Source organism: Patescibacteria group bacterium, from assembly GCA_034520665.1.
GTDB lineage: Bacteria > Patescibacteriota > Patescibacteriia > JAXHNJ01 > JAXHNJ01 > JAXHNJ01.
Map to the genome: position 1 here is coordinate 57,672 of JAXHNJ010000001.1, position 56,379 is coordinate 114,050.

Genomic DNA, 56,379 nt, shown 5'->3' on the forward strand with positions numbered 1-56,379 from the left:
TATGATGAATGTGGTCGCCATAGCCATTGGTCTTTCTATGTTGATAATAAATTTATATCAATTTTCAGCTCATTTAGACCATGCTTATGTGGCTTACTACGCGGCTGAGAGCGGTATGGAAACTCAATTATTGGAAATAAAAAATAGTCGTGCTGATGATTTAGATCTAAATAGTGATGTTATGCCGGCTATTACTAATGATAATAATATTGTATTGGCAGAAAGCGGAGGAAGATGGGATACTTCGCAAAGCACGGCTAGTCAGGACTATTTACTTGATTCTTTGGAGCAGAATAAGTCAACCTCTTTTGATGTAGAAGGAGCGCACTCAATAAAATTAACCTGGAATGATGATTGCCAAGGAGACAGCTGGTTAGAATATTCTTTTGTGCCCTGGCAGAATGATTTGCCCTCAACTAATCCTTCAGATTGGAAAAAAAATAGTAGTGGACAAGATTTTGTTTTTCCCTGTGAAGAAAATCAAAATTTGTGTGAAACTTCTACCAAAAATTTACCAAATAATTTATTAAATTATACTATATCTATTACACCACTTTATTGTGACGTTTCTAATTTGAAAGTGAAAGCCTATAGTAGGCCTGACTTGGGAGGAGATTTGCTAAATCTTAGCAACCGTATTTATTTAAAATCTGTAGGCTCATATCATGATTCACAAAAAGCTTTAGCGGCCAGCATTCCTTATCGCTTGCCACCTCAGGGTATTTTTAACTTCGTTCTCTTCTCTGAACAAACTATTGAAAAGAAGTAATCTTATGAGAAAAGTCCAAGCTAAAAAAAGAATCGCCAAGTTAAAAAAAGAAATTAATCATCATCGCTATCAATACCATGTTTTAGACCGTCAGGAAATTTCTGATGCTGCCTTAGATTCACTGAAAAAAGAATTAGCTGACCTGGAAAGTGAGTACCCGGACTTAATTACCTCTGATTCCCCAACCCAGCGAGTGGGCGGCCAGCCCTTGGAAAAATTTAAAAAAGTAGAACACCAAAGCCCGATGCTTTCTTTAAATGATGTCTTTGAGGATAAAGATTTTTTTAAATGGCTGGAAAGAATAGAAAAATTATCGCCTGGTAATAAGTTTGATTTTTTTGCTGAAGTGAAAATGGATGGTTTGGCTGTTTCCTTAATTTATAAAAAAGGACGACTAGTACAGGCAGCTACTCGTGGTAACGGTCTTGTCGGCGAAAAGGTAACCAGTAATATTAAAACAGTGGAATCAATACCTTTAAAGTTAAGGCTAGATAGTTTAGATAATAAAACAAGAAAAAAAGCCCTTATTCATGTTGAAGTGCGTGGTGAAGTGTATATGCGCTATGATATTTTAAAAAAAATAAACAAAAAAAAGGAGAGAAAAGGAGAAAATAAATTTGCTAATCCCAGAAACGCGGCCGCTGGTTCTATCAGACAGCTTGATCCCAAAATAGCGGCTAGCCGAAAACTAAATTTTTATGCTTATGACCTGGTTACTGATTTGGGTCAAAAAACCCACCAGGAAAGCCATAAATTAGCTAAAAACATGGGTTTTCCGGTTAATCCTCACAGTCAGTATTGCTCCGATGGCCAAACGGTCATTAAATATCATAAAAAAATTGGTCAAAAAAGAAAAAGCTTTCCCTATCCGACCGATGGTATTGTGGTCAATGTGAATTCAATTTCTCTTTTTAAAAAACTGGGTGCGGTCGGTAAATCGCCGCGTGGAGCCTTAGCTTATAAGTTTCCGGCTGAGCAGGCCACGACAGTCATTAAAAATATTCAAGTGCAGGTGGGCCGTACTGGAGTTTTAACCCCGGTAGCTCATCTAAAACCAGTGAAAGTAGCCGGTTCCACGGTTTCCCGGGCTACCTTGCATAATATGGATGAAATTAAAAGACTAGGGGTTAAGATTGGCGATACGGTAGTGGTTGAAAAAGCCGGTGATATTATTCCGGATGTAGTTAAAGTTTTAAAAAATATGAGAAGCGGTTCAGAAAAGAATTTTCAGATGCCAGCCAAATGCCCGGTTTGCGGCTCCCAAGTGATAAGAAAAAAAGGCGAAGTGGCTTATTACTGCCCTAACCAGGACTGTTTTGCCACTTTAAAAGAAAGGATTTATCATTTTGTCTCTAAAAAAGCTTTTGATATTGAAGGGCTGGGACCTAAAATTATTGATCAATTGATTAAAACTGATTTAATAAAAGACCAGTCTGATATTTTTTCCTTGAAAGAAGAGGACTTAAAGACTCTAGAAAGGTTTGCCGAGAAATCAGCCAGTAATATTATTAAGTCAATAGAAAATTCAAAAGAAATCACTCTCTCAAGATTTATCTATTCACTCGGTATTCGGCATGTTGGTCAAGAAACAGCCTATTTATTAGCCCGGCGCTTTGGCAGTTTAGATAATTTAATAAATACCAAAAAAGAAGAATTGGAAAATATTCATGATATCGGTTTGGTGGTAGCCAGCAGTATTTATAATTATTTTAATGATAATAAAAATATAAAGTTATTAAAGAAATTGAAAAAATATGGTGTCAAGGTTAAAAAATCACGTTTAAAAAATAAACAAAATCTGAAAAACAAAAAATTTGTTTTAACCGGGTCACTGGAAAAAATGACCCGAGACCAGGCCAAAACCGAGATAAGAAAAAGAAGCGGTGAAGTCTCTTCTTCAGTCAGCCAGAATATTGATTATTTAGTTAAAGGAGAAAATCCAGGTTCAAAGTTTGAAAAGGCGAGAAAACTAGGTTTAAAAATTATTTCGGAAGAAAAATTTTTGTCTCTAATTGAATAATTAGTTATAATAAAGCTATGAAAATATCAAAAAAAGAAGTAAAACATATTGCCAGTTTGGCCCGGCTAGATCTCACCGAGCCGGAAAAAAATAAATTTTCCCAGGAACTAACTTCGGTTATTGATTATATTGACCAACTAAAAAAAATTAAAACAAAAAAGACTAAACCTCTTTACCAAACCGGAGTTTCGGCCAATAACACCGCCAGAGATAGGGTAAACCAATCTAGTAATCAAGATAATATTAAAAAAGAGTTTCCTGAAGAAGAAGATGATTATCTTAAAATTAACAAGGTTTTTGAATAATGAAATTTGATAAGCTAAGTATTAAAAAAGCTCATCAGGGCCTTATAAACCAGGATTTTTCGGCTCAGGAGTTAACAGAGTATTATTTAAAAAAGATAGAAGAAAAAAACAAATCATTAAATGCTTTTTTGCAGTTAAACAAAGATTTAGCCTTGGATCAGGCTAAAAAAGTAGATAATAAAATTAGCCAGGGAGAAGACTTAAGTGCTTTGGCTGGTTTGCCTATGGCTATGAAGGACAATATTCTGGTTAAAGGTTTACCAGCCACAGCTGGCTCAAAAATTTTAGAAAACTATCGGGCCGTTTATGACGCCACTGTGGCTAAAAAATTAAAAAATAATAATTTTATACATTTGGGACGCACAAATTTAGATGAATTTGCTATGGGCTCATCTTGTGAAAATTCAGCCTTTGGCCCGACAAAAAATCCGCTTGACCTCACTCGGGTGCCCGGAGGTTCATCCGGCGGCAGTGCCGCGGCCGTGGCGGCCGATATGGCTTTGTACGCTTTGGGCTCGGACACTGGCGGTTCTGTACGGCAGCCAGCCGCTTTCTGCGGCTTGGTCGGCCTCAAGCCGACCTACGGCCGCGTCTCACGCTATGGTTTATTCTCTCTTACTTCTTCAACGGATGTCATTGGCTCTTTAACCCGCTCGGTTCCAGACGCTGCTTTTGTTTTAGAAGGTATAGCCGGTTTTGATAAAAAAGATTCAACCAGCGCTAATAAAAAAGTGGAAAATTATTCTAAGGATATTGATAAACATCCCGGCCGTTTAAAAATAGGTCTACCTAAAGAGTATTTTGGCGACCAGTTAGATAACGATATTAAAAAGAGTTTGAATAAAGTAATAGAAAATATGGGACACGATAAATTTGAAATAAAAAAAATTTCCTTACCGCACACAGAATATGCCGTAGCCACTTATTATATTGTTAATCCTTGCGAGGCTTCTTCCAACCTGGCTCGTTATGATGGTATTCGTTATGGAAGACGAGATAAAGAAAGTGAAAATTTACGGCAAACCTATATTAATTCCCGAGTAAAAGGCCTAGGAGCTGAACCCAAGCGCCGTATTATGCTGGGCACCTATGCTCTTTCCTCGGGCTATTTTGAGGCTTATTATCTCAAGGCGCAAAAAGTAAGAAGATTGATTTATGAGGATTTTATTAAATCTTTTGAAAAAGTTGATATTATTATTACTCCGACTGTGCCGACGGTTGCTTTTAAACTAGGGGAAAAACAAGAGCCCTTATCTATGTATTTATCGGATATATTCTTAAGTGGCGTCAGCTTAGCTGGGTTGCCGGCTTTGAGTCTGCCTTTTTATGGAAAGAAAAAACTGCCTTATTCACTCCAGCTTATCTCACCTCATTTTACCGAAAAAAAGCTTCTCAATTTTGGTAATTATATGGAAAAAAATTATTTGATAAAAAAGTAAATAACTGATATAATGTTATTAATTAATAATGAAAAAATATGACAAACAAAACTAAAATTTTACTAGTAGAAGACGAGAAAACGCTTTCTGACATGTATAAAACCAAGTTTGAAATGGAAAATTATGAAATTATTCAATCTTTTGACGGTAAAGATGGTTTGGAAAAAGCCAAAAAAATAGATCCGGATATAATTCTATTGGATATTATACTGCCTAAGTTAGATGGTTTTTTGGTTTTGAAAGATTTAAAGTCAGATGATCAATTAAAGAAAATTCCGGTTTTGCTTTTGACTAATTTGGGTCAGGAAGATGACATTAAAAAAGGCAAGAAACTGGGAGCTGACGGCTATTTTGTCAAAGCCAATCATAACCCAGCGGAAATAGTTGACAAGGTTAGAGAACAATTAAAATAAATAAAATAAAAATATATGAGCGATTTGATCGAAAAAACCGTAGTTTTAATAAAACCTGACGGGGTAAAAAGAGGAGTAGTTGGTGAAATAATCAGCCGCTTTGAAAAAGCAGGCCTTAAAATTATCGGCATGAAAATGATTTGGATTGATAAAGAAATAGCTCAAAAGCATTATCCCGACGCCCGCGAGGAGCTTCTTAAGGGAATAGGCGAAAAAACTTTAAAGACTTATGAAAAATACGGTATGGACCCGAATGAAGATTTAGGCACCAAAAACCCTCTTGAAATCGGAAAGATGGTCAACAGCTGGAATATGGATTTTATTACTTCTGGCCCGGTAGTGGCTATTCTTTTAGAAGGTTTGCACGCTATTGAAAATGTTCGTTCCATGGCTGGTAACACTCTGCCGACTTTTGCTACTCCCGGCACTATCCGTGGCGATTATTCTCTTGATTCACCGGCCTTGGCTAATGTCAAGAAAAGAGCGGTGCGCAACATAATTCATGCTTCCGGCAACAAAGAAGAAGCCAAGTACGAAGAGCAATTATGGTTTAAAGAACATCAAATATATGATTATAAGAGAGCTGATGAAGATGTTATGTTTGAATAGATTGAATATAAATTTGACCAGTTAAATATTATTTGATAGCATAAATATCAATATGTGGATAAATAGCAAAAAAAATATTTTAAATATTATTATCCGACCCGGCTTGGTATAGTATTGATATAATAGAATATTAAGATTATCCCGAGCCTTATAAAAAGGGTCGGTTTTTTTGTTATTACTGGTTCTTTTAAAAAAATGGAAAGCTTTGCTTTCCAAAGAGAAAGGAGAAAAATGAAAACTTGTCCAAAGTGTCAGTCTTTTTTACAGCCAACAGTGGTTGAAAAAGACGGAAAAAAAGAGATAATTAATGCTTGTTTGCGATGTCATCCGGAGTTATTCAATTTACCTAAAGGCTTAAAGGAGGTTTATCATGGCCCAAGACAAGAATGTTGAAACTAAGGAAGAGATGGAAGAAAATTCAAAGAAAAAAAGAGAAGAGACACCTAAAAAAGAGTTAACAGCTGAGGAATTCTTTAGTACTTTGGAGGTTTAACTCTCCTTTTTCTACTAAAGCCGCCGGTTACTAGAACTAGGCGGCTTTTTTTCTTTTTTATAAACCTAAAGGTTTATATCAAGCTATGCGGCTTCATAAAACTTATTTTGCGCAGAAGGCATTTTTTTAAATTTAAATATCTTATTAGCTGAATAAGCTCAGCGCCCCGCCAGCCGTTTTTTTGGGGAAATAACTTCAGTAGACCGCCAGCCGTTTTTTTGGGGAAATAACTTCAGCACACCGCCAGTGGCCTTAGACTTAAATGTTATTAGCTTAAGCTAATTATTTAATTTCTTTTAAGCTGTAGTCTAGTAAATTATCTTTATCTTTAAAATAAAATACTCCTTTTAAGTTTTTACCTTTTAAAAATAAAGGCAGCCAAAATTTATCATCCGGCCACATTTTTTTATAAGGTATTTTGTCAAAATCAAACCACTTTGGTTTCATTTCTTCAGTTTCTTTTGGTTTGCCCTGAAATTCTGGACAATCAAACAAATGAACATGTAATATTTCCGGATTATTTTCAAATTCAAATATGAATAAGCCTCTTTGATTTATTTTTTTTGGGAAAATTTCACATTCCTCTTTTATTTCTCTAATTAGAGATGATCGGATATTTTCTCCTGGTTTAAGTTTGCCGCCAAAACCGTTCCAACGACCCTGACCAAAGCCTCTTTTTTTCATACCCAACAGTATTTTATTATTTTTTATAATTGGACAAAGAGTTAAGTCCATTTTTCTTTTTTGATATTCTTTTTTAAAGGCGGTTAAAGTGTATGAATTTTTTTTGATAAATTTACCCACTCTGGTTCTTTCTAATTTATATAACACTCCGCCAGTATCTAATATTTCTCCTAGGTCTCGAGCTAATGATCGAATATAAACTCCGGGACCGGTAATAATTTTTAAATCTAAAAAAGGCCATTTATAGTTAATTAATTTTATATTTTTAATATTAACCAGTCTTTTTTTTATGGGAGGTTTTTTGCCTTGAAGGGAAATCTTATAGGCTCTTTGTCCTTTTATTTTAATAGCTGAAAAATCAGGCGGTTTTTGTTTTATATTGCCTTTAAAGTTTTTGAGCGCTTTTTTTACATCCTTAATATCAGGCTTAGGAATATTTTTAAGTTTTTTAATTTGGCCGGTTTTGTCGTCAGTATTACTTTTTTCGCCTAATTTTATTTGGGCTAGGTATTCTTTTTCTTCTAGGTTATTTGACCATATTTTTTTTACAGCCCAGCGCCCAATGCCAACCACTAAAATACCGCTGGCCATCGGGTCTAAAGTACCGGCGTGGCCAATAGTTTTTATTTGGGTAATTTTTCTCAGCTCATTAATAATTTGGTGAGAGCTGGGGCCTTTGGGCTTATAAATAGAATGTATACCTTGCATATATCAATTTTTAATTCCGCCCCCAAATAGCGTCTAAAATTTTCATGCGGGTGACCATAAAAACGGGAATCAAACCCGAGCCAATGGCTACCAAAATAATAGTTTCCAGACGGAAAATATAATCAGCCGGATTAACCACTAAAGTCGCGTCACCGATTGGTAATTCAAAAGGAAAGGCCTTAAAATAGGGGACCAAAATGCCAAAAAATAGAGCCGTGCCCAAAAGTACACCTGAGACCGAATAAATGGAAGTTTGGATGACATAGGCACTGCGGATAATATAAGGCTTAATACCGATGGCCCTTAAAATGCCAATTTGCCTTTTTTTATTAGTAATATCAATATAGATAACAATAAATATAGTGACAGCCGCGATGAGAGTGCCGACAAGGGTCAGTAAAATATTAATACTGAGAAAACTGCTGGTGACGGTATCCATCAAACCGGAAACATTTTCCCAGGTAAGAAAATTTTCATTAATACCTTTTTCTTTCATTTTACTGATAGCTGTTTGGCCGTCGCGTTTATCCAGCCGAACAATAATAGAGGTCGCTTTATTATCGGCCTCGGGGTTTAGCTCTTGCCAGGCTTTTTTAGTAATAAAGGCTCTCTGGTCAGTGTTAATAAATTTAGTGTAAAATATACCCTGAATTTCAAATTCTTTAGTAATCTCTCCTAAGTTAAGAGTAACTTTTTCCCCGACTGAAACGCCTTTAAAAGAAAAGGCATTCATTTCTACCTCTTCGCCGCCGGCAATTTGGCGTCCGATTATAATTTTATCAGTATCATGACTGTTAAGATATTCTCCGCTGATCATTTTTTCATGAACATTAGTCACTGTTTTTTCCTTTTCTGGGTCAATAGCTAAAATTGTCCAGTTGCCTTTAATACCTTTATACTCCAGACTGCCCGGAATAGAAATTTGATCAGAAACACCGGCGATATTTTCAATTTCGTTAATTATTTTAGTTTTATGCTCAGCTTCTTCAATATAATCCGAGCCAATTTTAGGCGTAATCATAATATGGCCGGTGTAGGTATTGATAATCTGGTCTTCGGAAGACTTGATAATCCCGTTAAAGAGTGAAGTAACAAAAACTAAGTTGATAAAAGCAATAGCCATTAAAAAAATGATCAGAAACAAAGTCCATTTGTTGCCTCGATGCAAATATTTCCACATTAGAAAAAAAGGAATTCTGGTCTCAAACTTTTTCATACCATCCTCCCGTCTTTTAGTTTAATAATACGGTTGGCGTATTTTTCTTCATCCGCTTCATGGGTAATCATGACAATGGTGTGATTTTCTTGTTCGTCCAGGTATTTGAAAATTTCTAAAACTTCATGGCCGGCTGTGGTGTCCAGGTTGGCTGTTGGTTCATCAGCAAAAATAATTTCCGGGTTATTAACTAAAGCCCGGGCAATAGCCACTTTTTGCTGCTCGCCGCCGGATAATTGACTAGGCAGATTATTTATTTTATCTCCCAGGTCCACTTTTTCTAAAAGAGACTGGGCTCTATGGCGGCAGCTCTTAGCGGCCTGAAGCATCATGGCCGGCAGCATCACATTTTCTAGAGCGGTTAACTCGGCAATTAAAGCGTATTCCTGGAAAATATAGCCCAGCTGGGTCAATCTTAATTCACGTCTTTTCTTAGAGGACATTTTAACCATTTCCTGAGTATTCAGATATATTTCTCCTTTATCCGGCCGGTCAACCAAAGCCAGCTGCCGCATTAAAGTAGATTTGCCAGAGCCATTACGGCCGCAAATAATTAAAAAATCACCCTGATTTACGGTGAGGGAAATATTTTTTAAAGCCGGTACTTTAACTTCTCCAAGATGATAAGTCTTAGAAATATTATTAACTTTGATTAAAGTTTTAGACATAAAAAAACAGAGCTAGTAGCCTTATTATAGGCTTAATAAAAGGCAAAGTCAATTTAAATTCTAATTAAAGAATTTTTAGAAAAAGGAAATTCAATATTTTTATTAATCTTTTTATAGATAAATTCAGGTACGCCAATATCAGCCAGAAAGATCTTACCAGAATATTCTTGGCCCATTTCAGTTTTAAAAGCTTTTTTAGCCAGACCTAAAGAAAGTGTAGCAAAAGCTTGCACAGTTGGCTGATAGGCTCGGCCTTCAACTGATAGTCCCGAAGGGATATCATAGGCAATAATATTATTTTTTGACTGATTCATTAAATTTATTAACTCGGCGAAATTATCACGGGGAGCCCCTTTCAGATGATAGCCAATCAGTCCGTCAATGAGAATATCAGCTTTTTTAATTTTGTTTTTAGCGGTATTTTTATTAAAAAGTGAAATGGGCACTTTCATTTTCTTTAATAAATTCAAATGATCTTGGGCCGCTGAACTGACCTTTTTTGAAATCAATATAATTTCTCCCTTAAAGCCGTGATTAATAAGATGGCGGGAAGCACCAAGTACGTCGCCACCTTTATTGCCTTTACCAATGACGCTTAAAAATTTTTGATTTTTTTTGATTTTAAGTCGGCTAAATAAATCTAAAATATGAAAACCAGCTAGCTCCATCATTTGCTGAGTTTTCAGGCCGTGCTTGACAGCTAAAGCATCAAGTTTTTCCAAATCTTTTTCCAAAGCATAATACATATTATTATCATATCAATAAAACCCCGCCTTTAGTTAAGGGCCGGGTTTTATTACTTTTATGAGCAGCCGCCACAGCCGCCGCAAGGAGGATCTAATTTCATAGTATATTTTTATTAATTATTAATCTTAGTTTTTAAGATAGCAGAAATTTTTATTGAAAGCAAATTGGTCATTTATAGTAATAATTATTTTAAAAACAATATTTGACCATTATTTATGTTTTTGTTAATGTTAGAAGCTATCTTATGCTTAAATGATGCTCTTTATTATATAAAAAATTTTTTCAGGGAGGAAACAGATGAGTCTGAAGATTAGCTGGCAAAACTGGTTTATGGCTATAAACAATAGCCATCTAAGCCCTAATGACAAGAAATTTTTAAGAGGAGTAATTGGCGGTTATATCAATCGTGAAGACGGACGTTATCCGGAAATTAGTGAGGAGGAATTTCGCCAGCTGTGCCAGGAAGTCGGGTCAATAAATTTAGGCACTTTTAATATGCGCCTAGCTCTTGAAAAAGGTCGTCTAGTTTTGCAAAAAGTAAACTAATAGAAAAATCAGAATATATCCTACTGCTGATTATAGGTGGTAGGATTTTTTTATTTAGAATAATTTTGATTATATCGGGGAATATTGTCCAAATATAGAATTTATAAAAAGCCCGTAATGTATATATCTATTCGTTATTTTAAATTATAGATCTAATTTTGTTATTTACAAACTAATAAATTTTGATATACTAAGAAAGTTAAATAGACTTTTCGGGGTATGGCGCAGTTGTCCCGAAGTTATCGAAATCTTTGATTTCGTCATAACTTCGAGAATCCTCGTCCTACCACAAAGTGGCAAGGACGGGAGCTAGCGCGTACGCATAAGGTGCCTGCCCGCCTTGACTGCCGGGGATTAGCTCAGTTGGCTAGAGCGCGCGCATGGGGTGCGTGAGGTCGCCCGTTCAAGTCGGGTATCCCCGATAGTCAAGGCTGTCGGGCGGGCGTGAGGTCGCCTGTTCAAGCTTGCCCCGTACCTGACGACTCTGAGCGAAGTCGAAGAGAAGTCATGGTTCGGGGTCTGGCCTGCCCGCTGAAGCCCGCAGTAAAACAAAGGGCGAAAGCGGGCTACCCCGACCACAGTTTATCTGACTAACGTGCGCTTGTCCCGATTTCTCTATACGACAAAAGTGTTTGGATGGTAATTGATGTTGTTGTTATTGGGTTTTTAATAGGATTAATAATTAAATTTAGAAAATAATATGTTTTGTGAACAATGTGGAAAACAAATATCTGAAGCGGGAAAATATTGTCGCTATTGTGGCCATAAAACACAAGAATTAAAACAAGAAGTTAGTGTTGATAAACAAAAAGATGAAATATCAAAACAAAAACAAAAGATTGATAATATTAAATATGCGGGATTTTGGATTAGATTTTTTGCGTACCTAATTGATGGCTTTGTTATTTTGGTATTATTGGCTGTTTTGTACTTAATATTACCGAAAATTTTTGATGATTATACTCTTTTTATAATCCTTTATATATTTTTAATTTGGGCGTATTTTATTTATTTTGAAGGCAAAAGTGGTTCAACAATAGGAAAAAAGTTACTAGGGATTAAAGTGCTCTCTAAGGATTTAAAACCGATTAATTATAATATTGCGTTCATACGAACATTAGGGAAAATTCCATCAAGTATATTATTTTTAGGTTATATTGCCATTGCCTTAAACAAAAACAAATTGGGTTGGCACGATAAAATTGCCAAGACAGTAGTTATTTATGAAAGAAAAAAGGCAAAGAGTAAAAAATTTGAGGATAAAAAAGTAAAGAATAAGAAAAATACAAAAAAATCTACTAGCACTATTATTGCCACAAGAATTCTTTATAGTGTACTTATCTTACTTTTATTATTTTTATCAATCCTTGGAGCAATAGGAGCATTTACAGAGAAAGGGAACGGTAATCAAAATTCAAATAAAACATCAATTACAAATAGAGTGATTAATCCTATGCCCGACCATTTAATAATAATGGATCCCCTTTTTAAAATAGATAGCTCTGGGGAATATCAGTGCAAAAGGTTCGGTGAAATTGGCTTTATGCCTGAGGATTATTTAGCAGAAAAAGAAATTGAAATTAGAGGATATTTTGCGGGGACGTCATTAAGCGTTAATGATATAGATATAGAGTTAAAAGGTACAAAATTTGACACAAATATAGAGTTTGATTTTAAGTCAGGGAAAAATAGATTGATATTTAAAGGTATATACCCAACAGGGAGAGAAGAAATAAGAGAATGTTATATGGAATATAGACCCTAAATTGTAAAAATACTTATACTTGCGTTAAAATTTAATCTATAACAAAGAAAAGAGAAAAATCCTAAGAAAAATATTGCCCGAAATGTATGAAGAATAAGACAGTTAGGATTGACAAATGTACTGTAAAAAATGTGGCGCTAAACTTATGCTGGTAGATTAGTCAAATGGCATAAGAATTTAATTTTAAAAAGTATGAAGATATTAGAATCAATAAAGCAGGATGAAGTTTGGGAGCATTGGTTTAAAATAGAAAAGCCTAAAGAATATAAAAAAATCATTGATAATGGTGATAACACTGAATTAAAGAAAGAGATTAGATGTTGGCGTTGCGATATTAAGTCTTTACTCCCCACAAATATTAAATGGTCTAAAGCTAAATTAGAAAATAATGATATAGAAAAAATTTTTATCATTTCTTCAAGCGACTGGAGATTAGATAAGCTATGTATACCAGACTATAAATTAACATCAGCTATTATAAATTACAGAAAAAAGTTCTCCACAGCAGGTAAGTTTAAAAATATCCATGAAAAAGAAAATCTTTTTTTGTCTAGCCCTAATGTACTTGACACAAAGTTAATTTTTATTTCGGAAAAAATAAGCGGACTATTTACTATAATAGAGGGCAACAAAAGAGCTGTTGCGTTAGGTAAACTTGATAAAATGAAAGGTTTAGAAATTTTTTTAGGGATTTCACCGGAAATAAAAGATTCTACTTGGGCGAGGTATTCATATAATATTAAGTGATTATAATTAACATAATGAATGAGTTTAATAGAAAAGAAGTAAGTAAATTATTGTTCGATTGTCATCGGAGGCGCTGTATTTGTCATTAGTTTTGTGGGATCAAGATGGAAACAGACCATATTGATTAGCATGCAGAACCACAAAATAATTCTATTGAGATGCAATTCTGGTTTATTTTGAGTGCCATGCCGAAATACATCTTTACAATAATAAACACCAAAGGGAAGAAAATTTTTACCTGAAGAATTAAAACAGCATAAAAAACAGTGGTTCAATACATACAAAAACTATCCTGAAATTTTTATTATTCCCATGCAGCATAGTGACATTGGACCATTACAAGCACTGCTCGATGAGCTAATGTTTAATAATAAAAAAAACAACTCAAATGAAATTGGATGTCCATTTGAGACAAAACAATTTGATCGCGTTTTGTCAGAAGGATACCTTTCAATATTACATGACGATTTATTCGATTCATTAATGGAGATATATCGGAAGGGCAGTCGCTCGAATGTCAGCGAAAATTCTCTTCAAAATAGGTTCTAACCTCGTTCAATAATTGCGACCAAATTATTTATTAATAAAAAAACACTCTCATAATATTTTCGGAGCGTTTTTTAAATTTATTAAATAATATTTACTTTTTCTCTTTGGCCTGATCTCTAATACAAGCAGCACAGGCTTTATATTTTTTGCCGTTTTTGATTAAAGTTTGCAAATTTATCTTTTGTAATCTTTTGGTGGCTATGTTAGAATGACTGCGCGAAATAGCTGTCTTAGCCGTCTTGCCGCAGATTTCACATTTTCTGGCCATGAGTCTGTTTACTTAATTTATTATAATAATTTAACTTAAATAAGTATAACATAATTTTTATTTTTTTCAAGCGATGATACTACAATTACTATTTTCCGAACCATTATTTTTCTTTATCTGGGTAGCCGCTATTATTGTCGGTATTACTATTCATGAGTTTGCTCATGCCTGGTCAGCCTATCTTTTAGGCGATCCGACGGCTAAAAATATGGGCCGGCTTTCTTTAAATCCCTTGGTTCATCTGGATCCTTTTGGGTTCCTCTTTTTATTAATTGCCGGCATTGGCTATGGCAAACCGGTTCCGGTTAACCCATATAATCTAAAGGATCAAAAAAAAGGAGAAATATTGGTTTCAGCGGCTGGTCCGGTTTCTAATCTGGTACAGATAGTCATTTTTGGCTTAGCTTTTCATTTTTTAGTCTCTCTTGGTCCCAACAACCTTTTAGTCAGTTTTTTAGTGGCTCTAATTTATATTAATATTATATTAATGGTTTTTAATTTAGTGCCTATTCCGCCCTTAGATGGGTCAAAAATACTGATGAATGTTTTACCCTCTTCAGCTGATAATTTTAAGCTTTGGCTGCAAAGGCGCGGACCTTTGGTGCTTTTTGGCCTGATAATTTTAGATAGAGTCCTTGGTTTGGGTATTTTTGCCGGAATTTTTAATTTTTTCATTAATTTAATATTTAGTGTTTTTGGATAGTTTTTTGAGGACAAGAGGACAATAGATATAGAGACAATTGACATAAGGACATCGAACAATAGGGTGTTGGATAGTTTAATTATCGACAAGCGCTAAGCAATTAGCTAAAAGCCGCCTTGACTTGACATCTATTATATGATTTGATATATTTTAAGCAAGGAATTCCTCGCTTTATAATAAGAGGATTTTTTAATAAAACAATTTATGCTAGAATTAAAGAAATAAAATGCCCACAACCAATCAATTAATTAGAAAAGGAAGAAAATCCACCAAGAAAAAATCAAAAACGCCGGCTTTGCAGACGACTTTGAATGTGCTCAAAAGAAAAAGAAAAGAACTGAAAAAAGGAGCTCCTTTTAAAAGAGGCGTTTGTACTAAGGTAACTACAGTAACTCCCAAAAAACCGAACTCAGCCTTGCGTAAAATTGCCAGAGTCCGGCTTTCTAATGGTCAGGAAGTAACGGCCTATATACCGGGAGAAGGCCATAATCTACAGGAACACTCCATTGTGATGATACGCGGCGGCCGAGTTAAAGACTTGCCAGGCGTGCGCTATCACGTAGTTAGGGGAAGATATGATACCTCGGGTGTGGAAGGCCGTCAGCAAAGTCGCAGCCACTACGGCACTAAAAAGGAGAAAAAAGCATGAGAGCCAAACAATTTCCCAAAAGAGACATCAAGCCTGACCCTAAGTTTAATAATGTTATTGTAGCTAAGTTTATAAACCAAATAATGCGTCGGGGTAAAAAATCCCTGGCTCAAAATTTAGTTTATAAGACTTTTGATATTATTTCAGAAAAAGAAAAGACAGATCCTTTGGAAGTTTTTGAAAAAGCTTTAAAAAATGTCTCACCAGTCTTAGAAGTTATTTCCAGACGCATTGGCGGGGCTAACTATCAGATTCCAATTGAAGTTCGCGGCGATCGTCGTATGACTTTAGCTATGCGCTGGATTATCAAAGCAGCTCAAAGTAAAAAAGGCAAACAAATGCCTGAAAAATTAGCTAGCGAATTGATTTTGGCGGCTAAAAAAGAAGGCAGTGCTATGTCTAAAAAAGAAGAAGTACACCGCATGGCTGAATCAAACCGCGCTTTTGCTCATTTTGGCCGCAGTTAATTTTTAAATAATTAATTATAAAAAATATATGGGAAACGAATCCAGAGAAAATATAAGATTAGAAGGATTAATAGAATCAGCCAAAATGTTGGCCAAAAATTTTAATCAAAATGAGGTTAATCCACAAAATCTCCCCAAAGAAAGAAAAGTTTTAATAGAAAAACTAGAAGATGTAGTAGCTCAGATTGAAGAATTTGATGCTAAAGAAGTGCCAGAGTTAGCTAAAAATATTCTTGAAGAAGAAAAAAAGAGCCAAGAATAAGTAATATTATTTAATTAAACTAAATATTAATAATTTTTTAATTTATGCCCAGAAAATATCCCCTAGAAAAAACTCGTAATATTGGTATTATTGCTCACCCTTCGGCGGAGCTCAGGATGACTAAAATCAAGAAAGGAGTTAATTAAATCTATGGAACGTAAATATCCCCTAGAAAAAACTCGTAATATTGGAATAATAGCTCACATCGACGCTGGTAAAACTACGGTGACCGAGCGCGTTTTATTTTATACCGGACGCAAACACAAAATTGGCGAAGTTCATGAAGGGGAAGCGGAAATGGACTGGATGGAACAGGAAAGAGAAAGAGGTATTACTATTACTTCAGCCGCTACCACTTGTTTTTGGAAAGATAATCGCATTAATATAATTGATACTCCGGGTCATATTGATTTTACCGCTGAAGTTCAGCGATCTTTACGGGTTTTGGACGGTGGCGTGGTAGTTTTTGATGGTGTGGCCGGAGTTGAACCTCAGTCAGAAACAGTCTGGCATCAGGCTGAAAAGTTTAAAATCCCTCTGCTTTGTTTTGTTAATAAAATGGATCGTACTGGCGCAGATTTTTACTATGACTTAAAAACTATTCACGAAAGATTAAATAAAAACGCCGTTCCCATTCAACTGCCGATTGGAGCTGAAGATAAATTTGAAGGAGTGATTGACCTTTTGGCAATGAAAGCCCGGGTTTATAAAGATGAAATGGGTAAGGAATGGGAAGATAAAGATATACCAGAGGACATGAAAGAAAAAGCTGATGAATATCGCAAAAAAATGATTGAAACTGTGGCTGAACAGGATGATGAATTATTAAATAAATATTTAGAAGGCGAAGAATTAGATATAAAGGAAATTAAAAAAGTTTTAAGACAAGCCGTGGTTGATCATAAGCTTTTTCCGGTTCTTTGCGGTTCGGCTTTAAAAAACAGAGGCGTGCAGTTTTTAATGGACGCTATTGTAGACTTTTTACCCTCACCGCTGGAAGTACCGTCAGTGACTGGCTTTCATCCGGATGATGAAGAAAAAGAAGAGACAAGAAAAGCTGATGATACAGCTCCTTTTGCGGCTCTTGCTTTTAAAGTAGCTAACGACCCTTATGTGGGGACTTTGACTTTTTTCCGGGTTTATTCCGGTACTTTAAAAGCCGGTTCATACGCTTTAAATCCCAGAACTGGCAAGAAAGAAAGAATTGGTCGTATTGTTCGAATGCATGCTAATTCCCGGGAAGAAGTGCAAGAAATTCACTCTGGTGAAATAGCCGGCGCAGTCGGTCTTAAAGACACGACTACCGGTGATACTTTATGTGATGAAAAGCATCCTATAATTTTAGAGTCAATTGAGTTTCCTGACCCGGTTATTTCTATTGCTATTGAACCAAAAACAAAAGCCGACCAGGAAAAAATGGGACTGGCTTTATCCAAGTTAGCTCAAGAAGATCCTACTTTTAAAATAAGAAGTGACGAAGAAGTTAATCAAACCATAATTTCAGGCATGGGCGAGCTTCATTTAAATATTCTGGTTGACCGCATGAAAAGGGAGTTTAAAGTGGAAGCTAATGTGGGCGAACCTCAGGTAGCTTATAAAGAAACAGTGAGTAAAGTAGCCGAAGCAGAAAGCAAATATATTAAACAATCCGGTGGACGCGGTCAGTATGGCCACTGTATTGTTAGAATTGAACCTAAAGAAAGAGGCAAAGGCTTTGAATTTGTGGACGCAGTAAAAGGCGGTAATATTCCTAAAGAATTTATTCCGGCTGTAGAAAAAGGAGTTAAAGAAGCGGTGGATAACGGAATATTAGCCGGTTATCCTCTAGTTGACTTAAAATTGACTTTGCTTGACGGTTCTTACCATGATGTAGACTCTTCAGAAGCGGCTTTTAAAATCGCCGGCTCTATGGCCTTGCAGGAAGCGGCTAAAAAAGCCAAACCGACCTTGCTAGAGCCAGTCATGAGAATTGAAGTTGTCACTCCAGAGAAATTTATGGGAGATGTTATTGGTGATTTGAACGCTAAAAGGGCTAATATTAAAGAGATGACTGATCGGGGCAAAATGAAACTGGTTAAGGCTAATGTTCCCTTAGCTTCCATGTTTGGTTATACCACTGAATTGCGCTCCATGACTCAGGGCCGGGCTTCAAATTCTATGGAATTTTCTCATTACGCTAAAGTAGCCCAAAATATAGTAAATGAAATTTTAGAAAGCAAGAATAAAGAAGAATAATTTAAAATGAAATTAAATAAAAAATATCTTACCTTGGCTTTCGTAATAGTTGTGGTTCTGGCCATAGCGGGGGGTATTTTTTATTATCAGTTTAATTCTAAAAAAGAAGAATCCGAGTCTTTTACAGTCAGCTATAAAGAATTAAAAGCGGAAGAGGTTGATGATCTGAGTAAAATTGAGAGTCAGGAAAAAATAGTCTATGCTCAAAGAGAAGTGATTGATAATAAAGGTAATGAGAATGTTTACCAAACCAGGTATTATGTTACCAACAGTAAGGGAGAGAAAAAATATAACTTTTATACAGCTGATGATCTGACTTTTGAAATTGGCTATCCCTATTTAGAAGATAAAATATTAATCTTAACTGAATTTGGCCAGGCTGATAATCGGGTAGTTAATTTAAAAGGGGAAGTTTTAAAGGAGGTTTTTATACCGGGTATTGATTTTGGCACTGATTTTGTAGTTTCAGATGACCATAAAAAAGTGGCTTACCTGGAAAATCAGTCAAAAGCTAATCTAGAAAATGAGCTTAGTTTTGATTTTAATTATTTAATAAAAGTTAAAGATTTAGAGAGTGGTGTGGTTGAAGAGTTTAATCCTGAGGAAATTAAACACGAAGAGATTGAATATAGTCAATTTGTGCCCGGTGCTTTTTCCCAAGACGGAAAAAAACTCTATATCTTTGCTTCTCAATATGGCTTGGATTTAAGTTATCAAAACCCAAATGGCTTATATGAAATTAATTTAGAGAATAACCAAATAAAAGAAATATATTATTCTTCTATTGAAAATCAAGAGGAAAAGGATTTGTTGGTTTTATTGGGTGTTTTTCCCCGGCAAAATTTGGCTTTAGTTAATCGGGGTCCGAGATTATCAAAAGATGATGAAACTGTCTTTCGTACTCAAATACAAAAAATAAATTTGGAAACCGGAGAATTTAAGGATTTGTATATTGATGAATATACGGATCGGGTAGGTAGTGGTGGCAAAATACTAAGCCCGGATGGCCATAAATTAATTCTACTTAATAATGCTTATTATGACCGAGGACTTTCTCTCTATAATTTAGAAACAAAAAAAATGACCAAATTGCTGGATCAAGGGGAATTTGTGACCTGGATGAGTGATAACCAGACAATTATTTATCGTCTTTACAAAACTAAAGAAAACGAGCCGGGACAGATTGATCAAACAGTTGAAATTCATTCATTAAACATTGACACGGGAGGGGATTATAAGTTATACTCACAGGAATCAGTAAATGAAGGTACGGGTATGAATGAAATGGGAGATAAATTTTATACTTTTATCGGTTTAATCTAATTAGAATACTTTATTAATAGTTAATAATAATGGCTTAAAATAATAATAATATTTTCTATTTTTGGCTAGCTATAGGCAAAAATTAAGACAGAACTGTTTTTATGAGAATTTCTTTATTTAAAAACTTGCCAAAGACTGATATTATTGCTATAATCGTTATTGCTATTTTGTAAAAAATATTGTAAAATAAATAAAATAACAATCATCTCAATTTAATTTAAAAAAGAAAGGATAAAAATTATGGCAGATAAATTTGAAAGATCAAAACCCCATCTTAATGTTGGTACTATTGGTCATGTTGACCATGGTAAAACTACTTTAACCGCCGCTATGCTTAAAGTTTTAAAAGAGAATGGCTTAAATGTCTCAGAAAAGGCAGTAGATGAAATTGATAATGCCCCTGAAGAAAAAGAAAGAGGTATTACTATTGCTACTTGTCATGTAGAATATGAGAGTGAAAAAAGACATTATGCTCATATCGACTGTCCTGGACACGCTGATTACGTTAAAAATATGATTACCGGAGCTGCTCAAATGGATGGTGCTATTTTGGTAGTTTCCGCGGCTGACGGTCCGATGCCACAAACAAGAGAGCATATTTTGTTAGCTAACCAGGTAGGAGTGGAATCAATAGTTGTTTATTTAAATAAAACCGATCAGGTTGAAGATAAAGAATTAATTGATTTAGTTGAAGAAGAAATTAAAGATCTTCTTAAAAAATATGATTTTGATCCGGACAAATGCCCGATTATAAAAGGCTCAGCCCTAAAAGCTCTTGAAGGTGATGAGGAATCTAAAAAATCTATTATGGAACTGCTTAAAGCACTGGATGAAAATATTCCTGAACCCAAGAGAGACGTGGAAAAACCCTTTCTTATGCCAATTGAAGACATTTTCTCTATTGAAGGAAGAGGTACAGTAGTCACTGGTCGGATTGAAAGAGGGAAACTTAAGCTTAATGACGAAATTGAAATTGTTGGTCTGGGTGAAACCCAAAAAACAGTAGTCACTGGCATAGAGATGTTCAATAAATCCTTAGATGAAGGCCAGGCTGGTGATAATGCGGGTATTTTATTGCGCGGCACTAAAAAAGAAGAGGTTGAGCGTGGACAGGTTATTGCTAAACCCGGCAGTGTTACTCCGCATACTGATTTTGAATGTGAAGTTTATATCTTAAAGAAAGAAGAAGGTGGACGCCACACGCCATTTTTCAAAGGCTATAAACCTCAATTTTATATCAGAACTACTGATGTAACTGGTTCTGTAGAATTACCCGAAAAAACTGAAATGGTTATGCCTGGTGACACAGTTAACCTCAAAGTTAAACTTAATAAACCGATTGCTTTAGAAGAACAGCAGAGATTTGCTATTCGTGAAGGTGGTCATACTGTTGGTGCTGGAGTGGTAACTAAAATTAGTAAATAATTATAAGATAAAAATAATATTTCGATCTTTCCATGCCTAAAACAAAACAAAAAAATGATCAAGAAGAGGTTCAGCAGAGAATTCGCATAAAAATTAGAGCTTATGATCATAAAATTATTGATCAATGTACAAAAAAAATAATTGATACCGCTGAAAAAAGCGGCATGAAGGTAAAAGGACCAGTGCCCCTGCCCACCGAGAAAAGTAAATATACAGTTATTAGATCACCATTTGTACATAAAAAGTCAAGAGATCAGTATGAGATGCGCATACATAAGCGTTTAATTGATATTTTAGAACCGGATCCTAAATCAGTTGATTCTTTAATGAGTTTAAATCTACCGGCTGGCGTGGACGTCGAAATAAAAATGTAAAATTAAAATTTAATAATAGCAGTGAATAGGTTCTGAGGATGATAATAGCTGATATTTAATTGACAGAGATTTAATCCTCAGATAACAATTTGCGAGATAATAAAGAACCGAGTTTAAAAGGTTTAATTCTTGCGACCTCGGTTTTTTTCTTAAAATTTTTAGTAAAAAAATGAAATTTATCATCGGAAAAAAAATTGAAATGACTTCTGTTTTTGGCCATTCTGGCCGAATGATAGCCGCGACCAGAATAAAAGTTAATCCGAATTTTGTTAGCCAGATTAAAACTAAAGAAAAAGAAGGCTATGAAGCTGTTCAGCTGGCTTTTGACAAGAATAAAAAGATTAAAAAACCCCAGAAAGGACACTTGGGCAAAATCGGTTCTTACGGGGTTTTAAAAGAATTCAGAGTGGATAAATCTTCAGATTTTAAGGTAGGTCAGGAAGTCAATGCTTCAATTTTTGAAACCGGAGAAATTGTAAATATTATGGGATTTTCTAAAGGTAAAGGTTTCCAGGGAGTAGTCAAGAGGCATGGTTTTAAAGGAGCGCCGGCTACCCACGGTACTAAGGATCAGCTGCGCATGCCTGGTTCAATTGGCCCCACTGGCCCAGCCCATGTTTTTAAAGGCACACGTATGCCCGGTCGTATGGGCCATGATCAGGTAACCGTTAGAAATTTGGAAATTATTAAAGTTAATAAAAAATCAAACGAAATATTTGTTAAAGGAGCCGTGCCTGGTCCGCGCCACCAAATACTTAAAATTGTGGCTACTGGAAATAAAAATGAAAAAAATGCCTCTGATTTCGACTCACCTACTGAAGCTAATAAAGGCCAGGAAGAGACAAATGATAAAAAGAAAGATAATAAAGCAGAAAATAAATCCACTTCTACTAAAGCTTCAACAAATAAAAAAGAGGAAAAAACCAAAGAAAAACCTCAAAAAGATTCAAAGGAAAAGAAAGAAAAATAATTATGCTTAAAGCAAATATTTATAATAATAAAGGTGAAAAAACCGGAACTGTGGATTTAAAAGAAGAAATTTTTGGTATCAAGCCAAAGGTTTCTCTTATACAGGAAGTGATTAGAGTTCAGATGGCTAATAAGCGGTATAATATAGCTCACAGCAAAGGACGGAGTCAAAAACGGGGCGGCGGACGTAAGCCTTGGCGCCAAAAAGGCACCGGCCGGGCTAGGCACGGATCAATTAGATCACCACTTTGGCGAGGCGGCGGAGTTACTTTTGGGCCTGACAAAGACAGAAATTTTAAAAAGAAAGTCAATAAAAAGGTAAAAAGAAAAGCTTTATTTATGGCTCTATCAGATAAAGCCATAAATAAAAATGTTTTACTTTTTAAAAATTTAAATATTGATGAGCCAAAAACCAAGAAGTTCCTGGAATTAATCAAAAATGTACCAGTTAAAAAACCTTATTTATTAATTTTACCTGATACTAATTTAAATATAATCAGAGCTTCAAATAATTTAAAAGAAAATAGATGTATTCGGGCCGATTCCCTTAATGTTTATGATATTATAAAGTATAAAAGTTTACTTATGCCCGAAGAATCTTTAGCTATTATCTATAAAACTTATTTAAAATAAATCATGGGATTATTTGATAGATTTAAAAAACCAAAAACTGACAAGGCTTCTCACAAAGAGGAAAAGCGTGTACGTGACAAAAAAAAGAAATCCAAATTAACAAAGCAAAAGCAAGAGGAAGCCAAAAAAAAGCGTTTTCAAGCGGTTGGCACCGCTGCTCCAGAAGTCAAAAAAAAGACAGCCAAAAAGAAAAAGACAGCTAAAAAGAAGACTAGAACGGAAAGTGGTACAGCCCCAAAAATACTGATTAGGCCGATAGTCTCAGAAAAAAGTACTGAATTAGGTGTGGCCAATAAATATGTTTTTGAAGTTAACAAGGTCTCAAATAAAATCCAAATAAAAAAAGCTTTTAAGGATTTATACGGCTATAAACCTATAAGTGTTAATATTATTAACATGAGCGGCAAACAGGTTAGATATGGCCGATCAACTGGTCGTACTAAAAATTGGAAAAAGGCGGTTATTACCTTGAAAGCTGAAGAAAAAATTGATATAAATACTTAATATATGGCAGTTAAGAAAAACAAACCAACTACTCCCGGACGAAGGCGATCATCCTCATTAACTTATGAGGAATTAACCAAAAAGAAACCAGAGAAATCTTTGCTTAAGATTATCAAGAAGAAAGCTGGTCGTTCAAAAGGAAAAATTACCGTTAGGCACAAAGGCGGCGGACATAAAAGATTTTATCGTTTAGTAGATTTTAAGCGCCATAATTTTGATGTGCCAGCTGAAGTTAAAAGTATTGAGTATGATCCTAATCGCAGTGCTTTTATTGCTCTTTTGGCATATGAAGACGGTAAGAAAAGTTATGTTCTGTCTCCGACTGGCCTGTCAGTTGGCGATAAAATACTTTCTTCTAAAGATAAGATAGAAATAAAAAATGGTAATCGTATGCCTTTGGAGAAAATGCCACCTGGTTCTTTTATTTATAATATTGAAATGAATCCCGGGCAAGGTGGTAAAATAGTAAGATCAGCCGGCTTGAGGGCTGCTTTGATGGGAGTTGAAGGAAAAAATGCCCAGTTAAAAATGCCTTCCGGAGAAATAAGATTATTTGATAAAAAGTCATTAGCCACTTTGGGACAAGTTTCTAATGCTGATCATATTAATGTTAGACTAGGTAAAGCTGGCAAGAAAAGATGGCTGGGCATCCGACCGACAGTACGTGGTAAGGCTATGAACCCAACAGATCATCCTCATGGTGGCGGCGAAGGTAGTACTCCGGTGGGTATGAAACATCCAAAAACCCCAACTGGTAAACCAGCTATGGGTAAAACTACCCGGAAAAAAAATAAAAAATCCAATCGGATGATTATTAAAAAAAGAAGAAAGAAATAATTTATGTCAAGAAGTCTAAAAAAAGGCCCATACATTAATCCAAAATTGCTTAAAAAAATGAGCAAGGTTAGAGTTGGTGATAAAACAGTAATTAAAACTTGGTCACGTGCTTCGGTTATTACTCCGGAAATGGTTGGCTATACTTTTGGGGTGCATAATGGGAAAGAGCACGTACCGGTCAGAGTAACTGAAAATATGGTTGGTCATAAATTGGGTGAATTCTCTCCTACTCGTAAATTTGTCAAACATGGCGGACGTATGCAAAAAGAAGCAGAAATTGCCCAAGCTGAAACAGTTCGCCAGGAAGCCAAAAAGACAGCTGGAGAAGAAGAAACAAAAAAACCTAAAGAAGAATAATAAAAATTATGGAAGCCAAAGCAAAATTAAGATATTTAAAAATAGCCCCAAGAAAAGTGAGACTGGTTATTAATTTAATAAGGGGCAAAGATATTGAAAGAGCCAGAAATGAGCTTAAATTTAGTTCAAAAAGAGCGGCTAAGCCACTTCTAAAACTTTTAGAATCAGCTATAGCCAACGCTGAAAACAATTTTGATTTAAAAAAAGAAAATCTTTATATAAAAAAAATCACAGCTGATGAAGGCCCCAAGCTTAAAAGATGGCGCCCACGGGCTTATGGAAGAGCTACACAAATATTAAAGCGCTCCAGTCATGTTACCTTAATTCTGGCAGAGAAAAAAATGAGCAAAAAAGAAAAAAAATCTGATAAAAAAAATGATAATAAGAAAAATAAGGGAAGGAAAAAATAATGGGAAGAAAGGTTAATCCAAAAATATTTCGTCTAGGCACAACCCAGAGTTGGAAATCAAAATGGTTTTCCAGAAAGAATTATAGTAAATATTTAAAACAAGATACTAAAATAAGAAAATTTTTAAGGAATAAATTAAAAGGAGCCAGTGTTGCTAAAATTGGTATTGAACGTTCAGCCAACAATATTACCATAAATATTCATACTTCAAAACCAGGATTAGTTATTGGCCGTGGTGGAGCGGGCGCTGATCAGCTGAAAAAAGAAGTTAAAAATAAAGTCTTAAAAAATCCTAAAGGCAGTTTAAAAGTAAATATTACTGAAGTTTCCCAGCCCAATCTAAACGCAGAGATTGTTTGCCAGAGTGTTATTGAGCAGATTGAAAAAAGAATACCCTTTCGAAGGGTTATGAAAAGAACTCTGGATAATGTAATGAAAGCTGGAGCTAAAGGGGTAAAAATTACAGTCTCTGGTCGATTAAACGGCGCTGAAATTGCTCGTACTGAGAAATTAGCTAAAGGCCAGATTCCACTTCATACCCTCCGGGCTGATGTTGATTATTCTAGAGGAAATGCGGCTACTACGTATGGCAGTATTGGAGTACGAGTTTGGATTTATAAAGGTGAAGTTTTTGAAGATGATAAAAAAAATAATAACCAGAAAAAATAATGTTAATACCGAAAAAAGTAAAATACAGAAAATGGCAAAAAGGCCGGCAAAAAGGCCGGGCTACTTCGGGTAATAAAATTTCTTTTGGTCAGTATGGCTTGAAATCTTTAGATAAATCTTGGATAACGGCCAGACAAGTAGAAGCAGCTAGACGGTCCATTACCCGTTTTTTACAAAAAGGCGGAAAAATATGGATAAGAGTTTTTCCAGACAAACCAGTGACTGGCAAGAGTTCAGAAGTGCCCATGGGCGGTGGTAAAGGAGCAGTAGATCATTTTGTAGCTGTGGTTAAACCGGGTACTGTCCTTTTCGAGCTTGGTGGTATTGATAAAGAAACAGCCAAAGAGGCTTTAAGAAGGGCTTCTTTCAAGCTGCCGGTTAAAACTAAATTTGTAGAAAGAATATAGAATATGAAGTTCAAAGAATTAAAAACTAAATCATCTAAAGAATTAAAAAATCTTTTAAAAAATAATAGAGAAGATTTAAGAGACTTAAGATTTAAAGTTTCCAATAAACAAATAAAAAATGTTAGGGAAATAAGAAAAGTAAAAAAAAGTATCGCTCAAATATTGACACTGCTTAAGAAGAAAAGTAAAGTACAAACTAATAAAGCAAATAATAAAGAAAAAAATGTCTCAAAATAATAAGAAGAAAAGAAAATTAAAAGGAGTGGTTGTTTCCGATAAAATGGACAAAACTATTGTGGTTAAAGTAGAAAGATCTAAAAAACATCCGCTTTATAAAAAAATATTTTTTATTTCTAAAAAATATAAAGTTCACGATCCCGAAAATAAGTATAAAGAAGGAGACAAAGTGGTTATTATTGAATCAAAGCCATATTCAAAAGATAAAAGATGGCTGGTAATTAATAAAATTTCATAAACTATGATACAAGTACACACATCTTTAAAAGTGGCTGATAATACCGGAGCTAGAAAAATCCAATGTATACGTCTTCACAGAGGTTTTAAAAGAAGATACGCTCGCTTAGGCGATATTATTACAGCTACAGTTAAAAAAGCTGATCCGCATGCTATGATTAAAAAAGGTGAAATTGTCAAAGCAGTCATTGTTAGAATGAGAAAAGAAACTCGCCGGTCTGATGGTTCTTATTTAAGATTTGATGAAAACGCAGCTGTGGTTATCGATCCGAAAACAAAAATGCCGCGAGGCACTAGAATTTTCGGACCAGTAGCCAGAGAATTAAGAAAAAGAGGCTTTAATAAGATTATATCATTAGCAGCTGAAGTATTATAAATTTTATTTTAAATATTATGAAAATAAAAAAAGGCGATACAGTTAAAATATTAACCGGTAAAGATCGTGGCAAAAAAGGTAAAGTAATTCAAGTTTTACCAAACGAAAATATGGTTATGGTTGAAAATATAAATATGATGGTTAAAAATATTAGACCGAAAAAAGCCGGAGAAAAAGGGCAAAAAGTTGAATACGCCGCTCCTCTTAATATTTCTAATGTTAGCTTGCTTTGTCCTAAATGTTCAAAACCAACTCGAGCTGGTTATAAGGTTTTAAAAAATGAGAAAATTAGAATTTGTAAAAAATGTAAGGAGAAAATATAATGAATCGACTTTATAAAAAATATCAAGAAAAAATTATTCCTTATATGGCGAAAACTTTTAGCTATAAGAATAAAATGGCTGTACCAAAAATTAAAAAAGTAGTTTTGAATGTTGGTATACCGGCAGAAAATTTGAACGATGATAAATTTGTTAAAGCCATCACTAAAAGTTTAGAGCAAATCACTGGCCAAAAACCAGTATTCACACGAGCCAAAAAGTCTATTTCAGCTTTTAAAGTGAAACAGGGTATGAAAGTTGGAGCTAAGGTTACCTTACGCGGGAAAAGAATGTATGATTTTATAGATAAGTTGGTTAACATTACCCTACCTCGTGTCCGTGATTTTCGCGGATTAGATAAAGACCTAGTAACAGGCGGGAAAAGTTTGACCATTGGTTTTATAGAGAATGTTGTTTTTCCCGAAATAAACAGCGAAAAAATTGAAAGAATGCATGGATTAGAAGTTACAATTGTTAGTAATGCCGAAGATAATAAAGAAATGCTGGCTCTTCTTACGGCCTTTGGCTTTCCTTTTAAGAAAGATAAAGATAAAAATAATTTATAATTATTAATTTATATTATATATGGCTAAAAAATCAGTGATAGCAAGATCAAAAAAGAAACCCAAATATTCTACCCGCCAGGTGAATCGTTGTTGGCGCTGCGGTCGTAAAAGGGGTTATATGAGGAAATTTGGTCTTTGCCGTATTTGTTTTCGGGAGTTAGCTAACAAAAATGAAATCCCGGGTATTAAAAAATCATCTTGGTAAATAAAATATTTATACTAATTAATTAATTTATTCTTAATAAAAAATTCTATGACTGATCCAATTGCTGATATGTTATCACGAATAAGAAATGGCCTTTTAGCTAAAAAGTCAGAAATTATTTTTCCGTATTCAAATATAAAATTTGAAATTGCAAAAATTTTAGCTGAAAGAGGCTGGATTGAAAGTGCCAATAAAATAGAAGATAAATTTGATAAAATAAAAATAGTATTAAAATATGATGAAGATAAAAAGCCGGCCATTACTTCTATAAAGAGAGTAAGTAAACCCGGACGTCGTATTTATGTACCAAAGGATAAATTGCCGATTGTACTTAATAATTATGGTGAAGCAATAATTTCTACATCAAGAGGTCTAATGACTAATAAAAAAGCCAGAAAAGAAAAAGTCGGCGGAGAAATAATTTGTGAAATTTATTAATAAAATTTATGTCTAGAATAGGTAAATTACCCATAAAATTTGGAGATGAAATAGAAATTAATTTAAAGGAGCATACTTTAGAAGTGAAAGGTCCCAAGGGTAAACTTGAACAAAAAATACATTCACATATTTCCTTAGATATTAAGGATGATGAGATTGTAGTTAAGGTAAGAAATCCTCAGGAAAAAAAAGACCGGGCACTTTGGGGGTTATTCAGAGCTTTAATAGACAATATGGTTCAGGGTGTGAAAGAAGGCTTTGAAAAAAAGTTAGAAATCAATGGTGTTGGTTATAAAGCAAAAGTGAGCGATCATAAATTAACTCTTAATTTGGGTTATTCTCATTCTATTGAATATAACTTTCCAGAAGATATTGAAATAAAGGTGGATAAGAATATTGTCACTGTAGCTGGCCCGGATCGTCAAAAAGTAGGACAAGTAGCGGCTGAAATTAGAAGATTTAGAAAACCAGAGCCTTACAAAGGTAAAGGTATTAAGTATGTCGATGAAGTCATTCGCCGTAAAGCTGGTAAAGCCGCTAAAGGAGATGAAGACGGGGCTTAAGTTTAATTTAAAACAAATTTATGAGAAAACTTAAAGATAAAAAGTTAAAAAGAAAAAAAAGAAAGATAAGAATAAGATCTAAAATTTTTGGCACGGCTAAGAAGCCCAGACTAAATGTTTATAAAAGTAATAAGCATATTTATGCTCAGCTTATTGATGATAAAAAAAATAAAACAATAGTTTCGGTTTCCGATATGAATACAGACAAAGCTAAAATTTCTAAAGAAAAAAAAGAAAAGGAAGAAAATTCTGGTCAGAAAGCAGCTTTTTTGGTAGGACAAAAAATTGGCCAAAAAGCTCTTAAAAAAAATATCAAAAATGTGGTATTTGATCGAGGCGGTTTTAAATACCACGGCCAAGTAAAATCTTTAGCTGAAGGGGCCCGGAAGGCCGGATTAATTTTTTAAATAAATATTATGAAAAAAAGATTTAAAAAGCATAGAGATAAAAATTTTAAAAAGCGAGAATATGAACAAAATGTTATTGAAATTGCTCGTATTTCCCGCGTAGTGGCTGGTGGCCGAAGAATGCGTTTTCGCGCCTGCATGGTTATTGGTGATATGAAGGGTAAAATCGGTCTCGGCGTAAAAAAAGGAGCTGATGTAGCCACGGCTATTAATAAGGCGGTTAATGCGGCCAAGAAAGAAATGATAAAAGTAAAAACTATTGACGAGACTATTCCTCATGAAATGCGGGTAAAATATAAATCAGCTAAGGTTTTAATAAAACCAGCTCCTAAGGGTACTGGTATTATTGCTGGCGGAGCTGTTAGGGCTGCTTTAGAATTAACTGGTATTAAAAATATTGTAGCAAAAATGATCGGTTCAAAAAATAAGATTAACAACGTTAAAGCCTTAATAAAGGCTTTAAAAGAATTAAAAGAACCCAGAAAAGAAAAAAATACCAAGAAAAAAGAAAAGGAATCTAAAAAAGAGTCTCCAGAAAAAAATGATAAAGATAGGATTAAAAAATAATGGAAATTACTTTAGATAATTTAAAAAATCCCAATAAAAAGAAAAAAAGAAGAAAGGGTCGCGGCGATTCCTCTGGCCGTGGTACTTATTCCGGGCGTGGACAAAAGGGACAGAAATCAAGATCAGGTGGGCAAAAAGGTCTTCGTTGGCTTGGTTTAAGACAAACCTTAAAAAGAATACCTAAAAAGAGAGGATTTAAAAGTTTTTATCCAAAAATGTCAGTTATTAATATTGGTGATTTAGATAAGCATTTTGATGATGGAGAAATAATCAATCAAAAGAAATTACTAAAAATGGATTTGGTTAATTATTCCCCACGAGGTTTAAAAGTTCTTGGTCAGGGTAAAATAAATAAAAAATTGATTGTTAAGGCCAAAGCCTTTTCTAAATCGGCTAAAGAAGCTATAGTTAAGGCAGGCGGTCAAGCGGAAGAAATAAAATAATATAATATATGCTGGAAAAATTATCGCAAATTTGGCGGGTTAAAGAAATAAGAAATAAAATATTATATGTTTTATTCATTCTTTTAATATTCAGACTCGCGGCTCATATTCCTATTCCGGGAGTAGATATTGAAGGTTTGAAATCATTTTTTGAGTCAAATCAGCTTTTGGGTCTGGCTAATCTTTTCTCTGGCGGAGCCATGAGTAACTTTTCTGTAGTTATGCTCGGTATTGCTCCTTATATTACTTCATCTATTATTTTTCAGCTTTTGACCGTTATTGTGCCTCGTTTGGCCGAGTTGCAAAAAGAAGAATCAGGTCGGCAAAAAATTAATCAATGGCAGAGAATGTTAACGGTGCCCCTAGCTATTGTCCAGTCTTATGCCACTATTCATATTCTTAAACAGCAAGGACAGGGCATAATTACCGGTTTGGATGGATTTAATTTAGTAGTAGCTATTGTTACTATTACCGCTGGCAGTTTGTTTTTGATGTGGTTAGGTGAGCTTATTTCCGAAAAGAAAATTGGCAATGGTATTTCCCTATTAATTTTTGCCGGTATTATTGCTCGTTTTCCTCAGCAAATAAGCCAGACCATTGTTACTTTTACAGCGGCCAATGTTATTAATCTGATGGTCTTAGTCTTTATTGGTTTAGTTACTATTGCTGGGGTGGTTTATATTACTCAGGGTCAGAGAAACATTCCGGTTTCCTATGCCCGACGTATCCGAGGCAATAAAATGTATGGTGGAGTTAATACGCATCTGCCTTTACGAGTTAACCAGGCCGGAGTTATTCCTATTATTTTTGCTCTTTCTTTTGTTTTGATACCACCTTTGATAGCTCAGTTTTTTGTTGAAAGCGGTAATTACTGGGTGGCTACTATTGCTGAATGGGTAGTTATTAATTTTAAAGGGGGACTAGTTTATGGCGTTTTATATTTTACTTTTGTTGTAGCTTTTACTTATTTTTATACCACGGTAGTTTTTCATCCTGATCAGATAGCTGACAATTTACAGAAACAAGGGGGTTTTATACCCGGTATCAGACCTGGTCGTAATACAGCCGAATTTTTAAATTATGTTTCTAATCGCATTATTTTAGGTGGCGCTCTTTTCCTCGGTGTTATTGCTGTTTTACCGACTATTTTACAATCAGCTACTAATATTAGCACTTTAACTATTGGCGGCACCAGTCTTTTGATTATTGTTTCGGTGGTTATACAAACAGTTAAACAAATAGAGTCCCAGCTGGTTATGCGTGATTATGAAGGTTTTTAGTTTGAAAATCAATTTTTGAGGAGTGATTATTAAATGTATATGAGAAAAAAATAAGGCATAAAGCGGGCCTAATCTCCGCTTTTTTAAATTTATAAATATTGTTATAATAAAGCTATGAAGAAGAAAGTAAAAAAAATAATCGTGCTAGGGCCTCAGGGTTCAGGTAAAGATACTCAGTCAGAAAAGCTTTCAAAGGAATTAAAGATCCCTTTTTTTGGTATGGGAGATATTTTTCGACAGGAGTTAAAGAATAAAACTAAAATAGGTAAAAAAGTAGCTGATTTAATTAATAAGGGCCAATTAGTGCCTGATAAAATTGCTTTGGAGTTATTAAAAAAAAGACTGGCCAAAAAAAAGGCCCAAAAAGGTTTTATTTTAAACGGTTTTCCCAGAAATATTAATCAGGCCAAAATGCTAGAAAAGGTAGTAATTATTGATTTGGTTATGGAAATATATATTTCAGATAAAGAAGGAATTCACCGTCTTTCCGGACGTCGAGTTTGTCCAGTTTGCGGAGCTACTTTTCATATCAAGTATAAACCGCCAAAAGAAGAAAATATTTGTGATTATTGCGGGGCTGAGCTTATAGTCAGAGAAGATGATAAAGAGCAAGCCATTAAAAAAAGATTAAAAATTTATCACCAAAGAACAGAGCCGGTATTTGATTATTACCGCCAAAAGGGTCTTTATCTTAAAATTAATGGTGAACAAACAATTAATAATGTTTTTAAAGAAATTATAAATAAATTAAAAAAAATAATAGAATAAAAATGGTTATTATAAAAACAACTAAAGAAATCGAAATAATAAGAGAGGGCGGAAAAATTTTAGCAGAAGTGATAAATACTTTAGTTAAAAAATCAAAACCTGGAATTTCCACTTTAGAATTGGATAAAATAGCTGATAAATTAATGCATGAAAAAGGCGGTCAGCCTTCTTTTAAAGGCTATCAGGGTTTTCCGGCTGCTATTTGTGCCTCTCTTAATGATGAAGTAGTTCATGGTATACCCTCCGAGGATAAAATTTTAAAAGAGGGTGATATTTTTAGTATTGATGCTGGAATGCAATACAAAGGTCTTTATACTGATATGTCCCGTACTATTAATATTGGCCGAACTTCAAAAAAAGCCAAAAGATTAGTTAATACGACCAAAAAAGCTTTAGAGCTGGGACTAAGACAAATTAGAGCCGGAAATCAGATTGGGGACATTTCTTTTGCTATTCAAGATTATGCTGAGTCAAATGGCTTTGGGGTAGTTAGAAGTTTAGTCGGCCATGGAGTGGGTAAAAAAGTGCATGAAGAGCCAAAAATTCCTAATTATGGAGAAAAAGCCACCGGTCCTATTTTGGAAGAGGGTATGGTTCTGGCTATTGAGCCGATGCTAACAGCTGGAAATTATGAAGTGAGTATTGATGAGGATGGATGGACAGCCCGCACAAAAGATGGCTTATTATCGGCTCATTTTGAAGACACAGTGGCTGTTACTAAAAATGGTTACTCACTATTAACAAAATAACCTATGTCTAAACTTCTTGGTATTGATTATGGTAAAAAAAGAATTGGCCTGGCAGTCTCGGATGAAGAAGAAAAATTTTCTTTTGCCCGGGAGACCCTAGAGAACAAATCTAAAATTAATATTTTCGATGAATTACAAAAATATTGTATTGAAGAAGAAATAAAAAAAATTATTATTGGTTTGCCTTTAAATATGAAAGGACAGGCCAGTGAATGGACTGAAGAAGTAAAGAAATTTAAAAAAAATTTAGAAAATAAATTAAATATACCTTGCCAGTTTCAAGACGAAAGAATGACTTCTCGTTTGAGTCATAATCTTTTTCAGAATAAAAAAGTAAGCCAAAAAGTTTCTAAAAATAAAATTAATGAACAATCAGCCCGAATAATTCTACAGGATTATATTGATCGTCAAAGCTTAAAATAATATGAATTATTATAATTACATTTTTTCTTTTTTATTAGCTTTTATTTTTTCTGTAATTTTCACTTATTTTATAAAAAAAATAGCTAAAGGCAAGAAAATTATTGACAGACCCCAAGAGGCTCCCGAAAGAAAAGTTCAAAAAAAACCAATCCCACTTCTTGGTGGTTTGGCTATTTTTTTCTCTTTTTTTCTAACTATTTTATTTTTTAAAAATTTAATTATCACTGAGAATATTCAGCCTAAGTATATTTGGGGGTTATTAGCGGCTTCTGGCCTGATAATGCTAGGCGGTTATTTGGACGATAAATACTCGCTTAAAGCTAAATATCAAATAATTTGGCCTATTTTAGCTATTTTAGTGGTTATTGCCTCGGGTATTGGTGTTACCTATATTTCTAACCCTTTAGGGGGTTTTTTATGGTTAGACACTATTAATGTCGATTTTATAAAAATAGGCCAGACAGTTTATCAATTTACACTGCTAGCTGATATTTTTTCTTTTGTCTGGCTTTTAGGTATGATGTATACCACCAAATTTTTAGATGGCTTGGACGGGCTTTTGTCAGGGGTAACAGTTATTGGTTCGGTTATTATTTTTATCCTTAGTTTAAGTAAAGATGTTTCCCAGCCGGGCACGGCCATGATCTGTGCCATATTGGCTGGCAGTGCTCTCGGTTTTCTTATTTTCAATTGGCATCCAGCTAAAGTATTTTTAGGCGAGGGAGGTAGTTTATTTTGTGGATTTATGTTAGGAATTTTAGCTATTATTTCCGGCGGTAAAATAGCTACAGCCTTATTAATTATGGGCCTACCTATTTTAGATGTTATCTGGGTTATTATAAGGCGGCTGCTTTTTAAAAAAGGTAAAATTTTCTCAGCTGATAAAAAGCATTTACATTTTAGACTTTTAGATGTTGGTTTTTCTCATCAGGGAGCGGTTATCTTTCTTTATTTTTTAACCCTTGTTTTTGGTTCTACCACTTTATTTTTTAGAGGCTTTTCTAAGTTAATAAGTCTAGTAGTTTTGGTTTTTTTTATGCTTATTTTAGGCTTGGTTTTGGTATTTGTTTATAGAAAAAGAAGATTTTCCTAACTTAGGCGTATATAAAATAATAATATTATATGAAAATAAGTATATTAATAATAGTAGCTATTTTTTTTGGAGTTTTATTCTGGTCTATAGCCAGCGAAGATTTAAGCCAGGATATCACTTTTTATTATAAAAAACTACTGGGCCAAACTACTACCATAGAAATAAATAACAGTAAATTTGAGGTAGAAATAGCTCGCTCTTCTTCAGAAAAAAGAAAAGGTCTTTCCAAAAGGGATGACCTCAAAGAAAAACGAGGTATGATTTTTCTAAATAATAAAGAAGATTTATATTCCTTTTGGATGAAGGATGTTAAATTTCCTTTGGATATAATCTGGATAAAAGACGATAAGATTATTGGTCTTGAAAAAAATGTGCCAATAGAAACTGATAAGGATTATAAAAAATATATACCGCCTCAGCCAGTGGATAAAATTCTTGAACTAAAGGGGGGAGTTAGCCAAAAATATAATATAAAAGTAGGGGATAAAGTAAATTTTTCTAAAAATTTATGGGGGCTTGACGTTTTACCGTAATTAATGTATTATGTAAATTAATAAATTAATGTTTTTAAAATATTATGTTAGCCATTATTAAAACCGGAGGTAAGCAATATAAAGTAAAAAAAGGTGATAAGATCCGGGTAGAAAAATTGAATAAGAAAGAAGGAGCTGAAGTAACTTTTTCCGATGTTTTACTTACCGGCGACAATAAAAAAATTAATCTTGGACAGCCAAAAGTAAAATCAAGCAAAGTCAAAGCTAAAGTTTTAAAGAACGGCAAAGCCAAAAAGATTGATGTTATTAAGTATAAAAATAAGATCCGTTATCGAAAAAAAATCGGACATCGCCAATTTTTTACTGAAGTTGAGATATTATCGATTAATTAAAAGTTATCTATAAATAAAAAAGATGTTTTTTGATTCAAAGCATCTTTTTTTGTAATAAAAAAGCACCCAAATTTATAAATGGGGGCCATAATAATTTAAAATAAAAATCTTTTTAACTCCCTTCTTTATTCCTTTTGATTATATTTTCAGAGGTTTCTTTTAATTGTTTTCATAAAAACTAGCATTAATTTATGTTTAATAACCCCTTTTGCGGAGATAAATTTCCGCTTACGCGACGGGTGGAAAAAAGTGTTTCCTTCTATGGGATTTGACCGAATAAATAACGTCGGTTTTTCTAATCTGTGCTTCTTGGTTATTTTAATTTTAATATTCAAGGTTAAAGCAAAAATTTTGACTTACCTTTAATAAGTAGAACAGGTTAAGCTTGTTCTGCTAACTGCATCAACAGGTGGGCTGGGAACTTGGTCTAGTCAATTTTTAGTTTATAAATCTTTTAAACTTTTTTACGGTCATTTAAAGCGTTAGACAGGGTAATTTCGTCAGCATATTCCAATTCAGAACCCATAGCCAGCCCGCGGCCTAGCTGAGTAATTTTTAGATTAAAAGGGGATAGCAATTTTTTAATATGCAGAGAGGTGGATTCACCTTCTATGTCAGGATTAAGGGCCAGAATAATTTCATTTATATTATTTTTCTCAACCCTTTTAAGTAATTCATTTATTTTTAATTTTTGGGGGGTAATACCTTCGGGTGGGTTTAGAGTACCATGTAGTACATGGTAAGTACCTTGATATTGACTAGTTTTTTCAATGGCTAAAACATCCTGTGGCTGAGCCACAATACAAATAATATTTTTATCCCGGGCTGAAGAAACGCAAATAGGGCAAGGGTCTTCTTTTGAAAAATTCTGACAAACTGAACATTGTTTAATTTCTGTTTTTATATTTTCAATAGCCAGCCCTAAATTCTTTAATTCATGCGGAGGTTGTTTTAATAAATAAAAAACAAAGCGCTCGGCTGATTTACGGCCAATACCAGGGAGTTTATTAAACTCAGTGATTAAGTTTTCAATAGCCTCGGGATATTTTGACATGGATTTTTTTTACATCCCTGGCAGATTCATGCCCTCTAAACCTCCCAGACCCTGCATTTTTCGGGCCGCAGCCATTTGTGATTTTTTAATAGCGTCAGCCAGACAAGCTTTTATACCTTTTTCTAAGTCTTCTTTTTTATCCGGGTTTAGCATCTCAGGGCTAATATCAACACTTAAGATTTTTTGATTACCATCCATGACCATATTTATTTTATCTTTCCAGTCAGCCTTAACCGTTTCTTCGGCCAATTGCTCTTTAAGTTGTTTAGCCTGATCTCTTAAATTTTTGAATTGTTTAATTTTATTAAACATAAAATATTAAAAAATTAATTATTAAGACTTTAGTATTATACCATAAATTGGTTATAAAAAAAAGAGATTATTTTATCTCTTATAATTTAAAAACATTTTCTAACAGTTTCAACAGTTTGAATAATTATAACATATTAGAATGGTTCTTCCTCCAGTTTTCTTTCTAAATTTTTGAAGCAAACTTTAGTTTCATCAAAGAAAAGCTCAATTTGACCAGTCGGACCGTTACGGTGCTTGGAAATTAAAATATCAGCAATACCTTTACGATCAGTGTCTTTTTTGTAGACTTCTTCTCGGTAAATAAAGAGAACCACGTCGGCATCCTGCTCAATAGAACCTGATTCACGCAAGTCAGACAGTTTAGGAATAGGCGGGGTTCTTTGTTCAGTAGCCCGCGAAAGCTGTGAAAGAACCAAAACAGGGATATTCAGCTCTTTAGCAATACCTTTTAATCCTCTAGTAATTTCGGCAATTTGCTGGACTCGACTTTCAGCCTTGGCTCGACCTTCCATCAACTGCAGATAATCAACAATAATTAAACCCAAGCCGTGCTCGGCTTGTAGACGCCTGGCTTTAGTCCTTATTTCCATAACTGAAGTAATTGAAGAATCGTCAATAAATATCGGAGCCTCAGATAAAACACCCATAGCATGACCAATTCTGGGAAAATCATCTTCTTCATCACTTTCTGAAAGTTTGCCAGTCCTCATTTTCCACAAGTCAACACTGGCTTCAGCACAAAGCATACGGTCAACCAGCTGTTCTTTTGACATTTCCAGGGAAAAGAAACCAACTGGCACTTTTACTTTAATAGCGGCCTGGCGAGCCATATCCAGGGCTAGTGAGGTTTTGCCTAGCGAAGGTCGGGCCGCTAAGACAACTAAATCACTTTTTTGCAAGCCAGCTAACATATTATCAAGGTCAGAAAAACCAGTGGCTATACCTCGAAGTTTACCTTTTTCTTTATGCAATTCATCAATACGGTCAAAGGCTTCGGTGAGCACATTTTTAATGGGTACAAAAAGTTCCCGCATGTGTTTTTGCGAGACCTGAAAAATGGCTTGCTCAGCCTGGTCTAAAACCTCTTGAACATCATCAGTCTCTTGATAACCCAGACGGGCAATTTCTGAAGAAACGCCGATTAATCGTCTTAAAGTAGCTTTTTTCTGGACGATATTGGCGTAGTTAACAATATTAGAAGCCGTTGGTACTTGATTAGTTAGGTCAGCCAAATAACTTTGTCCGCCAATGGCTTTAAACTGCTTTTTTTCTTTTAATTTATTGGATAAGGAGAGTAAGTCAATCGGCTCGCGTTTTTCATAAATTTCTAATATAGCTTCAAAAATAATTTTATGTTTTTCCTGATAAAAATCTCCTGGCTTGATAATATCAGCAATTTTAACAATGGCGTCTTTATCAATCAAAAGAGAACCTAAAACAGATCTTTCCGCCTCAATATTCTGAGGCGGTATTTTGCCAATCCGGGTCATATCATCGGATTTTTTTTGTTTGGCCATAAAATTATCTATAAATTAAGTATAATTTATCTTATCAAATACTACTTATATAAACAAGCAGTGATTTCAACAGGATTTTACCCAGCTTTATACACAAACAAAAAATATTAATAGATTTGATTTTTTTCTTATTTTATGATATAATATAAAAGGAATAAAATTAATATTATAATTATGTTTAAAGAAAAAAAAGAAGAGACTAATAATATTGGAGAAAAAGTTAAAAATAACGAAAAACCAATTATAGAAAAATCAAATAATAATGTAGAGAGCAATTTACCCTTTTCTGAAGCGTCAAAAGAAAATAATTCAGGAAAGCAAGAAAGGCCAAGTTTAAATAAGGAAGAAACAAATAATGACCAAAAACAATTCACCTCGCCATCTTTTGCCGATGAAAAATTAAGAAAAAAATTCTCTTGGAAATTAGCAGCCCTTATTAGCGGGCTGGTTTTAATTATAGGGGGCTTTTGTGCGGTTTATTTTACAGACCTTAAATATAAGATACCTTTTTTTCAGGCGGAAGAATCAGAGCTAGTTGGTATGATGTATGAACGCTTTAAGGAATTTAAAAGCAGTGATTTTACCATGAATTTTTTAGTGGAAGTAGCTGACCGTACAGACAAATTTAGTAAATTAAATAAAAAATCTAATTTTGGTATTAATTTAATAAATCCAGCTAAGGCCATTACTTCCTATACTATAGAGGATATAACCACTAATATTGGCTTAGAAAAAACAAATGAAAATTCTAATAGTGCAAACTCTGATATGTTATCCTTTTTTTCCGGAGAAACTTTTGAAGAATACGAAAAAAAAATAGGGATGTATTTAGCCGGGGAGTCAAGACTTAATTTAACATTTAGTGGCAGCGGATTTGATTTATCAAAAGTAAAAGAAAAAAATGAATTACCCGATGTAGAAATGGTAGTTAATGGTGATTTTAAAACGGATTCAATGACTATGCTTATAGATTTAGCAGGAAAGTTGATAAAAGATAATGTTTATTATAAAGTTTCTGAATTTCCTTATATTGATATTACTCAGGGACATCAAGGTGAATGGATTAAAGCTTCATCAATGAATGAAGAGATAAATGATTTTGTCTCAAAGGTTGAAGAAAAAGGAGAGGATTTTATTAATAAAGCCAGAGATTTTATTTCTAAAACCAGAGATAAAAAACTTCTTATTTTTAAACAAACTGGTAATAAGGTAAAGATTGAAGGTATTGAAGCTCCTGAGTTTGAAGTAGAGATAAATAGTGAAGTAGTTCCTGATTGGATAAAAAGTATTCAAAATGATAATAGTAATACTAATATTTCTAAGATTATTAATATTAGTCAAAAAGAACTTACTCAAGAAGAAGAAAATGAAATTAAACAAAAAATAGAAAAAGCTATGAAAAATATTAGGATCAAAGTAGCTCTTCATCCGGGGACCGGAGATCTTATGCAGTTGTCATTTAATTCGCGTATTGTACCACCTGAAGATCTAAAAATATATAAAGACAAACAAATAAACATGGGTTTTACAGTTAAAATGTGGAATCATAATAATCCCTCAAAAGTAAAAGTTCCCTCATCTTATGTGGACGCTGATGAAATTGAACGCGAGAAACTAGGTCTTTCAAAAGAAGCGTATAGAGACAGAAAACAGGCCGAAAAGGTCCTATTTATTCGGGAAAAATTAATGGAATACTATATTGAAAACAAAAAGTTTCCTGATAAACTTTCAAAAGTAACCCGTAATACCAAAGATTTAAACACAGAAAAAGATTATATTTATGAAGTTAAAGGCAATAATTATAGTTTAGAATATAATATGAATGATGTTGAACAGGAGCCAAAACCTTCTGAAAAAGAATATACAAGCTACGGCATACTATATTCCACTAATTCTAAAGAAGGAATAGGAATAAATAGTATTACTAATGAAAAAAACGAATGGAGAAAAGGCAAAAATATAGCTGATCGTTATTCTCCTATTACTGACCAAATTAAAGAAAAATCTAATTTTGTAAAAAAAGGAGTGGAAAAAAGTAATTATGATGTTTTAGTGGCTAAAGAACAATCAAAAATCGTTCACCGAACAAAAGATCTTCTAAGTCGTTATAAAGCAAAATATGAAACATTTCCTGAAACCATTAATAAGCTGGAAGAAGCAGTAAATAATAATGAAATATATTATTATGATAAGAGTGACGGTTATATGTGTGAAGATTTATTAAAAGGAGAATTTTGTCAATACATGACGGAAAATGATAACAAAACTTATAAATTTGATATTAATTTTGACTTAGGCATAGAGGATATTTCTTCTGAAGCCTCTTTATCCTTTAGACATTCTTTAGATGAATTTGTCTCAGGTAAAAATACGTTTATTGGTGGTTCTAACTTTAGTAATACTAATATTAACACTAATTCCAATAATGTTGATATGGATAATGATGGTGATGGTGATGGTATTAAAGATATAATAGAATCATATCTTGGCAGTAATAAGTATAAAAAAGATACTGATGGTGACGGCTATGATGATAAAACTGAATATTATGGCGGATATAATATAATGGGTGAAGGTAAATCAATCATCGGCGCTTGGTCGGAGTGTGTAAATTTAACCGGACTTGAAACATGCTCCGCCTATTGCCAGTCAATTGGAAAAACCTGTACGAGTGAGAAAGCAGTAACTTCTCAGGGGATTTATGGAAAACCGGCTGAAACCTGGAATTCAGCAGCTGATTGTAAAAATGGAGCTACTTCAGCCGGTTATAATAATTGTTATTTTAATTCTAAAGCGACTGATGCTCGCTGGAAATGTTTTTGCAAATAAAGACTTAGAATAGTCACTATTTATTGAAAAAGTAGTTTTTTAGTTATTGTTATTACTCTAAAATTGAAATATTATTTAAGCTTGATATTTTTAATTATCTGTGCTATCATTTCCAAAGTTAAACTTAAGTATAAGGAAAAGAATATTTTGTTGGGTCGTTAGCTCAGTTGGTAGAGCACCTGCCTTTTAAGCAGGGTGTCACAGGTTCGAGACCTGTACGACCCACCAAAACATTCTTTTTTTAATACAATAGAATTTAGAGTACTCTGTATTTTGTGCCAAGATATTACGGTTCGCTTGTCTGCTTCTGGCGGGAGACTCTTACGACCCACCAGAGGTTTTTTTATTTGACTTTTATTATATTTTTTTATAAAGTGAAATACTCGCACATTTTATTAGAAGTAATAAATGGTGTCTTTTAACCAAAAAGGAGGATTTATGATTAAGCGTTATAATCCGAAAGATGTGGCTAGAATCTGGCGCTTACGTTCAAAGTTTGAATACTGGCTAAAGGTAGAGCTAGCCATGATCAAAGCCAGATACCAGCGTGGTGATTATCCGAAGAATGTTTACAAACAGATAAGAAAAAAGGCCCGCTTCAAAGTTTCCGAAGTGCAGGCTATTGATAAGATTATTCATCATGATCTTCAGGCCTTTGTTGATAATGTCCGCAGTTATCTAGATGAAAATTTACGGAAATATTTCCATGAAGAAATGACTTCCTATGACACAGAAGAGCCGGCTTTGGCCCTTCAGCTGTTAAAAGCCGGAGGGATAATACACCGTGAACTGAAAAGTCTTGCTGACTGCCTAAGAGAGAAAGCCAGTCAACACATGTGGACTTTTTGTATCGGAGTAACCCATGGGCAGGACGCCAGACCGACTACTTTTGGCTGGAGACTATGCAGCTACCTGGAAGCTATTGAAAGAGCTGATGAAAATCTGGCCTTTATACTTGAGCAGCTCAGAGAAGTCAAGATGTCCGGAGCTATTGGTAATTATCTGACTATTGATCCGGAACTGGAAGAAGAGGCTTTGAGAATTCTTAATCTTAAAGTGCGGCCGGCGGCCACCCAAATAACTCTGCGCGACAATATTGCCCGTTTCTTGGCGGAGATAGCCGTAATTGGATCTTGTCTGGAAAAAATGGCTGTTGATCTTAGGCATTGGTCTAAGACTTCAACGCTGGAGATTCAAGAGCCCCGCAGTAAAAAACAGAAAGGCTCTTCGGCTATGCCTCACAAGAAGAATCCGATTATTCTGGAAAGATTGACCGGCCAGTCGCGCCTACTCAGAGCCAACGCCCTGGTAGCTATGGAGAATATTGCTACTTGGGAAGAAAGGGATATTTCTCAGTCTTCACCGGAAAGAATTATTTTACCTGATGCCACTGGTTTAGTGGTTTACATGCTGCGCCAAATGAACTGGGTTATTAGCCACCTGGTGGTTTTCCGGGAAAGGATGGCTTTGAATATTGATCGCACTAACGGCTGCTGGGCTAGTGAAGAAGTTAAGACCTTGCTGGCCGATACTGGTATTAATCCGGAGGATGTTTACCGATTAGTTCAAACCGCAGCTTTCCGGGCTATGGAAGAAGATACTTCCTTTATGCAGTCAGTATTGCAGGCCAGTATACCAGGAAGTGGTCAGGTAGTAGCTGAAGTAGTATCGGCTGAAAAAATAAGAGGGTGCTTCAATTTTCAATCCAGGCTCCATGAGGTATTACCGCGAGTTTATCAAAGATTTAACCTTGATCCGGACCGAGCTTTACCGGATAACTGTTAAAAATTTTACCCCGAATTTATTTCGGGGTTTTTTCTTTACTTTTTTAATATCATTTGCTAAGATAATTAACTTGTTAATTGTGGAAAAAGAGCTCTTTAAAACCAAAGAAAGGAGAAATTATGATAAAGAGAGCTTTGATCAGTGTAGCTGATAAAGAAGGTATTCTTGAATTTGCTCGTGAGCTTGACAAGATGGGAGTAGAAATTGTTTCCTCAGGGGGGACAGCTAATTTTCTCCGCGGATTCGGAATTCCGGTCACCGACGTTGAGCAAATTACTGATTTTCCAGAGATGATGGATGGACGCTTAAAAACTCTTCATCCGAGAATTCATGGCGGTATTCTGGGACGGGCTACTTCTGAAGATCGGAGCCTTCAGAGCTTACATGGTATTCCTCGTTTTGACTTAGTCTGTGTTGACCTCTATCATCTAGTCGAGTATGCTAATGATCCTGACAGAACCTTACTTGAAGTTTTGGATAAAGTGGATATTGGTGGACCGACTATGATCCGCGGGGCTGCTAAGAATTACCATCACGGGGTAACTGTCATTTGTTCTCTGGAACACCGGTCATTGGTTATTAAAGAATTAAAAGAACACGGTCGGGTAAGAGAGCCAATGAGAGCTAAATTAGCCACTGAAGTTTTTGCTTTAATGACTCGTTATAACAGTGTTATTGCTTCTCGTATGGCTGATGAGTATGGTGAAAACTTTTTAGTAATAGCCGGTACAAATGGTGAAACACTGCGTTATGGCACTAATCCTCATCAGATAACAGCGGGTGTTCATTATAATGAAGAGGATTATAAAATCCTCTATGCTGGCAAAGACCTTTCTTATACTAACTGGGAAGAAATTGCCTGGGCTGTGGAAATGATTAATCATTTCGATATGGAAAAAGCTTGTGCTATTTTTAAACATTTATCTCCCTGTGGTGTGGCTTTAGCTGAAAATACTAGTCTGGCCTTTAAAAGAGCCTGGTCTGGTGATCCCTTGTCTGCTTTTGGCAGTACGGTGGCCATAAACGGTTTGGTAGATGAAGCCACAGTGGATCTGATGGAAGATAAATTTTTTGAAACTTTGATTTGTTTCAATATTTCTCAAGAAGCTCTTAATAAATTAGTCGCTTCCCACGGTAATATTCGGATAATCCAAACTAATAAGTTGTTATTTGGTCGACTCCAGCGGGAAACTAAGATGAAAATGGGTATCTGTCTTATTCAAGAGCCAGATACTTTTTTACCTGAGCTTACTAATTTCATCCAGGCGGGTAAAAAAGAAGCTACGCAAAAGCAGCTTGAAGAGCTGATTTTTGCGGCCACGTGCTGTAAGTTTCTCTCCTCAAATGCAACGGCCATTACACGTCGCAAAAAAATGATCGGTTATGGTCGTGGCGGTGCTTCTCGAGTTGAGGTTTGTCAAAGAGCTGTTGAATCGGCAAATAATAATGAGCACGGACTTAATCAGTCTGTGGCTGTGACTGACGGTTTTTTCCCCTTTCCGGACGGACTGGAAGTTTTAGCTAAGGCAGGAATTAAGGTAATTGCCGGTCCCAATGCTCCAACAGCCGGTCTCAGGAGGAAGAAGGTAATAGCTAAAGCTGATGAACTAGGTGTAGCTTTTTACTACCTTGATCACCGGCTCTTTAGACATTAATTTGTAATTTGATAAACCCCATCACGCTTTGGCGCGATCGGGGTTTTTTCTTTGGTTTTTTTTATGCTAAAATAAAGGTAATATGACCAAAACAAAATGGTATAAATTAAGCTCTGATCAAGCTTTAAAAAAGCTTGATTCTTCAGGGCACGGGCTAAGTCAAGAAGAGGTTAAAAACAGAAAAAAAGAATTTGGAAAAAACGAATTGCCAAAGGAAAAACAAATGCCTTGGCTAAAATTATTTTTTAGCCAATTTAAAAGTTCTTTAGTTTATATTTTGCTAGCTGCTACGGTGGTTAGTTTTTTTCTGGGCGATTATATGGATGGCTATGTTATTTTAGCGGCGGTCATTATTAATGTTATTATTGGCTTTTTTCAAGAGCGTAAGGCTCAAAATGCTCTTAAAAAATTAAAAGAAGTTATTACTTTAAAAACTTTGGTTTTTCGTAATGGGCAGGAATCTGAAATTAATGTTGAGGATTTAGTGCCTGGCGATGTTTTAGTGCTTTATGCCGGTGATAAAATTCCGGCTGACGCCCGTATTATTTCAGCTAAGAATTTAAAAGTAAATGAAGCTAGTCTGACCGGGGAGGCTTATCCGATTGAAAAATTTAGCCATAAAATATCCAAAGAAACTTCTCTGCCGGACCGCCAGAATATGCTTTATATGGGTACAGTCCTAGCTGAAGGCAGTGCTCGGGCGGTAGTCACTAACATCGGAGACAACACAGAATTTGGTAAAATTGCTAAACTGGTTAAAGAAACCGAGCAAAACAAGACTCCACTCCAGGTCAAATTAACTCGCTTTTCTCGGCGATTGGCCATTATTGTTTTAGTGGTTAGTGCTCTTTTACTAGTCATTGGTCTTTTTACCGGTCGGGAATTTATTGAAATGTTTACTACTTCTGTAGCCGTAGCTGTTTCGGCTATTCCCGAAGGTCTTTTAATTGCTGTTACTCTAATATTGACTATTGGCATGCAGAGAATTTTAAAACATAAATCTTTAGTGCGTAATTTACTTTCAGCTGAGACCTTGGGTTCAACCACAGTAATTTGTACCGATAAAACTGGCACCTTAACTGAAGGTATTATGCATGTTTCTCAAATTATTACTAACAAGCATGATTTTTCTACTGAAGATCCGCAAACAGCTATTAATAAGGATAGCGCTGAAAGTTTCATCTTTGCCTTAAAAATTGGTATGCTTTGTAATGACGCTTTTATTGAAAACGAGGAAGATGATTTAAAAAAATGGAAAATAGCTGGTGGCAATCCGACGGAAAGAGCTCTTTTAAATGCCGGTATTAAGCTGGGTTTGAGAAAAAGTGAATTAGAAAAAGAGTACAAAAGAATAGATGAGATTCCTTTTAACTCCACAATAAAATACATGGCTACTTTACATCATTACTCTAAAGAGCAAAATATTATATTTGTCAAAGGAGCCCCGGAAAAAATATTGGAAATGTCGAACTATATTGATAGTGACGGCCAGCGTATAAAAATGACCGGACCCAAGCAAAAAGAACTGAAAAAAAAGTTTGAAAAACTTTCTAATAAGGGCTTGCGTATTTTAGCTTTTGGCTATAAGCGCCTTGGAGGCCAGATTCGTTCTTTGGAAGAGTTTGAAAAAGAAGAAGATAAAGCCATAATTTTTGTCGGATTTATGGCTCTAAAAGATCCCTTGCGTAAGGAAGCCAAAGAGACCCTTAAATTAGTGGAACAAGCCGGTATTAAGTCGGTCATGATTACTGGTGATCATAAATTAACGGCCCAGTCTATTGCTCAGGAGTTGGGACTACCAGCTGAAAACGAAAATATTATAGAAGGTAAAGAATTGCAAAGATTAAGTGACTATGAACTGAAGAAAAAAGTAAAAGAAATTTCAGTCTACGCCCGAGTTTCGCCAGAAGACAAACTACGCATTGTAGATGCTTGGCAGGCTAATGACGAGGTAGTAGCTATGACTGGTGACGGAGTTAATGATGCGCCGGCTTTAAAGAGTGCGAATATTGGCATAGCTTTGGGCTCAGGTACTGATGTGGCTAAGGGGGCGGCTGGCTTGGTTCTTATGGATGATAATTTTAAGACCATTGAAAAGGCCGTGGAACAGGGAAGGGTTATTTTTGATAATATTAAAAAAGTAGTACTTTATTTATTATCGGATGGTTTTTCAGAAATATTATTAATTACCGGCAGTTTTATTTTGGGGTACCCTTTGCCTCTTTTAGCGGCTCAAATTCTTTGGATTAATTTAATTGATGATACTTTTCCTTCATTAGCTATGGCTATGGAGCCGGCGGATAAAGAAATAATGAAAAAAAAGCCCGAAGGACTGATTAGCAGTGTCTTAAATACAGAAATGAAAGTAATGATTGCTATTATTAGTGTTTTAAGTGCTATAGCTTCTTTTATAATTTTTGTCTATTTTTATGAAACTACCGGCAATTTAACATTGGCTCGTACTATTGCTTTTACCAATTTAGCTTTTGATTCTTTGCCTTTGGCTTTTAGTATTCGCAGTTTACGACGTTCAATCCTGAAAATGAATCCTTTTAAAAACAAAGCCTTAGTAGCCGCAGTCATATTTTGTCTTTTTCTCCAATTGGCGGCTGTCTATGTGCCTTTCTTACAAAGAGTGCTGCGAACCGAATCTTTGGGGCTTATTCACTGGGGAGTTATTGTATTAACTACTTTGATAGAAATAATTATTATTGAAATTACTAAACACTTTTTTGCGTCAAAAAAAAGAAAAAATTAGCAAGAAAAAATGAAAGAGAAAACGAATAAGCTATTATTTTACCTGGCTATATTCTCATTAATATTTTTATTTTTTATTGAAATTTTTTCTAGTTATGATACACCTGTCAGGCAAGCAGCCCTGGCTTTAACTGGCTTGTCAGCTATAATAGTTTTATTAATTGTTTTTCAAAAAACAAAATCAAAGTTGCAAATATCTCTGCCTTTTTATATTGCCTGGACGACAGCTTTAGCGGTTTGGTTTGATGCCCTGGGTAACTTTGCCGGACTTTATGAAAAAATACTTTGGTGGGATAAACTGGCGCATGTAGTTGGCTCAGGAGCTTTAACCTTGGCTTTCTTTTTTATTTTTTATGAGCTTAATAAAAAAGGTAAAATAAAACTAGGAAAATTTAATTTATCGCTTTACTCTATATCGTTAGCTGTTTTTCTTTCATCAATTTATGAAGTCAGTGAATTTTTGGGTGATCAATGGTTTGCCACCAGGCGAGTGACTGACTTATATGACACAGCTGATGATATGATGTGGAATATAATAGCGGGCATAGTAATAGTTATTATTTTCTGGCTATTATTAAGTTTTAAAAGAAGAAAATAATTAATTCATAAAAACCTAAAAAGCCTATATTACTGATAACATCGGGCTTAAGGGAAGTTTTTTCTCGCAGAGAAAAAACTTGGGAGAGCGAAGTGCAACGAGCGAACCCTTTAAGCCCTGTTAATTGTCCCGAGCGTAGCGAGAGTGCAACGTGGTCGAACGAAGTGAGAAGTAATCAGAAGCCCCGTTCTATTCACAAGTTATTTAAAATAGAAAGGATCCTATTTAATTATGATTACAAAAATAGGAATAACACTCGCAGGGTTATGGATATGCTTAGGGATTATTTTTCCTTACATAATCTTTCCTAATTACTTGATAAAGCCAAAAATAAAATCAAGTAATGGAATAAGAAAAGTTGCTAAAAAGCTAAAATCAAAGAATAAAGAAAAAACAATTAGAAATGTTTATGATTTTTTGATAAAACAATATGAAGGACATAGAAAAATCATAAGTATAAATTCTTTGAAGCAACTTTTCAAATATAATGTTGATGAATTGTTAAAAAATAAACAATTTTTGTGGTGTCATTCACAAAATTTAATTCTGAAAACTTTATTAATAAACACAGGACACTTTAAAGAAAATGATATCAGAATTAAATGGACAATCACAAAAAGATTAACAATTCATCAGTATATTGAAATTAGGAAAAATAATTCTTTGTATAAATTAGATCCTTTCTATGAGCAATTTAGGGGCTTCTGATTATTGCAATTAACGGGTTTTTTTCCTATTTTTTTGACGAAAGGGCTAAAATTAGTTATAATAAGGTTATAGATATTATTGATAAAAAGGTAAAAACAACATAATATGGCTTATGTTTCCGAAATTAGTCAATTTATAGACAAGAAAGTGCTTTTAAAGGGATGGATATTTAATATCCGCTCCTCTGGAAGCATCTTTTTTTTACAGTTTCGGGACGGTACTGGTGTTATTCAGGCTATAGTGGCCAAAAATGATGTTTCTGATAAAGTTTTTGAAAGCTGCCAAAAATTAACTATTGAAAGCTCAGTAGAAATAAAGGGTAAGGTGGTTAAACAGCCTAAAGCCCCGACAGGATATGAACTGCAGGTCAGTGATTTAAAAGTAATTCAAGTGGCCCCGCGTTATCCGATTGGCAAAAAGTCCCACGGTACCGAATTTTTGATGAATCACCGGCATCTTTGGCTGCGTTCCAGTCGTCAGCGGGCTATTTTAAGGCTACGCGACGCGATTATCTGGGCCGCTCGTAAATTTTTTAAAGAAGAAGGTTTTATCCTCACTGATTCTCCTATTTTAACTCCGACGGCTTGTGAAGGCACCACTACGCTTTTTGAAACTGATTATTTTGACCAACCGGCTTATCTTTCGCAGTCCGGTCAGCTCTATATTGAAGCCACAGCCGCTGCTTTGGGTCGGGTTTATGATTTTGGACCAACTTTCCGGGCGGAAAAATCAAAAACTAGAAAACACTTGATGGAATTTTGGATGTTGGACGCCGAAGCGGCTTTTGTTGAACATAAAGAAAATTTAGAAATTCAGGAAAATATGGTGGCCTATATCGTAAAATATGTTTTGGAAAATAATAAAAAAGATTTAAAAAACCTAAAGCGTGACACCAAAAAACTGGAAAAAATTAAAGCTCCTTTTATCCGTAAAAAATATGAAGAGATAATCAACGAATTAAATAAAAAAAGCTTTAAAATTAAATTTGGTGATGACTTTGGGGCCGAAGAAGAAACGGCTATTTCTGAAGATGTTGATAAACCAGTCTTTGTCACTCACTGGCCTAAAGAAACCAAACCTTTTTATATGAAGCAAGATCCGAAAAATAAAAAGCTGGTTTTAAATTCAGATCTGATTGCTCCTGAAAGCTATGGTGAAATAATCGGCGGCTCACAAAGAGAGGATGACTATGAGATTTTAAAAGCCAATATGGAAAAAGCCGGTATTCCCATCAAAGACTATCAGTGGTACCTTGATTTGAGAAAATATGGCACTTTTCCACATTCCGGTTTTGGCATTGGTATTGAAAGGACTGTGGCTTGGATCTGCGGACTAGATCATATTCGCGAAACTATTCCCTTCCCAAGAATGCTTAATCGATTAAGACCATAAATATATGGAACAAGAACAAGGTTCAAACAAATTAATAATTCTTATGCTTGTTTTGGCGGTTTTGGTTATTAGTTATGCTGTGTTTTACTATGTTTGGTTAGTTTAATTGTAAAAATAATCAACTATTCAACCAGTTAACTTAATCAACTAATTAACTTATTCCATGAACAAAAAAGGCTTAACTCAAATATTATCTCTTGGTTTAATTTTAGCTCTTATTATTATTGGCTTTTCTTCAGCTTATGTTTATTTGAAACCAAAAAAAGAAACAAATAGTAATACTACTAGCAGTAAAATAAATTTGAATTCCTCTCAAGCAAATATAAATACAAATTCAAGTTCTATGATACCAGTTGATAGCCTAAGTCAGGCCCACACTATTTTTGGTTTAAATATTTTAGATAAATTATATCAATCAGCAAAAAAGGATAATATCTTTATTTCTCCGACTAGTATTGCTTTAGCTCTTTCCATGGTTTATCAGGGTAGCGACAGTCAGACCAAAGCCGAAATAGCCGAGACTTTGGCCATTTCCGATATTTCTATGGAGGATTTAAATAAACAAACTAAAAATTTGATTACTCAATATAAAGATATTGATCCGGATGTTGAAGTGGCTATAGCTAATTCCATTTGGACTAGGTCTGGTTTTAAACCAAAACAGGATTTTATAAATACTTTACAAACTTGGTATGAAGCTACTGCTAAAGCTTTGGATTTTAACCAAAAAGAATCTGTTGACGAAATAAATAACTGGGTTAAAGAAAATACTAAAGATAAAATTGAGAGTATAGTAAACGACCCCATTTCTTCTGACGTGATTATGTATCTGATTAACGCCACTTATTTTAAAGGTATCTGGACCAAGGAGTTTAAACCTGAAAACACCCAAGAACGCCCTTTTTATAACGGTGATAACACTGAAGAACAACATGATTTCATGTACCAGCGTGAAGATTATGCCTATTTAGAGAACAATGATTTCCAAGCGGTAAAGTTACCTTACGGTGAAAATGAACGGCTTAGTATGTATGTCTTTTTACCAAAGGATGATCTTGAGTCATTTATGGCAGAATTAAATTCTGAAAATTGGCATGATTGGCTAAAAGATTTTTCCACTAAAGAAGGATATTTGTATCTGCCAAAAATAAAGCTTGAATATGAAAAAAGTCTTAATTCATATTTAAAAGACTTGGGTATGAAGCAGGCTTTTACTGCTAGCGCTGATTTTAATAAAATAGCGGCGGATGTATATATTAGTGATGTTTTGCATAAGACTTTTGTTGAGGTTAATGAAGAGGGCACTGAAGCAGCGGCTGTTACTAGTGTTAAAATCATTACAACCGCTGAAGAACCCCAGGAATCTTTTAATATGTTAGTTAATAAACCCTACTTCTTTGCCATTAGAGATAATGAAATAGGTGAGAATCTTTTTATGGGTATTATTAATAATCCGGAATATTAAGGTAGGGTTATTTGAGACTTGAGAGTCATAATTTAATAGTTAACTTATCAAGTAATCACTAATCATCAATTAACTAAGTAACAAATCAACCAATCAACTAAGTAACTAATTAACTTATTTCATGAACCAAAAAGGCTTAACAACAATATTAATCCTCGGACTGATCGTCGCTGTTTTAATCGCCGGACTTAGCTTTGGCTATGTCAAGTATATAAAGAATGGAAATGATAATACCAATATAGTTAGTAATAAAAACACTAATTTGAATACTAATGTGGCTATAAATTCAAACGAGAATGAAAACATAAATTCAGTTACCGATAAAAATGAGAATCTTAACACTAATAAAGCTGTAAATCTTAATGAAAATGAGAATACTAATCTTAATGCTAACACAGCCGTAAATCTAAACAAGAATGAAAATACCAATACCGTGGTGGTTGTGAATAAAAATTTGAATACAAATTCTTCAGCAGAAGATAACGATAACTGGGTTAGTTATGTAAATGAAAAATTAAATATTCAATTAGAATATCCGAAAGAAATAAGTAATATTATTAGAGATAACCAAACAAATAAATATAGTGATCAAATTGTTACCACCATTCAAACTAGTGATTATCAAACAAATGAAACGCCCCTTAACTTAGAGATAATTAAAGGTATTCAATTTAATATTACCCAAGGAACGCCGAGTTGGAACTCAGCAGTGGGTGGGGTTAATTTTGAGGGCTTAAAAAATTGGTTAGATTTAGGAAGAGGAGGCACGGCACCATCAGTTGAAGAAGAAATTACAGTCTGTGATGAGAACGCTATTTATCATCTTGGTAATTATAGTTCTGGAGGTAAATTTGAACATGCATATTTTCTACACCATAGTAAATTATACAACCTAAGTGTTTCTTTAGCTGATAACAAAGTCTTAATATTAAAAAACATTTTATCTACTCTTGAATTTACTAAGTAGGATTATTCGAAACTCGTGATTCGCAATCCGGATTAATAAACTAAACAACTTAATTAACTAATTAACTTATTCCATGAACAAAAAAGGCTTTAAATCAATTAACTGATTAATTAATCAACCAATTAACTAACATCATGCAACGAATTTTTACGAACGAAACATTAGACCAAATTGATAAAAAAGTTAAACTAGCTGGCTTTGTCAATAATGTCCGCAAAATGGGCTCGATTGTTTTTATTGACTTGCGCGACAAAGAGGGGATTATCCAGGTCGTTTTAGACAAAGGCTTTAAAGAAGCTAAAGATTTAAAACCGGAATATGTGATTGAATTAGAGGGTAAAGTAGCTAAAAGAAGCGAAAAAAATATTAATCCGGAAATACCGACCGGTGAGGTGGAAATTCAGGCTACCAGCTTAAAAATCTTATCAGAAAGCAAAACTCCGCCTTTTGAGATTGAAAATGAAGAGCGGCAGGCTAACGAAGAATTAAGGCTAAAATACCGTTATTTGGATCTGCGTCATGAGCGTATGAAAAATAATATTATTTTACGGGATAAAGTGATTTGGTTTATTCGCCAGTGGCTGCATAATAAAAATTTTTATGAAATTGAAACCCCTCTTTTAACCAAAGGGACCCCTGAAGGAGCTCGAGAATACATTGTGCCTTCCAGGAATTTTCCGGGCCAGTTTTATGTTTTACCGCAATCACCGCAGCAGTTTAAACAACTTTTAATGATCAGCGGTTTTGAAAGGTATTTTCAAGTAGCCCGGTGTTTTCGCGATGAAGACGCTCGAGGCGACCGCCAGGCTGAGTTCACCCAGCTGGATTTGGAGATGGCTTTTACTAGCGACAAAAAGATAATGGAGCTGACGGAAAACTTAATGACTGAATTGGTCAAGAGTGTTTGCCCGAAAAAGAAAATCGCTAAAAAGCCTTTCCCCATACTTACTTATGAAGAAGCTATGAAAAAACACCAAAGTGATAAGCCTGATTTGCGGGAGAATAAAAAAGACAAAGATAACTTGGCTTTTTGCTGGGTAGTCAATCCGCCGCTTTTTGAGCGCGCAGAAAAAGAAAAAAAATTAGTTTCCACTCATCACCCTTTTACGGCACCGGTAGAAAAAGATTTAAAAAATTTAGATAAAAATCCGGAAAAAGTAAAGGCCCTCTCTTACGACCTGGTTTTAAACGGCTATGAAATCGGTACCGGCAGTATCAGAATTCACCAAAAAGATTTGCAGCAAAAAATATTTGAAATTTTAGGGCTTAGTCAAAAAGAAATAAAAAAACGCTTTGGCCATATTTTGGAAGCCTTTGAATATGGGGTGCCACCTCATGGAGGTATGGCTCCGGGTCTAGACCGCCTGGTCATGCTTTTGGCGGGTGAGCCGAATATCCGCGAAGTAATGGCTTTCCCCAAAACTTCAGATGCCCGTGATCTGATGATGGGAGCTCCTTCTAAATTGCCGGAGTCGGAAGTTAAAGAAAAGCATATTTCTATTGATAAAAAACATGAGAATATCTAATCTGCAAAAATATATTTTAGTTAATTCCTATTTTTCAAAGTCGCAAAAAACAAACCGCTCTATATTTGAAGATTTTTATAAAAACAAAAGAAAAAAACCAAAAAAAAGAGATATTCAGAATATTATTACTAAATCAATAGAGAGACTTATACAAAAAGAGCTTTTAGTCGGTTATGGCCGGCGGACTCCACATATGTGGTTTATTGAAAAAGTGCGTTTAACATCTAAAGGGCGAAAACAGGTCAAGAAGCTTTTGGGTCAACAACAAAAATTACCTTTTAAAATTAAAAAAATGAGAAATGGATAATTATATACAACCAGTTAAAAAAGAAAATAAGAATGACGAGGGTAATGAAGAAGAAAAAGAAGAGGAAGAAGAAAAAAAGCTGAAAAATCAATATTCTGCTTGGGGAATTTTCTTTGGCATTCTTTTATTTATAGTTTTTGTAATTATATGGGAGTTGGGACTTCACGACTTGCCGCGTTTTTTTAACCCTTATTATGAAGTTTGTCAGAATTCTGGCTATCAGGTTGTACAAAAGTTTTGTGATATAAAGCAATATGAAATTATTCGTCTGCTTTTACATTTTTGTCTGTTGGTACCGCTTTTGATGGTTATTATTGTGGTTAATCATACTAATCAGGGTAAAAAAATGAAAAGTTATAACAGAATTTTACTGCTAGCTTACTTTTTTTCTATTTTATTTCTTTTAACTCATGTTTTTGTGGAATTTGCCTATTATCTTTTCCGTTATTATCGTGAAATTGGTAATTATGTGGTTTTGAGTGTTATTGCTATTGCTTTTGTGTTTTTAATAGTTTACTTACAAAAAAGATTTAATAAATCTAAATAAAAAAATTAATATAAATAAAATTATGTCAATTCCAGTTAAAGTTAAAAACTATTTAAAAAAAACCGGACTTAATTATAAACTTTTAGAACACAAAAAAGTTTTTACGGCTTATGATTTAGCCCAGACTACCCGCAATGAGCTAAAAAATATTGCTAAAACTTTATTTATAAAAGCCGATTCTGATTATTATCTGGTAGTTTTAGGAGCCAATCGTCGTCTAGATAAAACTAAATTAAAAAAAGTCTTAAAAGCCAAGAAAGTAAAAATGGCTTCGGAAAAACAGATGGCTAAGAAATTAAAAATTAAACCTGGCGCTATTACTCCATTTGGCGGTCTTTATGATATTACTCTTATTTTAGACCGTCCCTTAAGCCAAATAAAAAAGGCTCTTTTTGGGGCTGGCAGTTTTACAGAGAGTCTGCTTATTAAAATGAAAGATTTTATAAAAAAAGAGGAGCCGGTTATCGGTACTATTGGCCAGTCAGCTAAATTAAAAGTTCAATACAAAAAGAAGCCAAAGAAAAAGAAGAAAAGAAAAAAGAAGAAGAAGAGATCTAAGAAAAAAAAGAAGACTTCAAAAAAGACGAAGAGAAAGAAGAAAAAATAAATTAATTAAACTTTTCTCTTTTTCTAAAAAAAGTTATTATTTTTAATTATGTATAAAATAAAAATAGAAAAATTTGAAGGGCCTTTAGATTTATTACTGAAATTAATTCAGAAAGAAAAAATGGATATCACCCAGATTTCTCTATCTAAAGTAACTGAACAATATATCCATTATATTGAAAATTCTGAAGATATTTCTCCGGAAGAGCTGGCGGATTTTTTAGTTATTGCGGCTAAACTTTTACTAATTAAATCAAAATCACTCTTACCTTACTTAGAAAGAGAAGAGGAAGAAACGGGTTTTGAATTGGAACGTCAGCTGAAAATGTATAAAATTTTTCTTGAAGCAGCTGAAAATCTCAAGGATATTATTAAAAAGAAGAATTTCAGTTATTTCCGTCAATCCAACAAACTCTTTGAAAAAGTTTTTATTCCGCCTGAAAACATTAATAAAAATATACTTAAAGATTGTTTTAAAGGTATTATTCATAGCATTACCCCCATTGTCACTTATAAACAAAGAACAATTAAAAAAACAATTTCCTTAAAAGATAAAATTGATGATATAAAAAAAATAGTTTTAGAGAAAGAGTTTAGCAATTTTAAAGAAATTCTAGGATCAGCTAA

At 34.3% G+C, this 56,379-nt stretch carries 66 protein-coding genes, 2 tRNA genes and 1 pseudogene (2 of these 69 running past the window's edge); 61 read left to right on the top strand and 8 right to left on the bottom strand.

The annotated features are described in order from the left end of the window. From U5L76_00250 to U5L76_00285, 8 genes are all read left to right on the top strand, one after another. Positions 1 to 769, top strand: the 3' portion of a protein-coding gene (locus tag U5L76_00250) for a hypothetical protein (GenBank protein MDZ7798031.1). The gene continues 56 nt to the left of window position 1, outside the view; the window shows 769 of its 825 coding nt (coding positions 57–825); its start codon lies beyond the left edge, outside the window; it ends in the stop codon at positions 767 to 769. Positions 770 to 773: 4 nt separating this feature from the next. Beyond that, positions 774 to 2,789: an NAD-dependent DNA ligase LigA gene (ligA, locus tag U5L76_00255; protein ID MDZ7798032.1), complete on the top strand. Its 2,016-nt coding sequence runs from the start codon at positions 774 to 776 to the stop codon at positions 2,787 to 2,789. A gap of 17 nt (positions 2,790 to 2,806) precedes the next feature. Next, entirely contained in the window at positions 2,807 to 3,094 is a 288-nt protein-coding gene (gene gatC / locus U5L76_00260; GenBank protein MDZ7798033.1) for an Asp-tRNA(Asn)/Glu-tRNA(Gln) amidotransferase subunit GatC, read from the top strand. Then, a complete protein-coding gene (gene gatA, locus U5L76_00265; protein ID MDZ7798034.1) occupies positions 3,094 to 4,533 on the top strand; it encodes an Asp-tRNA(Asn)/Glu-tRNA(Gln) amidotransferase subunit GatA in 1,440 nt (479 codons plus the stop codon). Before gatC ends, gatA begins: the two co-directional genes overlap by 1 nt. A 38-nt stretch (positions 4,534 to 4,571) precedes the next feature. Beyond that, positions 4,572 to 4,946, top strand: coding sequence for a response regulator (locus U5L76_00270; GenBank protein ID MDZ7798035.1), 375 nt, complete (start codon positions 4,572 to 4,574; stop codon positions 4,944 to 4,946). Between the two features lie 15 nt (positions 4,947 to 4,961). Continuing rightward, positions 4,962 to 5,555, top strand: a complete 594-nt coding sequence (locus tag U5L76_00275) for a nucleoside-diphosphate kinase (GenBank protein MDZ7798036.1) — start codon at positions 4,962 to 4,964, stop codon at positions 5,553 to 5,555. Between the two features lie 231 nt (positions 5,556 to 5,786). Next, complete coding sequence (locus U5L76_00280) at positions 5,787 to 5,948, top strand: hypothetical protein (GenBank protein ID MDZ7798037.1); 162 nt, start codon at positions 5,787 to 5,789, stop codon at positions 5,946 to 5,948. Next, complete coding sequence (locus U5L76_00285) at positions 5,926 to 6,048, top strand: hypothetical protein (GenBank protein ID MDZ7798038.1); 123 nt, start codon at positions 5,926 to 5,928, stop codon at positions 6,046 to 6,048. Before U5L76_00280 ends, U5L76_00285 begins: the two co-directional genes overlap by 23 nt. Positions 6,049 to 6,330: 282 nt before the next feature. Here U5L76_00285 and truB read toward each other — a convergent pair whose 3' ends face one another. From truB to U5L76_00305, 4 genes are read right to left on the bottom strand one after another with little or no spacing between them, the layout of a single operon-like run. After that, a complete protein-coding gene (gene truB, locus U5L76_00290; protein MDZ7798039.1) occupies positions 6,331 to 7,440 on the bottom strand; it encodes a tRNA pseudouridine(55) synthase TruB in 1,110 nt (369 codons plus the stop codon). A gap of 10 nt (positions 7,441 to 7,450) precedes the next feature. After that, a complete protein-coding gene (locus U5L76_00295) occupies positions 7,451 to 8,656 on the bottom strand; it encodes an FtsX-like permease family protein (GenBank protein ID MDZ7798040.1) in 1,206 nt (401 codons plus the stop codon). Beyond that, on the bottom strand, positions 8,653 to 9,324 hold the full coding sequence (locus tag U5L76_00300) for an ABC transporter ATP-binding protein (GenBank protein MDZ7798041.1): 672 nt from the start codon (positions 9,322 to 9,324) through the stop codon (positions 8,653 to 8,655). Before U5L76_00300 ends, U5L76_00295 begins: the two co-directional genes overlap by 4 nt. Positions 9,325 to 9,377: 53 nt before the next feature. Continuing rightward, a complete protein-coding gene (locus U5L76_00305; GenBank protein ID MDZ7798042.1) occupies positions 9,378 to 10,070 on the bottom strand; it encodes an NAD(P)H-hydrate epimerase in 693 nt (230 codons plus the stop codon). Between the two features lie 298 nt (positions 10,071 to 10,368). Here U5L76_00305 and U5L76_00310 point away from each other — a divergent pair, with 298 nt between their 5' ends. The 4 genes from U5L76_00310 (at position 10,369) to U5L76_00325 (ending at position 13,129) form a co-directional block, all read left to right on the top strand. Continuing rightward, entirely contained in the window at positions 10,369 to 10,617 is a 249-nt protein-coding gene (locus U5L76_00310; protein ID MDZ7798043.1) for a hypothetical protein, read from the top strand. Positions 10,618 to 10,965: 348 nt separating this feature from the next. Next, positions 10,966 to 11,039 (top strand) — tRNA-Pro (locus U5L76_00315). 278 nt (positions 11,040 to 11,317) lie between these two features. After that, positions 11,318 to 12,382, top strand: coding sequence for an RDD family protein (locus U5L76_00320; protein MDZ7798044.1), 1,065 nt, complete (start codon positions 11,318 to 11,320; stop codon positions 12,380 to 12,382). Between the two features lie 192 nt (positions 12,383 to 12,574). Beyond that, entirely contained in the window at positions 12,575 to 13,129 is a 555-nt protein-coding gene (locus U5L76_00325) for a hypothetical protein (protein ID MDZ7798045.1), read from the top strand. Between the two features lie 640 nt (positions 13,130 to 13,769). Here the strand turns inward: U5L76_00325 and rpmB are convergent. Further along, entirely contained in the window at positions 13,770 to 13,946 is a 177-nt protein-coding gene (gene rpmB, locus U5L76_00330) for a 50S ribosomal protein L28 (GenBank protein ID MDZ7798046.1), read from the bottom strand. 73 nt (positions 13,947 to 14,019) lie between these two features. Between rpmB and U5L76_00335 the strand changes: the two genes are divergently transcribed. The 34 genes and pseudogenes from U5L76_00335 (at position 14,020) to rplU (ending at position 35,727) form a co-directional block, all read left to right on the top strand. Beyond that, complete coding sequence (locus tag U5L76_00335; GenBank protein MDZ7798047.1) at positions 14,020 to 14,649, top strand: site-2 protease family protein; 630 nt, start codon at positions 14,020 to 14,022, stop codon at positions 14,647 to 14,649. A gap of 226 nt (positions 14,650 to 14,875) precedes the next feature. Continuing rightward, complete coding sequence (gene rpsL / locus U5L76_00340) at positions 14,876 to 15,298, top strand: 30S ribosomal protein S12 (GenBank protein ID MDZ7798048.1); 423 nt, start codon at positions 14,876 to 14,878, stop codon at positions 15,296 to 15,298. Continuing rightward, entirely contained in the window at positions 15,295 to 15,765 is a 471-nt protein-coding gene (gene rpsG, locus U5L76_00345; GenBank protein ID MDZ7798049.1) for a 30S ribosomal protein S7, read from the top strand. Before rpsL ends, rpsG begins: the two co-directional genes overlap by 4 nt. A 28-nt stretch (positions 15,766 to 15,793) precedes the next feature. Then, positions 15,794 to 16,027 (top strand): hypothetical protein, encoded by a 234-nt coding sequence (locus U5L76_00350; protein MDZ7798050.1) that lies wholly within the window; start codon positions 15,794 to 15,796, stop codon positions 16,025 to 16,027. A 150-nt stretch (positions 16,028 to 16,177) separates the two neighbouring features. After that, positions 16,178 to 18,262 carry an elongation factor G gene (gene fusA / locus U5L76_00355; protein MDZ7798051.1) on the top strand — a complete coding sequence of 695 codons (2,085 nt, stop codon included), beginning with the start codon at positions 16,178 to 16,180 and terminating at the stop codon, positions 18,260 to 18,262. A 6-nt stretch (positions 18,263 to 18,268) separates the two neighbouring features. Further along, positions 18,269 to 19,585 carry a hypothetical protein gene (locus U5L76_00360; protein MDZ7798052.1) on the top strand — a complete coding sequence of 439 codons (1,317 nt, stop codon included), beginning with the start codon at positions 18,269 to 18,271 and terminating at the stop codon, positions 19,583 to 19,585. Positions 19,586 to 19,822: 237 nt separating this feature from the next. Continuing rightward, complete coding sequence (gene tuf, locus U5L76_00365; GenBank protein ID MDZ7798053.1) at positions 19,823 to 21,010, top strand: elongation factor Tu; 1,188 nt, start codon at positions 19,823 to 19,825, stop codon at positions 21,008 to 21,010. Positions 21,011 to 21,042: 32 nt separating this feature from the next. Further along, positions 21,043 to 21,384, top strand: coding sequence for a 30S ribosomal protein S10 (rpsJ, locus tag U5L76_00370; protein ID MDZ7798054.1), 342 nt, complete (start codon positions 21,043 to 21,045; stop codon positions 21,382 to 21,384). A 169-nt stretch (positions 21,385 to 21,553) separates the two neighbouring features. Next, the gene (gene rplC, locus U5L76_00375; GenBank protein ID MDZ7798055.1) at positions 21,554 to 22,354 is read left to right on the top strand and encodes a 50S ribosomal protein L3; all 801 of its coding nucleotides are present in this window, start codon (positions 21,554 to 21,556) and stop codon (positions 22,352 to 22,354) included. 2 nt (positions 22,355 to 22,356) lie between these two features. After that, a complete protein-coding gene (gene rplD / locus U5L76_00380; protein MDZ7798056.1) occupies positions 22,357 to 22,986 on the top strand; it encodes a 50S ribosomal protein L4 in 630 nt (209 codons plus the stop codon). Positions 22,987 to 22,989: 3 nt separating this feature from the next. After that, on the top strand, positions 22,990 to 23,490 hold the full coding sequence (rplW, locus tag U5L76_00385; protein ID MDZ7798057.1) for a 50S ribosomal protein L23: 501 nt from the start codon (positions 22,990 to 22,992) through the stop codon (positions 23,488 to 23,490). Positions 23,491 to 23,493: 3 nt separating this feature from the next. Next, positions 23,494 to 24,327: a 50S ribosomal protein L2 gene (rplB, locus tag U5L76_00390; GenBank protein ID MDZ7798058.1), complete on the top strand. Its 834-nt coding sequence runs from the start codon at positions 23,494 to 23,496 to the stop codon at positions 24,325 to 24,327. Positions 24,328 to 24,330: 3 nt separating this feature from the next. Continuing rightward, positions 24,331 to 24,684, top strand: coding sequence for a 30S ribosomal protein S19 (rpsS, locus tag U5L76_00395; GenBank protein MDZ7798059.1), 354 nt, complete (start codon positions 24,331 to 24,333; stop codon positions 24,682 to 24,684). Between the two features lie 8 nt (positions 24,685 to 24,692). Then, positions 24,693 to 25,022 (top strand): annotated as a pseudogene (rplV, locus tag U5L76_00400) (50S ribosomal protein L22). Between the two features lie 71 nt (positions 25,023 to 25,093). Next, positions 25,094 to 25,762 carry a 30S ribosomal protein S3 gene (gene rpsC / locus U5L76_00405; GenBank protein MDZ7798060.1) on the top strand — a complete coding sequence of 223 codons (669 nt, stop codon included), beginning with the start codon at positions 25,094 to 25,096 and terminating at the stop codon, positions 25,760 to 25,762. Then, the gene (gene rplP, locus U5L76_00410) at positions 25,762 to 26,169 is read left to right on the top strand and encodes a 50S ribosomal protein L16 (protein ID MDZ7798061.1); all 408 of its coding nucleotides are present in this window, start codon (positions 25,762 to 25,764) and stop codon (positions 26,167 to 26,169) included. Before rpsC ends, rplP begins: the two co-directional genes overlap by 1 nt. Positions 26,170 to 26,172: 3 nt before the next feature. After that, complete coding sequence (gene rpmC / locus U5L76_00415; GenBank protein ID MDZ7798062.1) at positions 26,173 to 26,406, top strand: 50S ribosomal protein L29; 234 nt, start codon at positions 26,173 to 26,175, stop codon at positions 26,404 to 26,406. Beyond that, on the top strand, positions 26,393 to 26,644 hold the full coding sequence (rpsQ, locus tag U5L76_00420; protein ID MDZ7798063.1) for a 30S ribosomal protein S17: 252 nt from the start codon (positions 26,393 to 26,395) through the stop codon (positions 26,642 to 26,644). The genes rpmC and rpsQ overlap by 14 nt, the downstream gene beginning before the upstream one ends. Before the next feature lie 3 nt (positions 26,645 to 26,647). Then, positions 26,648 to 27,019, top strand: a complete 372-nt coding sequence (rplN, locus tag U5L76_00425) for a 50S ribosomal protein L14 (GenBank protein ID MDZ7798064.1) — start codon at positions 26,648 to 26,650, stop codon at positions 27,017 to 27,019. Between the two features lie 17 nt (positions 27,020 to 27,036). Continuing rightward, a complete protein-coding gene (gene rplX, locus U5L76_00430; GenBank protein MDZ7798065.1) occupies positions 27,037 to 27,342 on the top strand; it encodes a 50S ribosomal protein L24 in 306 nt (101 codons plus the stop codon). Then, complete coding sequence (gene rplE, locus U5L76_00435; protein MDZ7798066.1) at positions 27,342 to 27,905, top strand: 50S ribosomal protein L5; 564 nt, start codon at positions 27,342 to 27,344, stop codon at positions 27,903 to 27,905. Before rplX ends, rplE begins: the two co-directional genes overlap by 1 nt. Before the next feature lie 19 nt (positions 27,906 to 27,924). Beyond that, positions 27,925 to 28,110 carry a type Z 30S ribosomal protein S14 gene (locus tag U5L76_00440; protein MDZ7798067.1) on the top strand — a complete coding sequence of 62 codons (186 nt, stop codon included), beginning with the start codon at positions 27,925 to 27,927 and terminating at the stop codon, positions 28,108 to 28,110. 48 nt (positions 28,111 to 28,158) lie between these two features. Further along, positions 28,159 to 28,548: a 30S ribosomal protein S8 gene (rpsH, locus tag U5L76_00445; protein MDZ7798068.1), complete on the top strand. Its 390-nt coding sequence runs from the start codon at positions 28,159 to 28,161 to the stop codon at positions 28,546 to 28,548. An 8-nt stretch (positions 28,549 to 28,556) separates the two neighbouring features. Then, a complete protein-coding gene (gene rplF, locus U5L76_00450; protein ID MDZ7798069.1) occupies positions 28,557 to 29,111 on the top strand; it encodes a 50S ribosomal protein L6 in 555 nt (184 codons plus the stop codon). A 20-nt stretch (positions 29,112 to 29,131) separates the two neighbouring features. Further along, positions 29,132 to 29,518, top strand: a complete 387-nt coding sequence (rplR, locus tag U5L76_00455; GenBank protein MDZ7798070.1) for a 50S ribosomal protein L18 — start codon at positions 29,132 to 29,134, stop codon at positions 29,516 to 29,518. A 9-nt stretch (positions 29,519 to 29,527) separates the two neighbouring features. Beyond that, positions 29,528 to 30,085: a 30S ribosomal protein S5 gene (gene rpsE / locus U5L76_00460; GenBank protein MDZ7798071.1), complete on the top strand. Its 558-nt coding sequence runs from the start codon at positions 29,528 to 29,530 to the stop codon at positions 30,083 to 30,085. Further along, positions 30,085 to 30,528, top strand: a complete 444-nt coding sequence (gene rplO / locus U5L76_00465; GenBank protein MDZ7798072.1) for a 50S ribosomal protein L15 — start codon at positions 30,085 to 30,087, stop codon at positions 30,526 to 30,528. The genes rpsE and rplO overlap by 1 nt, the downstream gene beginning before the upstream one ends. Before the next feature lie 8 nt (positions 30,529 to 30,536). After that, complete coding sequence (secY, locus tag U5L76_00470; protein ID MDZ7798073.1) at positions 30,537 to 31,808, top strand: preprotein translocase subunit SecY; 1,272 nt, start codon at positions 30,537 to 30,539, stop codon at positions 31,806 to 31,808. Between the two features lie 114 nt (positions 31,809 to 31,922). Then, positions 31,923 to 32,576 (top strand): nucleoside monophosphate kinase, encoded by a 654-nt coding sequence (locus U5L76_00475; GenBank protein ID MDZ7798074.1) that lies wholly within the window; start codon positions 31,923 to 31,925, stop codon positions 32,574 to 32,576. Between the two features lie 2 nt (positions 32,577 to 32,578). Beyond that, the gene (gene map / locus U5L76_00480) at positions 32,579 to 33,325 is read left to right on the top strand and encodes a type I methionyl aminopeptidase (GenBank protein MDZ7798075.1); all 747 of its coding nucleotides are present in this window, start codon (positions 32,579 to 32,581) and stop codon (positions 33,323 to 33,325) included. Positions 33,326 to 33,328: 3 nt separating this feature from the next. Next, complete coding sequence (gene ruvX / locus U5L76_00485; GenBank protein MDZ7798076.1) at positions 33,329 to 33,748, top strand: Holliday junction resolvase RuvX; 420 nt, start codon at positions 33,329 to 33,331, stop codon at positions 33,746 to 33,748. 1 nt (position 33,749) lies between these two features. Next, positions 33,750 to 34,841 carry an MraY family glycosyltransferase gene (locus tag U5L76_00490; GenBank protein ID MDZ7798077.1) on the top strand — a complete coding sequence of 364 codons (1,092 nt, stop codon included), beginning with the start codon at positions 33,750 to 33,752 and terminating at the stop codon, positions 34,839 to 34,841. Positions 34,842 to 34,870: 29 nt separating this feature from the next. Continuing rightward, positions 34,871 to 35,374 (top strand): DUF192 domain-containing protein, encoded by a 504-nt coding sequence (locus U5L76_00495; GenBank protein ID MDZ7798078.1) that lies wholly within the window; start codon positions 34,871 to 34,873, stop codon positions 35,372 to 35,374. A 44-nt stretch (positions 35,375 to 35,418) separates the two neighbouring features. Continuing rightward, positions 35,419 to 35,727 (top strand): 50S ribosomal protein L21, encoded by a 309-nt coding sequence (gene rplU, locus U5L76_00500; GenBank protein ID MDZ7798079.1) that lies wholly within the window; start codon positions 35,419 to 35,421, stop codon positions 35,725 to 35,727. Between the two features lie 454 nt (positions 35,728 to 36,181). Here rplU and recR read toward each other — a convergent pair whose 3' ends face one another. The 3 genes from recR to dnaB form a co-directional block, all read right to left on the bottom strand. Further along, the gene (gene recR, locus U5L76_00505; GenBank protein ID MDZ7798080.1) at positions 36,182 to 36,781 is read right to left on the bottom strand and encodes a recombination mediator RecR; all 600 of its coding nucleotides are present in this window, start codon (positions 36,779 to 36,781) and stop codon (positions 36,182 to 36,184) included. Between the two features lie 9 nt (positions 36,782 to 36,790). Next, positions 36,791 to 37,093, bottom strand: coding sequence for a YbaB/EbfC family nucleoid-associated protein (locus tag U5L76_00510; GenBank protein ID MDZ7798081.1), 303 nt, complete (start codon positions 37,091 to 37,093; stop codon positions 36,791 to 36,793). Between the two features lie 134 nt (positions 37,094 to 37,227). Then, the gene (gene dnaB / locus U5L76_00515; GenBank protein MDZ7798082.1) at positions 37,228 to 38,610 is read right to left on the bottom strand and encodes a replicative DNA helicase; all 1,383 of its coding nucleotides are present in this window, start codon (positions 38,608 to 38,610) and stop codon (positions 37,228 to 37,230) included. A 174-nt stretch (positions 38,611 to 38,784) separates the two neighbouring features. Between dnaB and U5L76_00520 the strand changes: the two genes are divergently transcribed. From U5L76_00520 to U5L76_00590, 15 genes are all read left to right on the top strand, one after another. After that, positions 38,785 to 41,439, top strand: a complete 2,655-nt coding sequence (locus U5L76_00520) for a hypothetical protein (protein ID MDZ7798083.1) — start codon at positions 38,785 to 38,787, stop codon at positions 41,437 to 41,439. A gap of 152 nt (positions 41,440 to 41,591) precedes the next feature. Continuing rightward, a tRNA-Lys gene (locus U5L76_00525) sits at positions 41,592 to 41,667 on the top strand. Positions 41,668 to 41,847: 180 nt separating this feature from the next. Then, positions 41,848 to 43,224, top strand: a complete 1,377-nt coding sequence (gene purB, locus U5L76_00530) for an adenylosuccinate lyase (GenBank protein MDZ7798084.1) — start codon at positions 41,848 to 41,850, stop codon at positions 43,222 to 43,224. Positions 43,225 to 43,343: 119 nt separating this feature from the next. After that, on the top strand, positions 43,344 to 44,879 hold the full coding sequence (gene purH, locus U5L76_00535; GenBank protein MDZ7798085.1) for a bifunctional phosphoribosylaminoimidazolecarboxamide formyltransferase/IMP cyclohydrolase: 1,536 nt from the start codon (positions 43,344 to 43,346) through the stop codon (positions 44,877 to 44,879). 82 nt (positions 44,880 to 44,961) lie between these two features. After that, complete coding sequence (locus U5L76_00540) at positions 44,962 to 47,637, top strand: HAD-IC family P-type ATPase (protein MDZ7798086.1); 2,676 nt, start codon at positions 44,962 to 44,964, stop codon at positions 47,635 to 47,637. Positions 47,638 to 47,646: 9 nt separating this feature from the next. Further along, positions 47,647 to 48,234, top strand: coding sequence for a hypothetical protein (locus tag U5L76_00545; protein ID MDZ7798087.1), 588 nt, complete (start codon positions 47,647 to 47,649; stop codon positions 48,232 to 48,234). A 231-nt stretch (positions 48,235 to 48,465) separates the two neighbouring features. Next, the gene (locus U5L76_00550; GenBank protein MDZ7798088.1) at positions 48,466 to 48,942 is read left to right on the top strand and encodes a hypothetical protein; all 477 of its coding nucleotides are present in this window, start codon (positions 48,466 to 48,468) and stop codon (positions 48,940 to 48,942) included. A gap of 105 nt (positions 48,943 to 49,047) precedes the next feature. After that, positions 49,048 to 50,334, top strand: a complete 1,287-nt coding sequence (gene asnS, locus U5L76_00555) for an asparagine--tRNA ligase (GenBank protein ID MDZ7798089.1) — start codon at positions 49,048 to 49,050, stop codon at positions 50,332 to 50,334. 163 nt (positions 50,335 to 50,497) lie between these two features. Next, the gene (locus U5L76_00560) at positions 50,498 to 51,799 is read left to right on the top strand and encodes a serpin family protein (GenBank protein MDZ7798090.1); all 1,302 of its coding nucleotides are present in this window, start codon (positions 50,498 to 50,500) and stop codon (positions 51,797 to 51,799) included. A 121-nt stretch (positions 51,800 to 51,920) separates the two neighbouring features. Further along, positions 51,921 to 52,766, top strand: a complete 846-nt coding sequence (locus U5L76_00565) for a hypothetical protein (GenBank protein MDZ7798091.1) — start codon at positions 51,921 to 51,923, stop codon at positions 52,764 to 52,766. 134 nt (positions 52,767 to 52,900) lie between these two features. Then, a complete protein-coding gene (aspS, locus tag U5L76_00570) occupies positions 52,901 to 54,292 on the top strand; it encodes an aspartate--tRNA ligase (protein ID MDZ7798092.1) in 1,392 nt (463 codons plus the stop codon). Further along, a complete protein-coding gene (locus U5L76_00575) occupies positions 54,279 to 54,599 on the top strand; it encodes a hypothetical protein (GenBank protein MDZ7798093.1) in 321 nt (106 codons plus the stop codon). Before aspS ends, U5L76_00575 begins: the two co-directional genes overlap by 14 nt. Next, a complete protein-coding gene (locus tag U5L76_00580; GenBank protein ID MDZ7798094.1) occupies positions 54,592 to 55,146 on the top strand; it encodes a hypothetical protein in 555 nt (184 codons plus the stop codon). Before U5L76_00575 ends, U5L76_00580 begins: the two co-directional genes overlap by 8 nt. A 22-nt stretch (positions 55,147 to 55,168) precedes the next feature. Next, positions 55,169 to 55,753, top strand: coding sequence for a YbaK/EbsC family protein (locus U5L76_00585; protein ID MDZ7798095.1), 585 nt, complete (start codon positions 55,169 to 55,171; stop codon positions 55,751 to 55,753). A gap of 48 nt (positions 55,754 to 55,801) precedes the next feature. Next, positions 55,802 to 56,379, top strand: the 5' portion of a protein-coding gene (locus U5L76_00590) for a segregation/condensation protein A (protein MDZ7798096.1). 130 nt of this gene lie beyond the right edge of the window; only the first 578 of its 708 coding nucleotides appear in the window; its start codon is at positions 55,802 to 55,804; its stop codon lies beyond the right edge, outside the window.

Coding starts and splice junctions, on each gene's coding strand:
- ligA (MDZ7798032.1), top strand. CDS start 774: ATGAGAAAAGTCCAAGCTAAAAAAAGAATCGCCAAGTTAAAAAAAGAA.
- gatC (MDZ7798033.1), top strand. CDS start 2,807: ATGAAAATATCAAAAAAAGAAGTAAAACATATTGCCAGTTTGGCCCGG.
- gatA (MDZ7798034.1), top strand. CDS start 3,094: ATGAAATTTGATAAGCTAAGTATTAAAAAAGCTCATCAGGGCCTTATA.
- U5L76_00270 (MDZ7798035.1), top strand. CDS start 4,572: ATGACAAACAAAACTAAAATTTTACTAGTAGAAGACGAGAAAACGCTT.
- U5L76_00275 (MDZ7798036.1), top strand. CDS start 4,962: ATGAGCGATTTGATCGAAAAAACCGTAGTTTTAATAAAACCTGACGGG.
- U5L76_00280 (MDZ7798037.1), top strand. CDS start 5,787: ATGAAAACTTGTCCAAAGTGTCAGTCTTTTTTACAGCCAACAGTGGTT.
- U5L76_00285 (MDZ7798038.1), top strand. CDS start 5,926: ATGGCCCAAGACAAGAATGTTGAAACTAAGGAAGAGATGGAAGAAAAT.
- truB (MDZ7798039.1), bottom strand. CDS start 7,440: ATGCAAGGTATACATTCTATTTATAAGCCCAAAGGCCCCAGCTCTCAC.
- U5L76_00295 (MDZ7798040.1), bottom strand. CDS start 8,656: ATGAAAAAGTTTGAGACCAGAATTCCTTTTTTTCTAATGTGGAAATAT.
- U5L76_00300 (MDZ7798041.1), bottom strand. CDS start 9,324: ATGTCTAAAACTTTAATCAAAGTTAATAATATTTCTAAGACTTATCAT.
- U5L76_00305 (MDZ7798042.1), bottom strand. CDS start 10,070: ATGTATTATGCTTTGGAAAAAGATTTGGAAAAACTTGATGCTTTAGCT.
- U5L76_00310 (MDZ7798043.1), top strand. CDS start 10,369: ATGAGTCTGAAGATTAGCTGGCAAAACTGGTTTATGGCTATAAACAAT.
- U5L76_00320 (MDZ7798044.1), top strand. CDS start 11,318: ATGTTTTGTGAACAATGTGGAAAACAAATATCTGAAGCGGGAAAATAT.
- U5L76_00325 (MDZ7798045.1), top strand. CDS start 12,575: ATGAAGATATTAGAATCAATAAAGCAGGATGAAGTTTGGGAGCATTGG.
- rpmB (MDZ7798046.1), bottom strand. CDS start 13,946: ATGGCCAGAAAATGTGAAATCTGCGGCAAGACGGCTAAGACAGCTATT.
- U5L76_00335 (MDZ7798047.1), top strand. CDS start 14,020: ATGATACTACAATTACTATTTTCCGAACCATTATTTTTCTTTATCTGG.
- rpsL (MDZ7798048.1), top strand. CDS start 14,876: ATGCCCACAACCAATCAATTAATTAGAAAAGGAAGAAAATCCACCAAG.
- rpsG (MDZ7798049.1), top strand. CDS start 15,295: ATGAGAGCCAAACAATTTCCCAAAAGAGACATCAAGCCTGACCCTAAG.
- U5L76_00350 (MDZ7798050.1), top strand. CDS start 15,794: ATGGGAAACGAATCCAGAGAAAATATAAGATTAGAAGGATTAATAGAA.
- fusA (MDZ7798051.1), top strand. CDS start 16,178: ATGGAACGTAAATATCCCCTAGAAAAAACTCGTAATATTGGAATAATA.
- U5L76_00360 (MDZ7798052.1), top strand. CDS start 18,269: ATGAAATTAAATAAAAAATATCTTACCTTGGCTTTCGTAATAGTTGTG.
- rpsJ (MDZ7798054.1), top strand. CDS start 21,043: ATGCCTAAAACAAAACAAAAAAATGATCAAGAAGAGGTTCAGCAGAGA.
- rplC (MDZ7798055.1), top strand. CDS start 21,554: ATGAAATTTATCATCGGAAAAAAAATTGAAATGACTTCTGTTTTTGGC.
- rplD (MDZ7798056.1), top strand. CDS start 22,357: ATGCTTAAAGCAAATATTTATAATAATAAAGGTGAAAAAACCGGAACT.
- rplW (MDZ7798057.1), top strand. CDS start 22,990: ATGGGATTATTTGATAGATTTAAAAAACCAAAAACTGACAAGGCTTCT.
- rplB (MDZ7798058.1), top strand. CDS start 23,494: ATGGCAGTTAAGAAAAACAAACCAACTACTCCCGGACGAAGGCGATCA.
- rpsS (MDZ7798059.1), top strand. CDS start 24,331: ATGTCAAGAAGTCTAAAAAAAGGCCCATACATTAATCCAAAATTGCTT.
- rpsC (MDZ7798060.1), top strand. CDS start 25,094: ATGGGAAGAAAGGTTAATCCAAAAATATTTCGTCTAGGCACAACCCAG.
- rplP (MDZ7798061.1), top strand. CDS start 25,762: ATGTTAATACCGAAAAAAGTAAAATACAGAAAATGGCAAAAAGGCCGG.
- rpmC (MDZ7798062.1), top strand. CDS start 26,173: ATGAAGTTCAAAGAATTAAAAACTAAATCATCTAAAGAATTAAAAAAT.
- rpsQ (MDZ7798063.1), top strand. CDS start 26,393: ATGTCTCAAAATAATAAGAAGAAAAGAAAATTAAAAGGAGTGGTTGTT.
- rplN (MDZ7798064.1), top strand. CDS start 26,648: ATGATACAAGTACACACATCTTTAAAAGTGGCTGATAATACCGGAGCT.
- rplX (MDZ7798065.1), top strand. CDS start 27,037: ATGAAAATAAAAAAAGGCGATACAGTTAAAATATTAACCGGTAAAGAT.
- rplE (MDZ7798066.1), top strand. CDS start 27,342: ATGAATCGACTTTATAAAAAATATCAAGAAAAAATTATTCCTTATATG.
- U5L76_00440 (MDZ7798067.1), top strand. CDS start 27,925: ATGGCTAAAAAATCAGTGATAGCAAGATCAAAAAAGAAACCCAAATAT.
- rpsH (MDZ7798068.1), top strand. CDS start 28,159: ATGACTGATCCAATTGCTGATATGTTATCACGAATAAGAAATGGCCTT.
- rplF (MDZ7798069.1), top strand. CDS start 28,557: ATGTCTAGAATAGGTAAATTACCCATAAAATTTGGAGATGAAATAGAA.
- rplR (MDZ7798070.1), top strand. CDS start 29,132: ATGAGAAAACTTAAAGATAAAAAGTTAAAAAGAAAAAAAAGAAAGATA.
- rpsE (MDZ7798071.1), top strand. CDS start 29,528: ATGAAAAAAAGATTTAAAAAGCATAGAGATAAAAATTTTAAAAAGCGA.
- rplO (MDZ7798072.1), top strand. CDS start 30,085: ATGGAAATTACTTTAGATAATTTAAAAAATCCCAATAAAAAGAAAAAA.
- secY (MDZ7798073.1), top strand. CDS start 30,537: ATGCTGGAAAAATTATCGCAAATTTGGCGGGTTAAAGAAATAAGAAAT.
- U5L76_00475 (MDZ7798074.1), top strand. CDS start 31,923: ATGAAGAAGAAAGTAAAAAAAATAATCGTGCTAGGGCCTCAGGGTTCA.
- map (MDZ7798075.1), top strand. CDS start 32,579: ATGGTTATTATAAAAACAACTAAAGAAATCGAAATAATAAGAGAGGGC.
- ruvX (MDZ7798076.1), top strand. CDS start 33,329: ATGTCTAAACTTCTTGGTATTGATTATGGTAAAAAAAGAATTGGCCTG.
- U5L76_00490 (MDZ7798077.1), top strand. CDS start 33,750: ATGAATTATTATAATTACATTTTTTCTTTTTTATTAGCTTTTATTTTT.
- U5L76_00495 (MDZ7798078.1), top strand. CDS start 34,871: ATGAAAATAAGTATATTAATAATAGTAGCTATTTTTTTTGGAGTTTTA.
- rplU (MDZ7798079.1), top strand. CDS start 35,419: ATGTTAGCCATTATTAAAACCGGAGGTAAGCAATATAAAGTAAAAAAA.
- recR (MDZ7798080.1), bottom strand. CDS start 36,781: ATGTCAAAATATCCCGAGGCTATTGAAAACTTAATCACTGAGTTTAAT.
- U5L76_00510 (MDZ7798081.1), bottom strand. CDS start 37,093: ATGTTTAATAAAATTAAACAATTCAAAAATTTAAGAGATCAGGCTAAA.
- dnaB (MDZ7798082.1), bottom strand. CDS start 38,610: ATGGCCAAACAAAAAAAATCCGATGATATGACCCGGATTGGCAAAATA.
- U5L76_00520 (MDZ7798083.1), top strand. CDS start 38,785: ATGTTTAAAGAAAAAAAAGAAGAGACTAATAATATTGGAGAAAAAGTT.
- purB (MDZ7798084.1), top strand. CDS start 41,848: ATGGTGTCTTTTAACCAAAAAGGAGGATTTATGATTAAGCGTTATAAT.
- purH (MDZ7798085.1), top strand. CDS start 43,344: ATGATAAAGAGAGCTTTGATCAGTGTAGCTGATAAAGAAGGTATTCTT.
- U5L76_00540 (MDZ7798086.1), top strand. CDS start 44,962: ATGACCAAAACAAAATGGTATAAATTAAGCTCTGATCAAGCTTTAAAA.
- U5L76_00545 (MDZ7798087.1), top strand. CDS start 47,647: ATGAAAGAGAAAACGAATAAGCTATTATTTTACCTGGCTATATTCTCA.
- U5L76_00550 (MDZ7798088.1), top strand. CDS start 48,466: ATGATTACAAAAATAGGAATAACACTCGCAGGGTTATGGATATGCTTA.
- asnS (MDZ7798089.1), top strand. CDS start 49,048: ATGGCTTATGTTTCCGAAATTAGTCAATTTATAGACAAGAAAGTGCTT.
- U5L76_00560 (MDZ7798090.1), top strand. CDS start 50,498: ATGAACAAAAAAGGCTTAACTCAAATATTATCTCTTGGTTTAATTTTA.
- U5L76_00565 (MDZ7798091.1), top strand. CDS start 51,921: ATGAACCAAAAAGGCTTAACAACAATATTAATCCTCGGACTGATCGTC.
- aspS (MDZ7798092.1), top strand. CDS start 52,901: ATGCAACGAATTTTTACGAACGAAACATTAGACCAAATTGATAAAAAA.
- U5L76_00575 (MDZ7798093.1), top strand. CDS start 54,279: ATGAGAATATCTAATCTGCAAAAATATATTTTAGTTAATTCCTATTTT.
- U5L76_00580 (MDZ7798094.1), top strand. CDS start 54,592: ATGGATAATTATATACAACCAGTTAAAAAAGAAAATAAGAATGACGAG.
- U5L76_00585 (MDZ7798095.1), top strand. CDS start 55,169: ATGTCAATTCCAGTTAAAGTTAAAAACTATTTAAAAAAAACCGGACTT.